Raw genomic sequence first — 53,108 nt, 5'->3', positions numbered from 1 at the left:
CACCAGCGTCTGGCTGGTGCTGTCGTGCGTGGTCATGGCGACGATCGGCGTCTTCCTCGGGCTGCTGCTGACGGGAGAGGCATTCGGCATCGTCATGTCGGGCATCGGTGTCATCGCGCTGGCCGGCGTGGTGGTCAACAACAACATCGTGCTGATCGACACCTATGACCGGTTGCGCGAAGAGGGCTGGGACAAATACGAAGCCGTTCTGCAGACCTGCCGCGAACGTGCCCGCCCGGTGGTGCTGACGGCGGTGTCGGCGATCCTCGGCGTGCTGCCGATCGCTTTCGGCCTCGGCCTCGAAATCTTCCATCACGAGACGACGATCAACGCGCCGTCGACGCAATGGTGGATATCGCTGTCCTCGGCGATCGTTTTCGGCCTGTCCTTCGCCACCGTGCTGACGCTGGTGGTGACGCCGTCGATGCTGATGGTATTCACTCGCGCCAAGATCAAACCCGGTGCGCGTCGGGGCTGGTTCAGCCGCCTGTTCGGGCGTCGCAAGCCCGAGATCACCTCGGAGGGCCTGGAGGCCGATCTGGGCACCGAACCGGCGATCGCCTTCCCGAAGGCCGCCGAATAAATCGACGTCCCCAATCAAGCAAAGGCCGCCCGGGAACAATGGGCGGCCTTCTGCATTGTTCCGTCATTGCAACCTCAAAGCGAGGATTTTCTGATGACGATCAGCACCATTCTCATCATTATTCTTATTCTTATTCTGATCGGCGCGGTTCCGGCATGGCCGCATTCGCGGTCCTGGGGTTACGGACCATCCGGCATCGTCGGCGTCATTCTGATCGTTGTCCTGGTACTGCTGTTGATGGGCCGGATCTGACCGCAATCATTGGTCGTGACAAGCGGCGGATGACCATCTGGCCATCCGCTTTTTTTGGTTTGTTGTTAGGCAACTTTTTGCGTCGTCTTAAGCGTGGCGATGCCGATATCCTCGAGCGCTTCCGACACTGCATCTTCCAGCGGCGTGTGCGGGATCGTACCGATAACGCTTTCCAGCCTGCCTGAAACCAGCCGGTGCGGCTCGAAGCGGAGATAGGACATCGAAACGATCTCGCGCCACATCGCCACGAACGGGCTGCCGGCGCGCAGCACCCACCACGGCATCGACGTCAGCTTCAGCGTGCGTCCGAGCGCCTTCTCCGCGGCCGCCTTGATGTCCAGATCGGTCACCGCATGGCCAGGAAAGTTCAGCGCCTCGTAGGAGCCGAGCTTGTCGAGATTGTCAGCCAGCCCGACGAAGGCCTTGGCCAAGTCGGGCAGATAGGCCCATTCATGCACGAGATCGACCGGCCCTGGGGCGGTATAGACGCCCTTGGTCATCTTGGTGGCAACAACCAGATCGAACCACGATCCGCTGCCGGTGCCACCGAAGAAATCACCGGCGCGCAGCAGGATCGTGCGCACCCGACCCGCGTCGACCTCGCGGCGAAACAGATCTTCCATGGCGACGCGGATGCGGCCCTTTTCCGTCGTCGGGCGAAACGGCGTGTCTTCGGCGATCACCGCCGGCATCGGCGAGCCGTAATTGTAGACGGTGCCCGGGAAGAGATGCAGTGCGCCATTCGCCCGGCAGGCAGCCATCACATTCTCGGCCATCGGCAGGCATTTGCTCCAGTCGGTGTAGAGTGGGTTCAGGCCGTTGAAAATGATATCAATGCCGTCGGTGGCGCGGATCAGCGCATCGCGGTCGAGCGCGTCGCCGGCGATCGCCGTGGCGCCTTCGAGCTCCGCCGGCACTTTGCCGCTGCGGGTGACAGCGCGGACGTCGTAGCCGGCATCGATGAAGACCTTGGCCACCGTGCGGCCCAGCCGGCCGTTGGCACCGAGAATTGCGATCTTGGTCATTGTTCGTCTCCTTGTTGCGTTACGACGCCAATGTGATCTCTTCGCTAACGAATGGAAATTGACTTAAGCTGGCGATCTGATATTCAATTTTGAATGGATATCGACTGGAATCTGATCAAGAGTTTCGTCACGGTGGCGGAGACCGGCAGCCTGTCGGCGGCCGCACGAAAACTTGCCGCAAGCCAGCCGACGCTCGGCCGCCACATCGCCGAGCTGGAACAGGCGCTCGGCGTCACCCTGTTCCGGCGCGGGCGGCGTGGCTATGCGCTCACGGAAGCAGGCAGCACGCTCTTTGAACGGGGTCGCGCGGTGAGCGAGCAGGCGAGCGCCTTTTCGCTGCTGGCGCTGGGATCGGTCGAGGCGATAGAGGGTACGGTGCGCATTGCCGCCAGCGAAGTGGTGGCGGCCTATGTGCTGCCGGAAATCACAGCGAGGCTTGGTTTCGAGGAGCCGGGCATCGAGGTCGAGATCGTCGCCTCGAACCAGGTCGAGAATCTGCTGCGTCGCGACGCCGATATCGCCATTCGCATGGTCAAGCCGGCGCAGAATGAACTGGTCGCGCGCAAGGTGACCGACATTCCGCTCCGCGCCTGCGCGGCAAAATCCTATCTGGACCGGCGTGGCCGTCCGCGCGAGGCCCGCGATCTTGCCGGCCACGATCTGGTCGGCTTCGACCGCAGCGATGAGATCATTCGCGGCTTTGCCCAGTTCGGCGTCCCGCTCGCCCGCAATGCCTTCCGCTTCAGGACCGATAATCAGATCGTGCTGTGGGAGGCGCTACGGGCGGGAAACGGCATCGGCTTTGGCCAGGAGCCGCTGGCCGATCGCGATGCACTGCTGGAAACAGTGCTGCCGGGGCTCGCGCTGCCGACGCTGCCGGTGTGGCTCGCCATGCATCGCGACGTCCGCACCAGCGTGCGCATCCGCCGCGTGGCGGATTTCCTCCACGAAGAGCTCAAGCGCTATTCGGCCGGTGCGGGCTCGGCAGCGAATTCGGCGCGGTGAGCGAGCCCGGCCATCAACAGCACGACGACCAGCAGCCCGGACAGAGCGACGAAGATCGGACCGAAGCTCGAGTGCTCGGCGATGAAGCCGATCGCCGAGGGGGCGACCAGAATGCCTGAGTAACCCATTGTGGTGACGACGCTCATGCCGGTGCCGGACGCCATGCCCTCCTGGTTGCCGCCGGCCGAAAAGATGATCGGCACCATGTTGGCAATGCCGAGGCCGCAAAAGGCAAAGGCGGCAATGGCCAGCCAAGGCGAGGGAGCCAGCCCGGCCACCAGCATGCCGGCACCAGCGGCAAGGGCCGAGGCGCGCAACGTCGTAACGGCACCGAAACGGTTGCGGACGCCATCGCCGAGAAAGCGCATGATGGCCATGACTCCGGAAAAGGCGGCATAGGCCAGGCCTGCGATGGCAAGATCGGCGCCGAGCTCCTGCCTGAGATACAGCGCCGCCCAGTCGAGTACCGCACCTTCGGAGATCATCGTCAGCAGCGCCATCAGCCCAACCAGATAGACCAGCGGGTTTGCCGGCAGCGCGAATTTGTGGTGCTCGGCGACTGGGTGCTTGTCCTCGTCGATCAGGTAGCGGATCGCTACGGCGATGACGGCAAAGGCAAGAGCCGTCACCACTGTCGCATGGGCGAGGTGACCGTAGTTCTGGATGGCGAAACCGCCCAAAGCGCCGCCAGCGAAACCGCCAAGGCTCCAGAAGCCGTGCGAGGACGACATGATGGCACGGGACAGCCGCCGTTCGACTGCCACTGCGTTGGCATTCATGGCGACGTCCATGCCGCCGATCGAACCGCCGAAGATGAACATGGCGACGGCCGCAAGGGGCACGTTGGGGGCCAGAGCCACAACCAAAAGGCCGAAGCTGCCGGCAAGTCCGAACCAGCGCAGCACGCTGCGCGAGCCATGCTTCGAGATCAGATGGCCGCACCAGGTCATGGCGGTGACGGCGCCGGCGCCGAACAACAGGATCAACAGGCCGAGCGTGAACTTGCTGATGTCCAGCCGGGTCAGAAACACTGGGATCTGCGGCGCCCAGCTGCCGGTCAGGAAGCCGTTGGCGAGGAAGATGCCTGCCACGGCCCAGCGTCCACGAATCGCGGTCTGCATGATTTTCTGCGCGTCCATCGGGTAGAATCCGGTCCGGAAATGGCTTTGCGCGGCAAATTAGATCGATTCAATCTGCAGTCAAGCGCTCGCGGCCGAAAGTGTTTGGACCAAGCCGCGCGACTAGGCGCCGTCATGGAATTTGCGTTGCCAGGGATCGGCGGACCAGCTCTGCAATCCACTCCGAAGCCCTACGGCTCGGGATAGGCCGTGCCGTCCTTGTGCACAAACCGGCCATCGGCGTTGCTGCTCATCATGTCGATGTCTGAGCAGGTGGTGACGTCGGCGGGCGAGCGCGAACCGACTTCGAGATAAACCGCCATCGCAGCCGATTTGTTGATCATGTGATGGCGTTTCCGGTGCCTTTCGGAAAGGCCGCGCAATCGCCGGCGCGCAGCACCGTCTGGCCGGCATCTTCGACAAGCGCCAGTTCGCCTTCGAGCACATAGACGAATTTGTCTTCGTGCGAATGCCAGTGGCGCTGGCTCGACCAATTGCCCGGCGGCATGAGATTGATGCCGAAATCGGTGAGCCCGCCGGCGTTGCCCAGCCGCTGCCGCACGCGTTCGGCACAAGGCGCATCGAATGGCGGCAGATAGGACGAGCCTCTGCGCTCGGGCACGGCGCCGATGTCGATCTTAGGCATGCCAGTCCTCCCATTTGGGTGGCAAAAACATTCGTGACGGTGGTCCGGCGCGATTGGTCGACCTAATGGTCTCTGGGGCGTCTTGCCTCGAACTCGGCCTTCTTGGCGTCAGAGGCCTCGATCTGGTTCAGTGCCTGCCACTCGGAATAGGGCATGCCGTAGATGATCTCGCGCGACTGCTCCTTGCTGAGTTCGACACCTTCGGCTTCGGCGGCATCGCGGTACCAGTTGGACAGGCAGTTGCGGCAGAAGCCGGCGAGGTTCATCAGGTCAATGTTCTGCACGTCGGAACGCTCGCGCAGATGCGCGACCAGCCGGCGGAAGGCAGCGGCTTCGAGATCGCGCTTTTGCTCGTCGCTGAGTTCGGTCATGTCTTGTTGGCCTCCCTTGGGTCTCCATCATACCGGCTCGGTGCGCGAGCCGAATATTTTCACCGCATGTATATCGGCACGTCCATCTATCGCGTCAACGATCGGCGCCAGCCGTTCGGCCCAGGCGAGAGCACCCTTCCGGTCGGCGATCAGGTCCTGGCGGATCTCGATCAGCGCATGGGCAAAGCCGTTGACGATGGCGTGCCTGAACATGGTATCGCCGCGCAGTGCGCCGTCATAGGGTTCGTTATCGCCGACGAGGAGGCTCTTGTCCTCGGAGAGCATGTCGATCAGCGGCCGCGCCACGCGATCGTCGAGGTCCCATAGTATGCCGACGTGCCACGGCCGCACGAAGCCCTGCATGGTCGGCGTGAAGGAATGCACCGAAAAGATGAGGGGTGCCTGCGCGGACGCTTGCGCCACTGAGGCGATCATGGCGCCGACGGCATCATGATAGGGGCGGTAAAAGCGGTCCAGCCGCCGTTCGCGCTCCTCCGGCGCGATGGGGTAATTTCCCGGGATGACGGTGCCGTCATAGAGTTGGCGAATTAGCGTCGGATCGTCCTCGCCGCGATTGGGGTCGATCAGCAGTCGCGAAAAATTGGCAAGCACCGCCGGAACGCCGAGCAGACTTGCGAGTTCGCGGGTTAAAGTCTCGACGCCGATGTCGTAGGCGATGTGGCGGTCGAACTCCGCCGCCGGCAGGCCGAGGCTGCCATACTCCTCCGGCAGGTCGCGGCGGGCGTGATCGGCCAGAAGCACCATGCCGCGCTTGCGGTCGCCTTCGACGATGTCGAACGGCGCGAAAACTGTGGATCGGGTCATTGGCGGGAAAGGTCTGTTCGCTGGCTTCCGGGGAGGGTGGTATCGTCATTCCACGAAGAGGACGCTTGCGCAATGCCGTTGTTTGGCCACGGTTTCTGCCAAAAAACTGACCAGGGGCGACCGCAAGCGCGTCAGAGCCTTTCTAAATCGATTGGATTGGACAGATCGGCGCGTTGACATGCGTCCGGACTTTTCCGAAAAGGGGCGTTGAGAGATGCAAATGTGGTTCTTGAGGGGTTTCGGGATGGGTTTCGCCGGCAGGCTGCGCGTGCGCTGCGCCTTGGCCATGCCGCTCCTGATACCGGCCATGGGCCTTTTCGCGGTGATTACGGCCTCGCCGGCACGCGCCGATTTCCGCGTTTGCAACGCGACGCAGAACCTGGTCGGCGTCGGCATCGGCTATCGCGCCAAGGCCGGCTGGATCACCGAAGGCTGGTGGCACATCGAAGGATCGAGCTGCAAGACGCTGATCGAGGGGCCGTTGTCATCAAGGTTTTACTATCTTTATGCAGAAGACGCCGAGCGCGGCGGACGCTGGGATGGCCCGATCAACATGTGCGTGGCCGAAAAAGAGTTCAAGATCGCCGGCGTTACCGATTGCGTCGCCCGGGGTTTTCAGCGCGCCGGATTCCAAGAATATGACACGGGCGAGCAGGCAAGCTGGATGGTCCAGCTGACTGACGAGCCCGCAACGGATGGCGCTCCAGCCGCCCCGGGAACAAACAGTCAATGAGACGCAGCCGCAAGGTCAAGATCCTCGCCACCATCGGTCCGGCCTCCTCGTCCGAGGAGATGCTGAAGAAGCTGTTCGAAGCCGGCGCCGACGTGTTCCGCATCAATATGAGCCACACCGATCATGAATTGATGCGGACGCTAGTCGGCCGCATTCGTGCCGTCGAGGAGACGGTCGGCCGGCCGATCGGCATTCTCGCCGACTTGCAAGGGCCAAAGCTGCGCGTCGGCAAGTTCGCCAACGGCAAAGAGGTGCTGACCGTCGGCCAGACCTTCACGCTCGACGACAATCCCGAGCCCGGCAATTCGACGAGGGTCTACCTGCCGCATCCCGAAATCCTGCGTTCGGTCGAGGCTGGTCATCGCCTGCTGATCGACGACGGCAAGCTCGAGCTCAAGGCAGTCAGCAGCAACGGCAAGGCGATCGTCTGCACCGTCGTCGCCGGCACGACCATTTCCGACAAGAAGGGCGTCAGCCTGCCAGACACCGACCTGCCGGTCGGCGCGCTGACGGAAAAGGACCGCCGGGATCTCGATGCGGTTCTCGCGACAGGCGTCGACTGGGTGGCGCTGTCCTTCGTGCAGCGGCCCGAGGACCTGGCCGAGGCGCGCAAGATCGCGCGCGGCCGGGCGCTGATCATGGCCAAGATCGAAAAGCCGCAGGCCGTCGCCCGGCTGGCCGAGATCATCGAGCTTTCGGATGCGCTGATGGTTGCCCGCGGCGATCTCGGCGTCGAGATGCCGCTCGAAGCCGTGCCCGGCATCCAGAAGCAGATCACCCGCGCCGCGCGCCGTGCCGGCAAGCCGGTGGTGGTCGCCACGCAGATGCTGGAATCGATGATCACCGCGCCGGTGCCGACCCGCGCCGAGGTGTCGGACGTGTCGATCGCCGTGTTCGAAGGCGCCGATGCGATCATGCTTTCGGCGGAGTCCGCCGCCGGCGCCTACCCGGTCGAAGCGGTGGCGATGATGGACCGGATCGCCACCAAGGTCGAAACCGACCCGACCTATGCCGGCATCATCAACGCGCAGCGCTCGGAACCGGAAGCAACCGGCGCCGACGCCATCTCGCTCGCCGCCCGCGAGATCGCCGAGACGCTGAAGCTGTCGGCGATCATAACCTACACCGCGTCCGGCACGACGGGTCTGCGCGCCGCGCGCGAGCGGCCGCAAGTGCCGATCGTGGCGCTGTCGCCGATCGTCAACACGGCGCGGCGGCTGTCGCTTTTGTGGGGCACGCATTGCGTCGTCTCGCCCGACGCCATCGATCTCGATGATATGGTCGACCGCGCCTGCCGCATCGCCTTCGACGAAGGTTTTGGCAAGCCGGGCGACCGCGTCATCATCACGGCCGGCGTGCCGCTGAGGACGCCGGGCTCGACCAATATGCTGCGCATCGCCTATGTCGGGTCGGACGTCGGCCGCTAGGCCAGCTCGTCGATATGGCTGTCAGGTCGGCGCCAGTTCAGCCTCCGGCGCTTTGAGATCGGCGCATTCGCCGGCATGGGCGTCGCCGGCAATCCGTGCTTCCACAGTTCTGGCTAGAGCGTGCAGGTCCACATCCCGTCCGGCCGCCTTCTCCATCGCACCGGCAACCAGATCGGGTGCGATCCAGTCCGGCTTGTGGCCGAGATTGCGGACCCAGACCAACTCGGCGCCGGGTATGTCGCGGGCGAGACCGGTCGAATGGATTGTCGCATAGACGACCTTGTCGCGATCGCCCGAGATAATCACGGTCGGCACCTCGATGTCGCGGTAGTGCGGAGCGGCGCCGAGGACGTAGCGATAGAGCCCGGCGACATCCCTGGCGTTCGACCGGAAAGCGCTGGGCCGCAACACCAGCGGGATGGAGGCCTCAGTGACATAGCCGTCCGGCACCTGGTTAGGGGAGAAGACGCATGCGGTGGCGGCGGCCATCCGAAGCATTCCCGCAGGATAGCTCAGCGTCTCGGAAAACAGCCGGCCGACAACCGGAATGGTGGTCAAATTGTAGTACCAGGCGGTGGCGCCGCCCGGCCAGGGATGGGTGGCGGGCGAGACGAAGACCAGGCCGAGCGTCCTGTCGGCGTGTTGCAGCGCAAAGGCGGTGGTTATCGCGCCGCCGAAGGAGTGGCCGACGATGATGGCTTTCTTGATGCCAAGATTGTTCATCAGCGCCGCGATGGTGTTTGCCTGCGCCTCCGGGGTGTCATTGCCGGATCCACGCCCAGACCGGCCAAGACCAGGCCGGTCGAAGAAAACCATCTCCGCACGGCCTTCGAGCAAGGGCCGCAGCGGCAGCATCTGGTCCCTGAGGTTGGCGCTGGCGCCGTGGAGGTTGAAAGTGCCCCAACTGAGGCGACCGCCATCACGGCTGCGGCTGCATAGCATTCTGAACCAACTGCCGAAGAGCGTGGTGCGGTAGCTCCGCACGCTGAAGACGACCGGCGGCAGGTCGGCATTTTCCGGCGCCGGAATGTGGACATAGTGGATACGGGCACCGTCGATATCGGCGAAGCCGCCGACCGACGGGTTGCGGCGCTCGATCAGCCAGGACCCGGCGCGGGTGACGCCGGCAAGAGTGAACACAAGCGCCATGAGCAAGGCGAGCGCGGCATAGATCAGGTTCATGGGGAGAGATACGGGCCCGAGGCGAAATTAGTTCACCGGTATAAAGGTAATTTCAGCCCGACGGAATTGCCCTGCCGGGCGGGGCGTCAGATGCCTTCACCGGCAAGCTCTTCGGAAAGTGCGGCGACCTGGTCCTGGGCGCTGCGCATCATCGGGTAGATGCCGAGAACGCGCTGCCAGGCCTCAAGCGCCGACTGCTTGTGGCCGGTTTCGGCCATGATCTGCGCCAAGCCCGAAAGTGCGCCGAAATGGCGTGGCTCGAGCTGCAGGGTGCGGTCGATGTCCGACATCGATTTTCCGTAGTTCTTCATCATGAAATGAACAGTGGCGCGGCGGTTCCAGCCTTCCGCATAGGTCGGCTGCAGGGTCACCACCTGGTCGAGGAAATCGAGCGCGACATCGAATTTCTGGTTTTCAATCGCCTTTTGCGACCATTGCATCATCAGGTCGATCGAGGCGCTGCCCGACTGGGACCACTCGCTCCCGATGCGCCCGGCGATGCGCTCGGCGGCCTTTTCATTGCGCTCGCGCTTGAGATCGGCAAACAGCTGATCGAGCCGGCCTTGTTTCGTCACAACAACCGGAGGTGCTGTCGGATCGTCGGCCCACGCCGGCAGCGAGACAGCGCTGGAAACGAAGAAAGCCGTGAAAAATGCAAAAAGAATCCGCATCGCGGGAATCTAGCCCCCGACGGCGGATCGTCAAACTGAATTTAGCGTGAAAGAGCCATCGTGCGAGCGGAGGCGCGCAGCCTCCGGTCGAAAACTCAACCCTGGCGCGCCTTGTAGCGCGGCGCGGTCTTGTTGATGATGTAGACGCGGCCCTTGCGACGAACCAGCTGGTTGTCGCGGTGACGCGCCTTCAACGCCTTGAGCGAATTCTTGATCTTCATGGTCTTGCCCGTCGGTCTGGGCCCGGTCACGGGCCGAATTATTAAGGCGCGCCCACAGACGCGCCTTTGAACTGTGCGTGGCTCATAGACGAGGAGCCTTGCCCGTGTCAACCGCAAGCGCGTTGCCTAAACGATACCGACCGTTTCGTATCATCAAATATCCGCCACTGGCGCCTTGCGGCATTGCGCGGGATTGAGCCGGCTGGAATGATGCGGTTGCCGCGAATTGGAGATCATCATGCGCCGAATTCTTCTGTCCGCCTGTCTGGCGGTGCTCGCGGCAGGCTCTCTTGCCCATGCGCAGGAATGCGACCGTAACGACGACAGCCAGCAGATGATGAACATCTGTGCCGACGCGGACTACAAGGCCGCCGACGCCAAGCTCAACAAGGCCTACCAGGAGCTCATCGGCGCAAGCGATGCAAAGGCCATGAAGCTGTTGCAGACGGCGCAGCGCGCGTGGATCGCCTTTCGCGACGCGGAATGCAGCTATTCCGCCGCGGACAGCGAAGGCGGCTCGATCTATCCGATGCTGGTATCGGAATGCTTGACGCGGCTAACCGACGACCGCACCAAGCAGCTCGCCGCCGATGCGACCTGCGCGGAAGGCGATGTGAGCTGCGCCAGCCCCGACGAGGACGAGAGCGATGTCCAGTAAGAGTAGGTTCTAGCTGCGGCGGCTCACGCGCGTAAAATGGCCCATCTTGCGGCCAGGCCGCGCCTCGGCCTTGCCATAGAGGTGCAACATAAGATCGGGCTCGGCGAGCAGTGCCGGAATGTGCCGGATATCATCGCCGATCAGGTTTTCCATGACGCAGTCGAACTGCCGTGCGGGATTTCCCAGCGGCAGCCCGGCGACGGCGCGGATGTGCTGCTCGAATTGCGAGATGGCGCAGGCGGCCTCCGTCCAGTGGCCGGAATTATGGACGCGCGGCGCGATCTCGTTGGCCAGCAGCGAACCGTCGGCAAGGACAAAGAACTCGACCCCGATGACGCCGACATAGTCGAGCGCTGCAAGTATCTCTGCCGCCGCGGTTTGAGCCGCAGCCGCCGTCTCGGACTTTACTCCGGCCGGCAGCGTCGAACTGTGAAGAACACCGTTTCGATGGACATTCCAGGCAGGGTCGTAGGCGGCGAGCGAGCCATCGATGCCGCGCGCGGCGATCACCGAAATCTCGCGCTCGAAGGCGACGAAGGATTCCAGGATCAGCGGCACGTTGCCCATCGCCTCGCAGGTGCCGGCAAAGCCGCCTGCTTCCATGTTGCGGAAGACACGCTGGCCCTTGCCGTCATAGCCCATGCGCCGCGTCTTCAATATCCCGCTGCCGTTGAACTTTTTCAGCGCAGCCGTCAGTTCGTCGTCATTGTCGACAGGACTGAAATCTGCGGTCGGTATGCCGATGCCGTTGAGGAATTTCTTTTCCGCCAGCCGGTCCTGCGCCACTTCCAGCGCGCGTGCCGGCGGATAGACCGGAACCGTGGCGGCAAGTGCCGCGGCGGCAGAAACCGGAACGTTCTCGAATTCATAAGTAACGACGGCACTGGCCGCAGCCAGCTCGCCGAGCGCGGCCGCGTCGTCATAGGCGGCGACGATCTGCCGGTTGGCGACCTGTGCCGCCGGGCAATCCGGCTGCGGCTCCAGCACGACGATGCGGTAGCCGAGGCGGGCCGCGGCCATCGCCAGCATGCGGCCGAGCTGGCCGCCGCCAATGATGCCGATGGTCGATCCGGAGGGCAGGCTCACGGCGTGTCCGTGGGCTCTGCGGCCACCTTGGCGGTCTGCGCGGCGCGCCAGCTATCCAGCCGGGCGGCAAGCTTTTCGTCGCTCAGCGCCAGCACCGCGGCGGCCAGAAGGGCGGCGTTGGCAGCGCCGGCCTTGCCGATGGCCAAAGTGCCGACCGGAATGCCGGCCGGCATCTGAACGATGGAAAGCAGCGAATCCTGGCCGGACAGCGTCTTCGATTCCACCGGCACGCCGAACACCGGCAGCGGCGTCATCGCCGCCGTCATGCCGGGCAGATGAGCTGCGCCGCCGGCGCCGGCGATGATCACCTTGTAGCCGGCCGCCTTGGCGCCCTTGGCGAAGTCATAGAGCCGGTCGGGAGTGCGGTGGGCCGAGACGATCAGCCGCTTGTGCGGAATGCCAAGCGCCTCCAGCGTCTCGGCGGCGTGGCGCATCGTCGCCCAGTCGGACTGGCTGCCCATGATGATGGCGACGTCGGCGCGGTGATCGTCCAAGCTTATGCTCCCCGGCGGCAAAGGCGCGCATTAGCGGAATTCGAGCGGAGCCGCAAGGATGGCCAGAGATGGCGAGCCGCCTATGCCGGTTCCTGTCGCACGCAAATGCATACGGCCGATCGTTTCACCGGGCGGCCGCCGTTCGAAAGCGATTGACGAAGTCGTCGAGTTCGGGCCGTTCCGTATCGGAAATCGCCCAGTAGGAAAAGGCGCTGTCGCTCCAGTGCACCAGCGAGAAGCGACCAGCCGAAAGATCGACCGGCACGGTCGTCGAACCTGTGTCCTCCGGAGCGGCGACGAGGGTGATCAGGTGCTCGCGGTGCCGGTAGACCAGCGCTGGCACCGGCCGGTCGGCGATCACCTCGACCCGGCCACCGAGCAATGTGAAACCGTCATTGGCAAGATCAGGCGCCGGGGGCGACAGGCCGACCCTGGCATCGAGCCAGGGTTTGACGGTATGCCGGTCGGAGGAGACGACGTCCACCGGGCTGGCGGCCAGCAGGCTGCGGCGATGGCCGCTCGCGACCGCGGCGGCAAAGCTGTCGGGCGCCCGGCTGAGCATCACCCATTGCGTCGCGCCGCTGGCCAGCACGGCGGTGACGACGATCGATGCCGCCAGCGCTCGCCAGTCGAACGCGCCAAAACGGCGCATTGCCCGGCGCGCCGGCAGCATCGGACCGTCGCGCGCGGGCGTCGACACCACTTTCGTTGTATCGGCTGTCCCGATAGCCGCAATGCGAGCCTTGAAATCGTCACGGACATCGGGCCTCGGCAGCCCGCCAACAGCGGTCTGCAGCGCTAAGGTGCGGGCATGCTCGGCGGCGAGCGCCGGATCGGCGGCGATGCGCCGCTCGACGGCCAATGCCGCCGCTGCGTCGAGTTCGCCATCGACCAAAGCGTGGATCATCAGCTTCATGCCCGCCGGGTCTTCGGGCAATCCATCGTTGTGCGCGCTCATGGCGCCCTCCCAAGTTGGGACATCAGCAGGCCGCGCGCTCTTGCTAGCCGCGACATCACCGTGCCCAGCGGCACGCCAAGCAGTGTCGCGATCTCGCGATAGCTGAGGCCGTTGATGTCGCGCAGCACCAAGGCCTCGCGAAATTGCTGCGGCAGCGCGGCGATTGCCGCCTCGAGTGCCGCCGTGTCGGCCTTGGCGATCAGGCTTGCCTCCGGACTGTTCGGGTCTGTCAGGGCGTTGTTGCGCATGGCCACATCTTCCAGATCATTGAGATCGCCGACAGCGACGACACTTCGCGGCCGGTTGCGCGCCAGCCAGGAATAAGAAGCGTTGCGCACGATCGCCAGCAACCATGCGCGGGCATTGCCGCCAGCATAGGTGGCCATGCCGGCATGCGCCTTCAGGCAGGCGTCCTGAACAACATCCTCGGCGTCGGCGGTGTTGCCGGTCAGCCAGCGGGCAAGCGAAAGCGCATCCGCGAGATGGGGCAGAACCACCTCGCGGAAGCGCTCGGCCGCGGCCTTGTCGTTCAACACCGTCGCATCGCCCGGCATCCCGGGCAGGACCTTCCGAACATCCTCACGGAGCGACGGTGATCCTGCCCTGCATGTGCGGGTGCAGCCCGCAGAAATAAGCATAGTCGCCCGCTTTGGTGAAGGTGAGGGCATATGTATCACCGGTGTCAAGCGCCTTGGAGCGAAACGAGCCATCGTTGGCGACCACCAGATGCGGGATGTCGTCATCGTTTTGGAAAGTCACGACGGTACCCGGCTTCACCGTCAGCACGGCCGGCGTGAAGGCGAAGTTCTCGATCTTGACCATTGGCTCGTCAGCGGCCTTCAGCGGCGCGGAAGCAATCGCCAGGATGGCAGCCAAACTGAATGCGACAGGAAATCCGACGAAGAGGCGGGTCGGGAAGCGGATCATCGCATTTCCTCTCAGGCCAGCGTGCTGTCGATGATGGCGAGGTCCTGCCCGCCTTGCTTAACCGTCACGCTACTGGTGCCGAGCAGACCGCGCAGCTGGCCGGCGGGCACGGTCATCGGCCCGGGTGAGGCGGCGGTGCCTGGCGCCGGTTGCGGGAAAGCGGTAGAACGCGCGGTGTGGAAGGTGACGTTGCCTTCGACCTTCTGCATGATCTGGTGGATATGGCCGTTGAGCACGGTCACCGAGCCGAAGCGCTTGAGCAGAGCCAAAGCCTGAGCCGCGTCGTCGGTGCCCCAGCCCCATTCGGGATAGACAGCCCACAGCGGGATGTGGGCAAAAACGACGATCGGCGTCGAGGCGCTGACCGCCTTCAGATCATCGACCAGCCATGCCAGCTGGTCAGCACCGAGATTGCCGAGCCCGCCGGCCTTCAGGTTGACGACGTTGACCAGCCCGATGAAATGGACGCCGTTCTGGTCGAACGAATACCAGCCGGCACCCTTGGTGCCCTTGCCGTAACGCTCGAGATAGGCCTGGCCGTTGCCGTCATCGATCAGGTCGTGCTCGCCCGGCACATAATGCACGTCGAAGCCTGCGCCGCCGATGATCTGGGCAGCGTTGTCGAACTGTGCGGCCTTCGACAGATGGGTGATGTCGCCTGTGTGGATCATGAAGGCGGGCTTTTGCGGCAGCGCCTGGATCTTGCCCATCGCCTCCTTCAGCGTATCAATGGCGTGCGGGTTGGCGGCCTTGTCGAAGCCGATGTGGCTGTCCGAGATCTGGAGGAAGGTGAAACCGGTGGCCATTGCCTCGGCGGCTTCCGCCGCGCCGAGCAGGCTGAGCGAAACCGGCACGCCGGCCGAAATCGTCCAAAGCACTCCCGTGCCGGCCCAGATCATGCATTCCAGTGCGTGACGGCGGCTGATGCCGTCAGCTTCATTGTCGTGGTGGTGGTTCATACCGGTCTCCTGCAACGCCGGGAATGGCGTATGCTTGGGAGACCAATGGGCGGGGTGGTTTATTCCCGCCCGAAGACAAAGCGGTCATTCACAGTGCCGTGATGGCGCAGTGGGGCGGTTGGCGAAGCCAGGCTCGAAAAGCACGGTTCGTCCATCGACTGGCTTCAGCGTTGTGACTAATCAGGCCAGCGCAAGGCGCCGGCGGACTGCTTGCGAACGGACTTCATTGCATTGGCGGGACGATCAGCTGCGCTCAACACCGCCCGCAGGCGTTCGGCGACGGTCTCCGCCTCGCCAGGGTGGAGATTGCACGGGTCGAGGAAGAAGTGGCCGCGCTCGACCTCGTGGTTGCGAACGATAATGGGGGGCGAACCCGCCGCCAGCGCAGAGGCAAGACCGGCGGCGGTGAACCTGCTTTCGGGCGCAACGAATATCTGCAGCCGGTCGAGAGGATTTCCGGTCGGATCGGGAATGATATGTGCTGCGATGCCCGGAAGGTCCTGCAATGCGGCTTGCCACAGCTGCAGTGCGGCTTCTTCCCGCTGGCGGATGCCGGCATGGTCTCGCCGCTCCCAGGCTTCCAGGGCCGCCATGGTGCCGGCAATGCTCTCCTTGCCGACCTTCATGGCGCGCGCAACGCCCCGGTTCTGGAGATAGGCGGCCCGCACCAGATCCTTGCGGCCCGCAATGATGCCGCTTGTCGGCCCTGAGAGAAATTTGTGTCCGCTGTAGACGACAATGTCGGCGCCGCGCGCCAGAAAGCCGCGCAAATCGTATTCCGAGGCGGCGTCGACGATCACTGGCACGCCCTTGGCGTGGCAGATCTCGCAGAACTCTTCGAGCGAGAGCATGCCGTATTGCACGGTATGATGCGCAACGACGTAGAGGGCTGCCGCCGTTCGGTCCCGGATCGCTTCGCCTACATGATAATCCTGAGTGACGCTGACCGTGCCGGCAGGCACTGCCTTGGCTCCGGCAAGCCGGATCGACTGGTCGATCGGCGCGCCATAATTGACGATGTGGCCAAGCTGAACGATGACCTCCGATTTGAGGCCCTCGGTGTCGTCCGGCAGCCGCTCGATGGCGAGAAGGTTGGTACCCGTCATCGCGCCGGCAATCGCCATGGTTATACCGCTGGCGCAGCATGCGGTGATGAAGCCGGCCTCGCCGCCGGTGAGGCGTGCAATCACCGTGCTTGCGGCGCGCTGCAGATCGTCCATCTCTACCCATTGCGAGGCCATTTCCGACATTGCGGCAATCGCTTCGGGGACAATGATTGAGGCGCCGAGCGCCGTCATCGTGCCGGAAACATTGATGATCGGACGAAGGCCGAGCCGTTCGCGGATTGTCGTGTTGGAACGGTCAGCGGCATAGGTCGTCATCTCTGTAGATCCTATTCATGGATTTCAGGCGGCGATCTCGACGACCGCCTCGATTTCAACTGTGATGTTGCCCGGCAGCGAGCCGACACCGATCGCCGAACGGGCGTGTCCGCCAATCCTATCAAAGACGGCGGCGAAAAGATCGGAACAGCCATCCACCACCTTGGGGTGCTCGCTGAATGTCGGCGTCGCATTGACAAAGCCAAGCAGCTTGACGACGCGCACGATGCGGCCGAGGTCGCCGGCCGCGGCATGCATGACGGCGAGCAGGTTCAGGCCGGTCAGACGGGCATGATCATAGGCCTCTTCCACGGAGATATCCTCGCCGACTTTGCCGGTGCAGAGCACACCATCGGCGCGCAACGGCCCCTGGCCGGAGAGGAAGACCAGCCGTCCGCTCTCGGCGTAGGTGACGAAGTTGGCGATGGGCTTCGGCGGCTCGGGCAGCGTCAGGCCCAATTCCGCGAGCCGGATGTAAGGCGTCATAAAAGCTCCTTGCGACAGCTTTCGCGGTCCGATGTCAAAAATGCGAGGCGCGAAATCGCGCCAGGAAGCTGCGAAGGCGTTCATTGTCGAACTCCGCAGCCAGAATCTCGGCGGGTGGTCCGACGGCACTGACGCCGCCATCCGCCATGAAAACGATGCGGCTCGATGCGTCGCGTGCAAAAGCCATTTCATGCGTGACCATCAGCATCGTCATGCCGTCTTCGGCGAGGCTGCGCACGACCTCGAGCACCTCGCCAACCAATTCGGGGTCGAGCGCCGAAGTTATCTCGTCGAGAAGCAGGATCTTCGGCTCCATCGCCACGGCGCGGGCGATGCCGACGCGCTGCTGCTGGCCGCCGGAAAGCTCGGCTGGCAGACTGTCGGCCTTGTGGGCGAGGCCGACCCGGCCGAGCCAGTGCTCGGCAATGGTGCGGGCCTCGGCATTGCTCTTGCCGCGCACCTTGCGCAAACCAAGCATGATATTGCCGGCCGCGGTCAGATGCGGAAACAGATTGAAGCTCTGGAACACCATTCCGGTCTCGGCTCGCATCGCCGCGAGGTCGCGCTCGCTGCGGCGCTGACGTGTTCCCGCCTCGCGGTAGCCGACCTCTTTGCCATCGATACGGATCGAGCCGTTATCATAGCTCTCCAGAAAGTTGACGCAGCGCAGCAGCGTGGTCTTGCCGCTGCCGGACGGCCCGATGATCGTCACCACCTCGCCGCGCGCCACCTTGAGGCTGACCGAGCGCAGGACCTCGACGGGACCGAAGGCTTTGGACACGTCGGAGACGTCGAGAAGCGCCGGATTTGCGTGGGCGGAGTTGGACATCTTGCTATTCCCGGATGAAGGAGAAACGCCGCTCCAGCCGGCGGCTGGCCAAGGAGAGGGCGTAGTTGACGGCGAAATAGACGAGCGCGCCGAGGATGTAGAGCGGCATCGCTTCGTAGGTGCGGCCGATAACCTGGTTGATTGCCTGCATCAGGTCGGTGATGCCGAGCAGCGAGACCAGCGCGCTGCCCTTCACCGCGTCGGTGACGCCGTTGATCCAGGGCGGCAGGAAACGCCTGAACGCCTGCGGAAAGATGACGTAGGCCAGCCGCTGGCGAAAGGTCAGCCCGATCGCCATCGCCGCTTCGGACTGACCCTTGGGGATCGAGCCGACGGCGCCGCGCAGATATTCGATGACCTGCGCCGTCTTGAACAGGGTAAGCGCGAGCACGGCCGCCCAAAAGGATTCCAGATGCAGCCCTACTGCCGGCAGGCCGTAGTAGACGAAGAAGATCAGCACCAGGATCGGAATGCCGCGTATGGTGTCGCTGAAGATGCGCACCACCCAGCGCAGCGGAGACGGACCATAGACGAGGCCGACGCCCATCAGCACGCCGGCGATGAGCGATAACACCACGACCAGCAGCGACACCCACAGCGTCAGGGCAAATCCTTGACCCAGGAAAGGCAAGGCATAGGCGATCTGGCCAATCATCCTAGTGCCCCGCCCTGAATCGGCGTTCGACCAACCGCAGCGCGAAAAGCAGCGCATAGCCGGTCAACAGGTACATCGCCGTCACCACCAGATAGACCTCGACGATGCGGAAGGTGTTGAAGTTGATCCACTGGGCGCCGTAGGTGAGCTCGGGCACCGAAATGACCGATGCCACGGACGTATCCTTGAAGAGCGATATGAATGTGTTGGAAAGCGCCGGCAGCGTTATGCGCAGCATCGTCGGCAAGCGCACATGGACCAGCCTTTGCCATGGCGTCAGGCCGATCGCCTTGCCGGCGTCGAGCTGGCCGCGCGGCACAGCTTCGAGCCCCGAGCGGAACACCTCGACCAGATAGGCGCCGCTATAGAGCGACAGCGTGGCAATGAATGAGGTTTGCGCGCTGTACGCGATGTCGACTACAGTCGGCAGGCCGTAGAAGACCAGGTAGACGAGCAGAATCAGCGGGACGTTGCGGATGAACTCGACATAGGCCGCGATGACGGTCCGAACCGCCCGCCCGGCCGACACGTACCAGACCGCCAGAAGCAGCCCGATGACGATGCCGATCGCGATCGAGATGACGGCCAGTTCGAGGCCGAGCAGGAGCCCGCCCCAGAGCTTATCGAAATGCCGCCAGATCAGGTTGAAGTTGAGGGTATAGCCCATGCGTCTCCCGCAATGCTGAGGGCTGCCGAGGAGAAGCAGGCGGAAGGGCGCTGCCCTTCCGCCTGCTTGCATCAGATGACCGGGAAGCCGGGATGGCGGGCCGGCGGCTCCTGTCCGAAATAATCCTTGAACGCCGCGTCATAAAGCGCCGTTTCATGGCCGAACATGGCGATGGTGAAGGTCTGGTTGACGAAGGTCAGCCAGTCGAGGTCGCCCTGCCGGAGTGCGGCACCATAAAGCATCGAGAACCAGCTCTTGCCGGCATCGAAGTATTTGTCCGGATTGCGCGAGGCGAGCCAGCGGACCGTTGACAGATCGACGGCGGCGGCGTCGACGCGCTTCGATTCCAGCGCCTGCAGCACGTTGGCCTGCGTGTCTATCTGCATTACCTGCGCCTCGGGCAGGACGATACGCACGTTTGCCTCGGCATCGACGTTCTGCAGGATGGAAATCCGGGTCGCCGAACCGGCGGCAAGCAGCTTGTCGAAGGTCTTGTTTTCGGCGTTCGGAAGGGTCAGCAAGGCGATGCCCTCGACGTAGTAGGGCCGGGAGAAGTGGATCAGCTGCGAGCGCTGGGCGGTCATGGTCATGAACTGTATGGTGATGTCGACCTTGTTGGTGGTCACGTTTGGAATGCGCTGAGCCGGATCCTGCATGACGAATTCGACCTTGGTCGGGTCGTCGAAAAGCCCCTTGGCAAGGATGCGCCCCATGGTGATGTCCATGCCGACCAGCTCGCCAGCGTCGTTCTCGAAGTGCCAAGGCGCGTTGGTGCTGCCGGTGCCGACGATCACCTTGCCGCGCTCGAGAACGGTGCGCAGCAGGCTGTCGGGCGCCGCCTGGGCTGCCGCTTTCTGAACATCGACCGCTGTTGCCGCGCTCATCACTCCGGCCGTTGCAAGCCCGGCCATTCCCAGTTTCAGAAATTCACGCCTTTTGGATGTGTCGTTCACGGCGACCTCCTTTCGTGTTGTGTTCCCCTTTGGACCAGCAGTGCATGCATCGATTGCAACTGACGTCATTGTCCCTTACAAGAGACGCCTGTACTCTGTACAAGACAGATTAACATCAGGAATCGATAATGCAAGATGGCAATGCCTTGGCCGCTCGACCGGATGTCGGTCTGGACGAAGACAAGAATTCGGGCTCTCGGGAGAAGGGTCTCAACCGGGTCCTCCAGATTTTGGAGTTTCTTCACGCGACCCAGCGCGCGATCGGCATTGGCGATCTTGCCAAAGGGGTGAATGCGCCGCGTTCGACGACCTATACGCTCGTGCGCTCGCTGGTCGACGCAGGCCTGCTGGAAATGGCCGGAGACGGCAATCGGGTCTATTTCGGAAAGAAGCTTTATCTCTACGGAATGGATTATGTACGGGGCAACGACCTGCTCAGGCGAGGGCGCCAGGAAGTCGACCATTTGTCGCGCGAGACCGGCGAGACCTCGGAACTGTGCATGCTGCAAAGCGGCCGTTACACCATCGTCCATTCAAGCCCGGGAACGAGGCCATTCCGGATCAGCTCGGCGACGGGGTTGCAGATACCGCTTCCCTGGACCGCTTCCGGAAGGCTGCTCCTCGCCGGCTTCGAAAGGGCAGCGATCGAAGACATGGTCTCCGAGGACGATCTCGTGCTGCCCGACGGCCGCCGGTTGCAGCTCGACGATTTCATAACCGATATCGCCGTCGCCAAGTCGGCGGGCTACTGCGTCACCTCCGGCCTCATCGATGCTTACACGAAATGCCTGGCCGCGCCGGTCTTTTCAGCACCGGGCAAGATCGAGGCGACGATGTGCCTGGTGGTTCCCATCGATACCTCGACCGAGAAGACCGATGATCTGATAGCACTGTTGCGCGACCGTGCCGCACGGCTTTCGATCGCGGCATAAGCCGCCTGATCAGAAGCCAGCGGCGGGTTCGTTCAAGCGATAATGTCTGGAATGATCTTGTCTTCCAGCGCCATCAGCCTGTCCTTCAGGAAAAGCTTCTTTTTCTTCATGCGCTGGATCTGCAGCGGGTCGCAATTCATGGCGATCATCGCATTGATGGCCGCGTCGAAATCGGCGTGTTCCTGCTTCAGTCGGGAATATTCGAGGCGGATATCTGCCTGTTCCTGATCGGACATTTTTACCGTCTGCACGTCTGCGGCGCCCAAACTATGGGCCTGATTGGGCGGGGCCAGCGTCTCTTGCACCGGCGCGCAGCCCATATCACATTTCATATTGTCGTGGAATGCTACCACGCAGCATTCGACATCGGCGCGCGATGGTGGCACACTGTCATTATGCCGTCACAGAAGCGAGCCTGCGGTGGACGTTGCCTTGACGGCTGCAATCGAGGAAACCATGAAAGGGAGAACCAATCATGTCTCTTGCATCCCATCTTGATGAGCTGCAGCGGAAACACGGCGATATCGAGCGCGAAATCGACGATGCGATGACCCATCCATCGGTCGACGACCTCGAAATCGTGAATCTCAAGCGGCGCAAGCTGGCACTCAAGGACGAGATTGAAAAACTGAAGGCGAAACCGACGACGCACTGAAGCCCTTCCAAGACTAGCCGCGCCGCCCGGCGCGATCTCTTTCCGGTGGCATATCTTTATGCTGCCGGAAACGGCTGTGGATTTGCGGCAAGCCGTCGTCTTGTCATTACCGATTTGCTAGGCCTGCGCGCCACTCGCCATTGACAAGCCATCTTTGCTCCTCCACCTCATGCCCGGACCTTCAAGATAAAGGCAGCCGGCATGACCGGATATTTTTCCTCACCCTTCCCGCGCCGCAGGTCGGTCGGTGTCGACGTCGGCGGCGTGATGGTCGGTGGCGGCGCGCCGGTCGTCGTCCAGTCGATGACCAACACCGACACGGCCGATGTCGACCAAACGATCGCGCAGGTGGCGGCGCTGCATCGCGCCGGCTCCGAGATCGTGCGCATCACCGTCGACCGCGACGAAAGTGCTGCCGCCGTGCCGGCCATCCGCGAGCGGCTGGAACGGCTAGGCATCGACGTGCCGCTCGTCGGCGATTTCCATTATATCGGCCACAAGCTCTTGGCCGATCATCCGGCCTGCGCCGAGGCCTTGGCCAAATACCGCATCAACCCGGGCAATGTCGGTTTCAAGGACAAGAAAGACCGGCAGTTCGCGGCGATCGTCGAGATGGCGATCAAATACGACAAACCGGTGCGCATCGGCGTCAATTGGGGCTCGCTCGACCAGGAGCTTCTGACCCGGCTGATGGACGACAACCAGGCCCAAGGCTTTCCGCTGACCGCGCAGGAGGTGACGCGCGAGGCAATCGTGCAGTCGGCGATCCTGTCGGCCGAAATGGCTGAAGAGATCGGCCTTGTCCGCGAAAAAATCATCCTGTCGGCCAAGGTCAGCGGCGTGCAGGATCTGATTGCCGTCTATACCGAACTTGCCACGCGTTCCAACCATGCGCTGCACCTCGGCCTGACAGAGGCGGGCATGGGCTCGAAAGGCATTGTCGCATCATCGGCTGCGATGGGCATCCTGCTCCAGCAAGGCATCGGCGACACCATCCGCATCTCGCTGACGCCGGAGCCGAACGGCGACCGCACGCGCGAGGTGCAGGTGTCGCAGGAGCTGTTGCAGACCATGGGCTTCCGGCAGTTCGTGCCGATCGTCGCCGCCTGTCCGGGTTGCGGCCGCACGACCTCGACCGTGTTCCAGGAGCTTGCCCAGAACATCCAGGCCGACCTGCGCAAGAACATGCCGGTGTGGCGCGAACAATATCCCGGCGTCGAGAACCTCAAGGTCGCGGTGATGGGTTGCATCGTCAACGGTCCGGGCGAGTCCAAACATGCCGATATCGGCATTTCGCTGCCCGGCACTGGCGAGACGCCGACCGCCCCGGTGTTCGTCGACGGCAAGAAGGCGGCGACGCTGCGCGGCCCATCGATTGCCGCGGATTTCGAGAAGATGGTCGCCGATTATATCGAACGGCGGTTTGGGCAACACGACAAGGCCGCGGCGGAGTAGTTCAATGCGGCGTTTGCTGGGCGCGGCGCTGGTTCTCATTTGCGGGCTGGTCTGGGCGACAGCCGTTCAGGCCGATCCACCACGGCCCGCCAAAAAGAAGCTGATCGACCAGGTTTGCAATCTGATCGAGGCCCATGCAGACCAGAACGGCTTGCCCAAGGATTTCTTTGCCCGGCTGATCTGGAAGGAAAGCCGTTTCGATCCCAATGCGGTCAGCCCGGTCGGCGCCGAAGGCATTGCCCAGTTCATGCCGGGCACCGCCAAGATACGCGGCCTCACCAATTCGTTCGATATCGAGCAGGCGATCCCGGCCTCGGCAAAATATCTCGCCGAACTGAAGACCGGCTTTGGCAATCTGGGCCTCGCCGCAGCCGCCTACAATGCCGGCGAGACCCGAGTGTCGCGCTGGCTGAATTCCGGCGGCTTCTTGCCGATGGAGACCGAAAGCTACGTCCTGGACGTCATGGGCGAGCCGGCCGACAGGTTCACTGATGCCGCGTATGCCGGCGTCATCCGGCCGCTCGACAAGAAGGCGAGCTTCGCTGCCGCCTGCCGCAAGCTGCCGGTGATCATGTCCAGAACCGTGCCGATGTCGTCGATCAACATCAAGCCATGGGGCGTGCAGGTGGCCGGCAATTTCCGCCGCGCCGCGGCGCTCAATCAGTGGAGCACTGTGAAACGCCGGTTTCCAGCCTTGCTCAGCGGTCGCAATCCGGTGGTCAGCCGGGTGCGCACACCGATCGGCAGGCGCGGCATCTACGCGGTGCGGATCGGCGCCGACACCAAAGTCAAGGCCGACGATATCTGCGAGAAGCTGCAGAGCGTCGGCGGCGCATGCATTGTGGTGCGCAACCGGTAAAGCCATATGTCGGCGCTTCGTCGGATCTGGAAGCTGGAAACATGGCCGCCAAGATCATCCTTCTTAACGACCGGACACGCCTTCCAGGTGTTTCTGACGTCAGAAGTTCGAGCGGCGGTGCTTCGCACCATTGCTGCCCATCTCGCTCCCGGTGGGCGCTTCATCTTCGAGACGCGAATCATATTTTCCGTGAACCCTTAGGCAGGTCTTGCATCGTCGTCGATGCGGGGTAAGGTCCCCGCGATTTTTCGCGAAAGGGATCAGCATGGCCGGCTTCAAGACACTCGACGACATCGGCGATATCAGCGGCAAGCGTGTGCTGGTGCGTGTCGACCTCAACGTTCCCGTCACTGACGGCAAGGTCACCGACGCCACCCGCATCGAGCGCATTGCACCGACCATCGCCGAGCTGTCCGGCAAGGGCGCCAAGGTCATCCTGCTTGCGCATTTCGGCCGTCCCAAAGATGGACCGGCGCCGGAATTCTCGCTCGAGCCGATCGCCAAGGCGACGGCGGACGTGCTCGGCCGCCCGGTCGGCTTTGCCCCCGACTGCATCGGCGACAAGGCCGCGAGCGCCGTCGCCGCCATGGACAGCGGCGATGTGCTTCTGCTCGAGAACACCCGCTTCTACAAGGCCGAGGAGAAGAACGACCCGGCCTTCACCGAAAAGCTCGCCGCTAACGGCGACATCTTCGTCAACGACGCCTTCTCCGCTGCGCACCGCGCCCATTCGTCGACGGAAGGACTGGCGCATGTGTTGCCGGCTTTCGCCGGGCGCACCATGCAGGCCGAGCTCGACGCGTTGGAAAAGGGCCTCGGCAATCCCGTCCGCCCGGTTGTCGCCATCGTCGGCGGGGCCAAGGTCTCGACCAAGATCGACCTGTTGATGAACCTCGTGAAGAAGGTCGACGCGTTGGTCATCGGCGGCGGCATGGCCAATACGTTTCTCGCGGCACGCGGCACCGACGTAGGGAAATCGCTCTGCGAGCATGATCTCGCGACCACCGCCAAGCAGATCATGATCGAGGCGGCTGAGGCCGGCTGCGCCATCATCCTGCCCGTCGACGGCGTCGTCGCCCGGGAGTTCAAGGCCGGCGCCGCCAGCGAGACCGTCGCCATAGCCGACGTGCCGGCCGACGGCATGATCCTCGATGTCGGCGCGAAGACCGTGAAAACCATTGCCGAATGGATCGACCGTGCCGCGACGCTGGTCTGGAACGGGCCGCTCGGCGCCTTCGAGATCGAGCCGTTCGACCATGCGACGGTGGCGACGGCCAGGCACGCGGCGGCGCGCACCAAGGCCGGCAGACTGGTCTCGGTCGCCGGTGGCGGTGATACGGTGGCGGCGCTCAACCATGCCGGCGTCGCCGACGACTTCACCTATGTCTCGACGGCCGGCGGCGCTTTCCTGGAATGGATGGAAGGCAAGCCCTTACCCGGCGTCGACGTCTTGAAGCGCTGATTGCCTCGGCAACAACGCTGCGAATGAAGGTTCCTTCGACTTTCAATCGATTCGCGCTTCCCCGACGAAATCGTTCGACTTGAACCTGCGTTGCTCTAGTGGTCTGCTGGAGACGGACAAACCGTTTCAGGAGAAGCACGATGAGCGAACGTCTCGAGGATATTGCCGCCGCGATGGTGGCCGACGGCAAGGGCCTGCTGGCCGCCGACGAGAGCTCCGGCACCATCAAGAAGCGCTTCGACGTCATCGGCGTCGAGTCGACCGCCGACAGCCGCCGCGACTATCGCGAGATGATGTTCCGCGCCAGCGATGCGATGACCAAATATATTTCCGGCGTCATCCTCTATGACGAGACCATCCACCAGAATGCCGCCGACGGCACGCCGCTGGTCGACATCATCAAGGCTTCGGGCGCCATCCCCGGCATCAAGGTCGATGCCGGCGCCAAGCCTCTGGCAGGCTTCCCCGGCGACACCATCACCGAGGGCCTCGACGGCCTGCGCGAACGCCTCGCCGAGTACTACAAGCTCGGCGCCCGCTTCGCCAAATGGCGCGCGGTGATCGACATCGATGTTGCCAAGGGGGTGCCTTCCGCCACCTCGATCGGCTCGAACGCCCATGCGCTCGCCCGTTACGCCGCGCTCTGCCAGGAGGCTGGCATCGTGCCGATCGTCGAGCCGGAGGTGCTGATGGACGGCGCCCACGACATCGATATCTGCTACGAGATCAGCAAGGCAACGCTGACAAAGCTGTACACCGAGCTCTATGCGGCTCGCGTCGTCCTCGAAGGCACCATCCTGAAACCGAACATGATCCTCGCAGGCAAGAAATCGGGCAAGGTCAGCAGCCCCGACGAAGTCGCCGAAAAGACGATAAAACTGTTCCGCGAGACGGTGCCGGCCGCGATTGGAGGCATCGCCTTCCTGTCGGGCGGACAAACGGACGAGCAGGCGACCGCCAACCTCAATGCCATCAACGCCATCGGCCCGCATCCTTGGACGCTGACCTTCTCCTACGGCCGCGCCTTGCAGGCCGCCCCGCAGAAGGCCTGGAGCGGCAAGGCGGCAAATGTCGCCGCCGCCCAGGCCGCCTTCGCCCATCGTGCCCACATGAACCATTTGGCAGCGCTTGGACAATGGCAGCCGACGCTGGAGCAAGCCGCCTGACCGAATCCGTCTTGGTTCCTCGATCCCGGGCCGCGTGCCCGGGTTTTGTTCGAAAGCAGCAAGGGCTGCAATTACTTGCAACTAAATGCAGCTCTGTGTCGGCATGCGTCGCTGCCGAACGTCCTCCGTGAAAAGAGGAGCAGACCTATGCCGAACAACAAGACCGTGTCGCAGGAAGACTGGTTTCAGGCGCACAAGGCACATCTAGCGCGCGAAAAAGAATTGACGCGCTTTCGCGATCGCATCGCCGCCGAACGTCGCGAATTGCCGTGGCTGAAGATCCGCAAGGACTACGTCTTCGAGACCGAGCAAGGGCCAAAGAAACTGCCCGACCTGTTTGGCGGCAACAGCCAGCTGATCGTCTACCATTTCATGTTCGGGCCGGGCGCCGATTATCGTTGCGAGGGTTGCTCGTTCCTTGCCGACCACATCGATGGCGCCAACCAGCATCTCAGGCATCACGATGTCTCACTTGTCGTGGTGGCGCGGGCGCCATTGGCCGAATTGCTGCCCTACAAGCAGCGCATGGGCTGGAAATTCGACTGGGTGTCGTCCTACGCCTCGGATTTCAACTTCGACATGCAGGTTTCATTCACCGACAAGCAGATCGCAGCCGGCGACACGACCTACAATTTCGAGCGGCGTGCGCGGCAATCGAAGGATCTTCCCGGCACCAGCGTGTTCTATCGCGACGAGAAAGGCGACATCTTCCTGACCTTCGTCTCGCGCTCCAGGGGCGGCGATCCGCTGATCGGCGCCTATCACTATCTCGACTTGACACCGAAAGGTCGCAACGAAACCGGCCCACATCATAGTCTTGGTGACTGGGTGCGGCTGCATGACGAATATGAAGACCGGTCCGGGACGCATGACTGCTGCCATTGAGGCGACAGGCTGTCGCTGCAAGGTCGTTCACCTTCAGTGCAACATGCGCTAAGTGCTGTTCGCTATGCCCTAAAGGGACTTGCCATGCGGCGCTTTCCGACCCTTCTCACCTGGCTCGCCTTTCCGGTCTATGTCTGGCAAGGGCTTGGCGTGCGTCGCCGCACCACCCGCATGCTGCCGGCACAAGGTCCGGTCATCCACGAGATATCAGGCCAGGCGCCGGCAATTTCGCTTCTGGTGCTTGGTGATTCCTCCGCCGCATCGGTTGGCATCGGCCATTCCGAAAACGGATTGGCTGCGCAACTGGCCGTTCTGATTGCGCAACGCACCGGCCGCGCCGTGCGCTGGCGGGCAGCCGGCTTCAACTCGGCAACCTCAGGCCAGATCCGCGACCATGTGCTGCCCAATCTGTCGGCCGATCCGTGGACGCACATCGTGCTCGCCATCGGCACCAACGACGCCAAGAATTTTCATTCGGTACCGCGCTTCAAGCGCGATTTTGGCGGCCTGCTTTACGCACTGCGCGCCAAATGGCCGGAGGCGCGCGTCGTGTGGTCGCCGGTGCTGGAGTTCACCCGGGCGCCGGCAATGCCGCCGCTGCTCGGCAAGATCCTCGAAATCCGCGCCGTCGAGATGAACCGGATGGGCGAGCGTCTTTGCCTCGAGCGCGGCGCGATACCGGCACCCCGCCTGCCGATCACCGATGCCGAGGCCGGCTTTGCGTCGGATGGATTTCATGCTTCGGAAGCCGGCTACCGAGCCTGGGCGGAACATCTGGTCGGCTTGGTGCTCGCCAACGAACCCGGCGTCGCGTAATGGGCCGTCGGCACTACGTCCAATGCCCGAGCACCGCCGTTATCGAAATCGCCGCCATCGCCAGCAGCGCCAGCTTCCAGAAATCGCTGCGCCGCTTCAGCCCCAGCCAGCCGAGCGGCTTGATGAGCTGGATGACCATCATGGCGATGATGACGAGCGCGAGAAGTTTCGACATGCAGCCTTTGATCAGCATCGCGGCTGGCTGTCAAAGCGCTCCGGGATCGCCATCTTTCCATTGCGGCAAGCCTCTTTTTTCAGCGCTGCCTGATCACTTCGGCGGACAAATCGGAACGCCGGTCATGAGAGCCGCACCCTCCTGACAGACTGTTGTCAGCAGGGGTGTGCGATAGTGTCTCCATCGAAAGAGAGGAGACCAGCCATGAACGGTTTTACCATTCTGCGCAGCGTGCAGCACTATGTCGGCAAGATCCGGACGATGCGCAACGAGATCCGCACACAGCGTTTCATGAATACCCTGCCGGCGGACATCCGTAAGGACATTGGCTGGCCGGACATGTATGGCGACCGCCGCAATGGCGGCAATTGAGGCAGTCTTTTCTGCACGGCGTTTGGATGCGGCCCGGCGACGAGCTTAAGTGGGCATGCTGAAGCCTCCTGACAGGATGGTGTCAGGAGGCTCGTGCCATAGTGCGATGGCCGTCAGAGACGGACGGCCGAGAGGGCGATCGATGAAAAGCTGGAACGACAGGCTGAACACGCCTGGCATCAACGGCATAAAACCGTCGCCACGCGCCATGGCTGACGTCGTCGAAGGCCAACCGATGCTGGTTCCGACAGCTCGCCAAGTCGATGCATTCGTCCGCTCCATCCCCGAAGGCATGGCCATGGATGATTGCGCTTTGCGCACCGCGCTTGCCATCGAGCACGGTGCCGAGGTGACATGTCCGGTCACCATCGGTTATCATCTGCGCACCGTCGCCGAGGCCGCCAACGAGGATCTTGAGCATGGCATGGCGCTGAGCGACATTGCGCCGTTCTGGCGGGTGCTCGACGCCGACACGCCGACAACGAGGAAACTATCCTTCGGCGCGGCCTTCGTCGCCGCGCAGCGCAAGCGCGAAGGGCTGGAACAATAGACGCCGAGGGACCATACGATGCGCCGCGCCGACAGGCTCTTCCAGATCGTGCAGCATCTGCGCGGTGGCCGTCTGGTCACCGCCCAGAAGCTGGGCACATGGCTCGAGGTTTCCGAGCGGACCATCTATCGCGACATCGCCGACTTGCAGTCGACCGGCGTGCCGATCGACGGCGAGGCTGGTGTCGGCTATATGATGAGGGAGGGTTTCGACCTTCCGCCGCTGATGTTCACGCGTGACGAGATCGTCGCCCTGGTCGCCGGCGCCCGCATGGTGCGCGCCTTTGGCGGCGCGGCCATGGCGCGAGCCGCCGACGAGGCGCTGGTCAAAATAGGCGCCGTGTTGCCCGACGCCGAAAAGGACAGGATCGCCCGTACCGAGATCCACACGCCGATGTGGGTGGTAAGCGATGCCGCCCGCGAAGCCATCGACCTGATCGAGCGGTCCATCGAGAAACGTCAGGTGCTGACCATCGACTATTCGGATGAGGCCGGCCGCAGCACCGCGCGCGACATCCGCCCGCTTGGCCTGTGGTTCTGGGGTAAGGTGTGGACGCTGGTCGCCTGGTGCGAGATGCGCGGCGATTTCCGCGCCTTCCGCATCGACCGCATCGCCTCGGTGGTCATCGCCGGTCGCACCTTCAAGCCGGAGCGCGGCAAGCAGCTCGCCGATTTCTACCGCGCGGTGGAACGCAGCGAGGACTACGGCATGGCGCCCGACCGGGCGGCGCGAAGCTGACACGGGAGATCACAAAAAAGCCCGCTTGAAAGCGGGCTTTTTGTTTTGGATGCGAGACCCTACTCCTCTTCGTCGGCGTCCTTGTCCTTCGACTTCAGCGCCGAAAGCTTGGCGAAGACGGCGTTGGCGTCGAGTTCGCGGTCCTCGTCCTTCGGCTTTTCCGGCGCCGGCACCAGCCGTTCGGTCAAGGCCGCCGGCAGCAGCGTATCGCCGGCCGGCTGGGCCTGCTCGCGGCCGCGCGAGGCGCGGTTGATTTCCATGTCGAGGTCGATCTGCGACGTCAGGCCGAGCGTCACCGGATCCATCGGCTGGAGATTGGCGGAGTTCCAGTGCTTTCTGTCGCGGATCTGGTCGATCGTCGACTTCGTCGTGCCGACGAGGCGGGCAATCTGCGCATCCTTCAACTCGGGATGGTTGCGCACCAGCCAGAGGATGGCGTTGGGCCGGTCCTGGCGCTTCGACAGCGGCGTGTAGCGCGGACCCTTGCGCTTGGATTCCGGCACCCGCACCTTGGGATCGGAGAGCTTCAGCCGGTGGTTCGGGTCCTTCTCGGCGCGCGCGATCTCGTCGCGAGTGAGCTGGCCGGTCATGATCGGGTCCATGCCCTTGATGCCTTGCGCCGCCTCGCCGTCGGCGATCGCCTTGACCTCAAGTGGATGCAGTCCGCAGAACTGCGCAATCTGCTCGAAGGAGAGCGCTGTGTTGTCAACCAGCCAGACGGCGGTCGCCTTTGGCATCAGCAGCGTATTGGCCATTACAAAAATCCTTCTCGTTCGCCCGCGTTCCCGCGCGGGCGGTGGTTTAGAGCCACCAAAAATGGGAAAATCGTGGCCTATATAACCGCTCCCTCGCCGTTTCGCAATGTTTTTGGGAGACGCGCGTCAAGGACCTCAGCGCAGCGACCAGCAGACCGCCAAGGGTCGGGACGCACTGAAGCGATGCGGTCGAAAGCTTCAAAAAAGACAAAGCCCGCCGGACCAAGGTCAGGCGGGCTCGGAACCGGCGACGGAAATCCGTCTGCGGCGGCTCTGGCTTCTAAGGCTTGATCCCGAACCGCGACTCGGCGCTGCAGAAAAGCAGCGCCCGGTCGTCGGGCGAGATCATGCTCGAGATCAAAGCCCTTGGCGGGCGATTCTCTCGATGTCGCCGCGGTTGATGCCGAGGTCGTTGAGCTGACGAGCGTTCAGCCGGTTCAGTTCGCGCACGGTTTCATTGTACATGCGCCAGTTACGGAAAGCGCGGATCGGGTTCATGGTAGTCCTCCATCGTTTCGATGCCACTCAAATAGGCATCGGCGATGAAAAATTGAACAGACGCTTTTGCATGGCCGCAATGCGTTTGTTGCATTGCACAATTAAGCTTTCGTTCAGTCTGTTTGCCGGCCGTCAGGCGACATCGAGCACGATCTTGCCGATATGCTCACCGTCCTCCATCCGCTCATGCGCCCGCCAGGCTTCCTTGAGCGGGAAGATCATGTCCATGACGGGTGCCACCTTGCGGGTGCCGAGCAGCGGCCACACCTGCGCCTCCAGCGCGGCGGCGATTGCCGCCTTGAACTCGACGGTGCGTGGCCTCAGCGTCGAACCGGTATGGATGAGCCGCTTGACCATGATCTTCGAGAAATCGGCGCTGGCCACCGCCCCGGCCTGCGTGGCGATCTGGACGATGCGGCCTTCGAAAGCCGCGGCCTCGTGGTTTCGCGCCACATAGTCGCCGCCGACCATGTCGAGGATGACGTTGGCGCCGCGGCCAGCGGTTGCTTCCTTGACCGCGGCGACGAAATCCTCCTGGCGATAGTTGATCGCCCGGTCGGCGCCGAGCTTCAGGCATGCGTCGCACTTCTCCTGGCTGCCGGCGGTGGTGACGACATAGGCGCCGAATGCGGAAGCAAGCTGGATCGCGGTGGTGCCGATGCCGGAGGAGCCGCCATGGACGAGCAGCGTCTCGCCGCTCTTCAGGCCGCCGCGCTCGAACACATTGTGCCAGACGGTGAAGTAGTTTTCGGGCACTGCCGCCGCTTCGGTGTGGGTAAAGCCGGCGGGCAGCGGCAGCACGCTGCCGGCGTGGACTTTGACATATTCGGCATAGCTGCCGCCCGGCGTCAGCGCGCAGACCCGGTCGCCGACGCGCCAGCGCGATATCTCGTCACCAAGGGCGGCGACTTCGCCCGCCGCTTCGAGGCCCGGCAGATCTGATGCTCCGGGGGGCGGCGGGTAGGCGCCCTTGCGCTGCTGTATGTCCGGCCGATTGACACCGGCGGCACGCACCCGGATCAGGATCTCGCCGGGGCCGGGTACCGGCACGTCGCGCATTTCCGGTTTCAGCACTCTCGGCCCGCCGGGTTCCGAGATTGCGATCGCCGTCATCTTCGCCGGAATTTTCTGTCCGCTCACCATGAATTGTCCCGTCGTATTTCGCCGATTTCTTGCCGGCTATTTGCATCAGCGCCGTTGCCCTATGTATGCTCATTGGCAAATCAGGCAAATGGGCACGGAGGAGCGACGATGGCGATCTTCGACGACGAACCCAAGAAAAAAGCGCGCCCGCACGAGATCGGCCAGGATTTGTCGCTGCTTTCCGTCGATGAATTGTCCGAACGGATCGGCATCCTGCGCGACGAGATTGCGCGGCTGGAAGCCGAGCTCAAGACCAAGGGCTCCACCAAGTCGGCGGCAGAGGCGCTGTTTCGCCGCGGATAGTTTCTGAGAGTAATTCCAAAAGCTGGGGCATGCCGCCGAAAAGCCCGAATGCGGCTGTCTCCAGACCTGTGCCCCGAACTCCAGCCGGATTGAAAAATGTTCGCAAGCTACAGACCGATCCTCTCGCTGCTGCGCGGCACCGCGTTCCTCCTTGCGGCATCCGGACTGCACGGGCTGCTGCTGCCGTTGCGCGGCCAATTGGAAGGCTTCTCGACGGCATCACTCGGCCTGATGGGCACAGCCTGGGCCGGCGGCTTTGTCACCGGCTGCTTCTTTGCGCCGCGCATCGTGCGCCGTGCCGGTCATGTCAGGGCTTTCGGCGCCTTTGCCGCGTCGGGAGCGATCGTCGCGCTGCTCACCGGCCTGATCATTGACGAATATACCTGGATCCTGCTGCGGGCCTTCACCGGCTTCACCATGGCCGGCGCCTTCATGGTCATCGAAAGCTGGCTGAACGAGAAGGCCACCAACGAAAACCGCGGTACCGTCTTCGGCCTCTATATGATGGTCACCTATGCCTCGATCATGGGCGGTCAGATGATCGTTGCCGGCGGCGATGTGAAGTCGGCCTCGCTGTTCATGATCACCGGGATTCTGTTCTGCCTGTCGCTGATCCCGACGGCGGTCTCGACGGCGTCGCACCCCAAGCCGCTGCAGGACGTGTCGCTCGACGTCAAAGGGCTCTATGTCAATTCACCGGTCTCGGCGATCGCCTGCGTGCTGATCGGCATCGCCAACGGCGCCTGGGGTACACTTGGTGCCGTCTACGGAGCTCGCATCGGCATCTCGACGGCCGAGATCGCGCTGATGATGAGCCTCGTGGTCATTGCCGGCGCCGCCATGCAGCTTCCGGCCGGGCGGCTCTCCGACACGACGGACCGTCGTTTCGTGCTGGCGGGCGCGGCGTTCGGCGCTGCGCTGTTCGCCATCGCCATCTTCCTGTTCGAACCGCGCTCCGGCGTCTTCGTCATCGTCTGCACCGCCGCCTACGGCGCCTTCGCCTACACGCTCTATTCGATCGCGGTGGCGCATGCCAACGACCATGCCCGATCGGAAGATTTCGTCAAAGTGTCGGGCGGCCTGCTGCTGCTTTATGGCTTTGGCACGATGATCGGTCCGCTGCTGGCCGCCGGCCTGATGGGCTGGATGCGTCCCGAGGGGCTGTTCCTGGCTACTGCGCTCGCGCATCTCTGCCTGGCCGGCTACACGCTGCTGCGCATCAGCCGTCGCGCGCCGGTGCCGATCGAAGGCCGCGATGCCTTCAAGACCCAGCCGGCCGACCGCTCGGTGACGCCGGAAGCGTTACGGCTCGACCCGCGCAGAAAAGCTGAAACCGACGGTTGAGATTCGAGACGCTTTGCCCCACAAATAAGGCATGATGCTTTCCGACGCCTTCATGGCGATTGCCGATCCCAACCGGCGCTATCTCTTGGAAGAGCTCCGGCGCGGACCGAAGACCGTCAACGAACTGGCCTCCGGCTTGCCGGTGTCCCGTCCGGCCGTTTCGCAGCACCTGAAGGTGCTGCTTGATGCCGGGCTGGTCAACGCCAAGCCGGAAGGCACCAGGCGCGTCTATACGGTCAGCAATGCCGGCTTTCTGAAGCTCAACATCTGGCTCGACCAGTTCTGGGATGCGGAGCAGCTCGGTACACCCGGAAGCTGAGAGGTGTCGTCAGCGCGTCGAGCAGCTCATGCAGCATCGGGCCTAGCCATTGTTGTAGGGGAAGAGCTTGAAATAAGGCTGCGCTTCCTCGATCACACGGGCAACCGACGGGCGCCGCAACAACCGGTCGTGATAGCGTCTCACCGCGGGATATCTGTCGCCGAACGGCTCGACCTTGTTGGCGTAGAACAGCGCCGGGGCGGCGGCGCAATCGGCCATGGTGAAGCTCGTGCCCACCGCCCATGTCCGCGACTGCATGTCCTGTTCGATGATGGCGTAGGAGCTGCGCAGTTGGGCGCGTGCCTCCTCGACGCCGAACGGATCGGTCTTGCCTTCCGGCCGCAGGCGGTCGACGACGATCTTCTGCATCGGTTCCTGGACGTAGAAGTCATAGAAGCGGTCGGCAAGCCGGGTCTGGCGGGCGAGATCGACATCGGCGGGGATCAGCTCGACCGGTCCGGGATAATACGCGTTGAGATATTCGATGACGATCGTCGATTCCGGCACGGTCCGGCCCAGCGCATCATCGCGCAGCACCGGCATCTTGCCGGCCGGCCATAATTTCAGGAACGCGGCGCGCGACTGTTCATTGCCGAGGTCGACGACGACCGATGTGAATGGCGTGCCGTTCTCATAGAGCGCGATCAGTGGCTTCCAGCAGAAGGAGGCCAGCGGATGAAAATGCATCGTCAGGGACATTGTTTTTGCTCGTTCCTTTGGTGGTTCGTCTCGCGGACATCCGATGTCCGGGTTCGGCCCGCTATTTACTGCCTTGGCTGTGGGTGACGATGGCATCGACGATCGCGGCCCAATCATCGGGATGCAGCTCGTGGCCGCCGCCCTCGATCCGGACCAGCCTTGCGCCGGCGACCGCGTCGGCCAGAGCAGCGCCATGCTCGACCGGAAAGATCGGATCGTCGGTGCCGTGGACAACGAGGAGCGGGGTCTTCATATCGCGCAGCCGCCCCTTCCAGTCCTGCCCGCCGCCCTTGAGCATGAAATGATTGGTCGCGCTTAGAAAACCACCGGACCGGTCGTAATCCTGTTCGACGAAAGCCCGCGTTCGCTGCTCGTCGAAGGTATGCGCGGTGCCGGCGAGCGCACGCGCGTCTTTGACGATGAAATCGATCGCCTGGCGGCGGTCCGACCAGTCGACCTTCGCGCCCTCGGCCGAATGCATCCTATAGGCCTCGGTGGTTCCGGGCAGATGCGACGTATCGATGCCTAAGGGCGAGCTGCTGATCACCGTAAGCGAAATGACACGCGACGGGTATTTCAACGCAGCGAGCTGCGCGATCATGCCGCCCATCGACATGCCGACCACATGCGCCTTTCGGATTCCATGGTCGTCAAGGACGCGGATGGCATCGCCTGCCATGTCGTCGAATGTATAAGGCGGCTCGCCCGGTGCGTATTTGGTCGAACGGCCGGTATCGCGATTGTCGTAGCGGATCACGAAGCGACCTTCGCCGGCCAGCTTCCGGCAAAACGCTTCCGGCCACCAAAGCATGGAAGCCATGGCGCCCATGATCAACAGTACCGCCGGATGTGCCGGATCGCCGAATGTCTGGGACACGATTTCGGGTTGTTTCGCATTTCTCACGGCTTTCCTCCTTGCGCTCCGAATCCGATTGCATTTTGCAATCAGTTGCACGATATTAAAACCGATACGATAATGCAACCGGTTTTTGGAGATTCGCATGAACATCGATCGCCGGTCCGGATGCCCGATCAACCTGTCGCTCGAAGTGTTCGGCGACCGGTGGAGCCTGATCATCCTTCGCGACATCATCTTCGGCGGCAGACGCCACTTTCGCGAGTTGCTCAACGGCTCGGTGGAGGGCATTGCCTCCAACATCCTCGCCGACCGGCTGAAGCGGCTGATGGAGCTCGGTATGCTGACCAAGGCGGACGATCCCTCCCACAAGCAGAAGGCGATCTACAGCCTGACTGAAATGGCGATTACGCTGGTGCCGATCCTGGCGCATCTCGGCGCCTGGGGCCGCGTCTGGCTGCCGGTTAGCGACGAGCTCTCGATCCGTGCCGAGCTTCTGGAAAAAGGCGGCCCGCCGATGTGGGAGCAGTTCATGAACGAGCTGCGCCACGAGCATCTGGGCACGTCTCCCGCGCCATCTGGACCCACCGTCCGTGCGACCTTGCAGGCCGGATACGATGCGGTGATCGCCCGCAAGGCGCAGCGAGTTGGCTGCGATCCGGCGCCGTGATCAACTTATTTTCCCAATTAAGGGCTGGCTCTGCTATCAAGGGGGCTGAAAATAATTCACGGGATTGGATAACGCTCTTGGTCGAGAACTCTAAGGATACTGCCCGTGCGCGGGCCGATTTGCGTTTCAAGAAACAGGAAGAGGCAGCTACGGTTCGCCAGAAGGCGATGGCGGAATATGTCGCCGAGAGCGACGCTCGCCAGGCCAAAACCAACAAGCTGCGGGCGCTGCGCCTCGCCAAGGAAGCGGAAGACCTGGCCAATGCGCCTCCGGCCCCGGTGAAGAAGCCTCGCGCCAAGAAGAAGTAGGCCCGGCGCTCCCCAGAACGCATAGCTTCCTTTCGTACGCGAAACAGTTTCACTGGGATCTGTTCTGCCGGTCGATGACTGATGCGTTTAGGAGACTGCCATGACCGAACTGACGCTCGATAAAGCCATTGAGATCATCGATGCTGCCTTCGCCAGGGGTGCTGAGCTCAAGCTCAGGCCGCTGGGCGTCTCGGTGCTCGATGCCGGCGCCCATCTGGTCGCGTTCCAGCGTCAGGACGGCGCCTCGTTCCTGCGTCCGCAAATGTCGGCCGGCAAGGCCTATGGCGCGCTCGCTATCGGCATGGGCTCGCGCCGGGTGGAAGCCTTCGCCAAGGAGCGCCCCCATCTGATCGCCGGCGTTTCCGACGTGTCGGGCGGGCGCGTCCTGCCGGTCGTCGGTGGCGTGCTGATCCGCGACAAAGCCGGCGCTGTCATCGGCGCCGTCGGGATTTCCGGCGACACGTCGGACAATGACGAGGCAGCTGCCATCGCCGGCATTGAGGCGGCCGGCTTCAGCGCCGATCCAGGCTGAGCCAAGGCTTTTAATTCATGTTGATGTCGCGGCTGGCCGACCGCATCGACACCGAAAAGCCGGCCAGCACGTCGATCAGTGCTATAACCATCAGCGTGAAGAAGACGGTATGGGCGGCGCCCTTCACCAGCAGGAACTCGACCAGATACGCCACGAAAACGAAGGTCGACAAAAGGTGGTCCATGATCGAGGCGTTCGTTGTTCGCGTCGACTTCACCACTTCGACGAACAAGAAGATCAGTGCGATCAACACGATGAGATCGCCGAGGGTCATCGAGAACACCCCGCCCGACATCATCCGGACCGAAAACATTTCGGTCGCCCACGGATCGTCGCCGCTGCCGAATATTCCCAGAAGCCCGAGATTGTAGAGGATGAAAGGCACGATCAGCAGCGGAATGGCACCGAACATGTGGCGGCTCCGGTTGGACTGATCTTTGTAGAATGCCCGCGGCGTTCGCCGTCAAGAATTTTCGTGCGGCCCGCAAACACGGACAAAGACGGCGTGAAACAACAATGTCAGCCCCCGGCCGATATGATCAGTGGTCACAAACGCAAAAAGCCCGGCCAGTGGCCGGTCTTTGCAATCATAAACCGTCGAAAGCTCTCTCAGCTTTCCTTCGGCTCCAGAACCTGGCGACCGCGATACATACCGGTCTTCAGGTCGATATGGTGCGGACGGCGCATCTCGCCGGAGTTCTTGTCCTCGACATATGTCGGGGCCTTCAGTGCGTCGGCCGAACGGCGCATGCCACGCTTCGACGGAGAGGTTTTTCGTTTCGGAACGGCCATGGATATGCTCCACTACATGGTCAAAACGCCCCCGCTGCCCTCGTGAAAGGGCCACATCAGGGGCCGGAATCTGAGAAAGTCGGGTGCCTATACACGCCTGACGGCGTTTTGGCCAGCGTCGCCGTGATTTTTTTTGACACTATCGCAGGCAACCGACATAGGCGCCGGCCCGGCCCGCGCGCCGTTCGATCAACGCGGCAAGCCGCCTCAGTCCCGGCCCGGGCTTCGCCGGATTGCGCGCGATCGGGTTCGGCAAGGCGACTGCAAGCAGTGCTGCCTGCCGGCGCGACAGCTGTTTTGCTGAGACGCCGAAATGGTGCTGGGCGGCGGCCTCGATGCCGTAGATGCCCGGCCCCCATTCGGCGATGTTGAGGTAGATCTCCATGATCCGCCGTTTCGACAGCACCGCATCGAAATAGACGGCCAGCGGCAGTTCGACGACCTTACGGACCGAGCCCAGGGGCCGCGACCATAGATAAAGGTTCTTTACCGTCTGCATGGTGATGGTCGAGGCGCCACGCGTCATCTCGCCGGCGAGCGCATCGTCGACGACGCCGCGCAACTCGCCTAGATCGACGCCGCGATGGAAACAGAACTGCCCGTCCTCCGACATGATGACCGAATATGCCAGCACCGGCGCGACATCGTCGATAGAAACCCAGCGCCGATCGTAGCCCGAAAACGTCGCCAGGTCCTTCAGCATCAATGTCGACACCGGATGCACGAATGACGGCAGGTACAGGAAGGTCAGCACCACCGGCACCAGCGCCAGCACGGTGGCGACGGCGATGCCGCGCCGGACCCAGCGTTGAAGACCGATGCGGCTGCCGCGTCTCGGTCTCGCCATGTCCAACCCTTCGGTTTCGTGATCGACGATCGGTTCCGCCAAACTACCCAATCCGCGCTACTCCCTGCCCCGGCATAATGGCGCTTGGCTTCTTGCGCAACGTCTGAGTGTCGGCTACCGCTCCCGGCCATGACGAAAGACGACCAAATGGCGTTCGAGGCCGCACTTATTGCCCGGGCAGCTCCGCTCGAGGTGCTGCTGAGACAGCTGCTCGACGGACGCACGCTTTCAGGCGAGATCGCGCGGCCCGAACGCCTGATGACGGCAATGCGACATGGCGTGCTGAACGGCGGCAAACGACTGCGTCCCTTCCTGGTTATGGAAAGTGCTGCACTGTTTTCAGCCGACGGCGAGCCGGCGCTGCGCGTCGCGGCGGCGCTCGAATGCGTGCATTGCTATTCGCTGATCCATGACGATCTGCCGGCCATGGACGACGATGATTTGCGCCGTGGCCAGCCGACGGTGCACAGGGCTTTCGATGAGGCGACCGCCATTCTTGCCGGCGACGCCTTGCTGACGCTTGCCTTCGACATCCTTGCCGACGAGGCGACAATGCTGCCGGCCGAGCGCAGGGCAGCGCTGGTGCTGGCACTGGCCCGCGCCGCAGGGGCGGGCAGCATGGTCGGCGGCCAGATGCTCGATCTTGAGGCCGAACAAAGCCGGCCGGACGAGGCTGGCATCATCCGGCTTCAGGCGATGAAGACCGGTGCGCTGATCCGCTTTGCCTGCGAAGCGGGCGCCATCCTTGCCGGCGCGCCGTCGGGCGACCGCGAAAGGCTGGCCGAGTTCGGCTCTGCGATCGGGCTTGCCTTTCAGCTTGCCGACGATCTGCTCGACCTGACCGCCGACGCGCATCAGATGGGCAAGGCAACCGGCAAGGATGCCGCGGCCGGCAAGGCGACGCTGGTCGCGCTGCACGGACCGGACTGGGCGCGGGACCAACTCCAGGGCCTCGTCGACCAGGCTCATGCGCTGCTCGAGCCCTATGGCGAACACGCCGCGCTTCTGAAGCAAGCAGCGAAATTCGTGGCGGCCCGCAACAATTAGAGCTGCTCCCTGTGGCGCGCCGTGAGCCACGGAGAATTGGCGACTGTTAGGCCAAATGCCTTAGCGCAGCCGGCCGATCGGGATGATTTCCGGCGATGTCGGACCATATGGCTCGCCACGCCAGTCGAGTAAGTGATGACGCCGGCAGCGGGATCGCGCCGGAAATCATTCCACGCTCTTATCGTACCCAGCTCGGGATGCCTCAGCTCCCGTTCGGACCGTTCCGGCATCCACTCGAGCCATTCTTCGGCGGCAGGGTTCCGCGGCTCGGGTCGACAGCGGTCAGCCTTCGCCAGTTGTCTTTTCCACCACCGGCTGCGGAACCGGTTCCGGCTCGGCCGCCGCCTCGTCCGCCTGCGCTTCGGCCGGCTTGCGCCGGTTGCGGATGAAGGCGGCGATGCGGTCGCGGATTTCGCCGGCGCTGAGGAACACCGGAACGCGCGCCACCGGCGCGGTCGGCTCGAAGGACAGGCCAAGGCCGGTGATCCTGCCCTTGTCGTCGACGTCGCGGACGATCAGCTCGATCGGGCCGAGCAGCACGCGGTCGGCATATTCGGCGTGGCGGCCGAGTCGCGCCGTGACCAGATCGCCAATGGTGAGCTTGCGTTCCGCCTCGGTCAGGCCCGGCGCGTAGGCGGTCTCCAGTTCCTCGGCGGAGCGTGACGGATCGACGGCGAAGGCGCCGAAGAAATCCGCGTCCTCGGGATCGACCACGGCACGGCTGGCGAACAGCTTGTCGAGCAAGCGCGGATAGCGGTCCGGCACGAAGATGTAGACGTGGTCGCCGGCCGCCAGCCGGCCCATGTCCTGGAAGCGCATCGAGCGTCCGTCGCGCAGCACCAGCGACGGCCGCGCCCAGCGCGGAATGCGTTCGCCGCGCGCCACCGGGCTGCCGGGTGCCACGCGGTAGGCGAGAAGCTCGTGATGGGCGGAGCCCGGGAGTTCCAATTCGACCTTGTCGAGCGGTCCCAGGCGGGCCGGCACGATCAGGCCGAGGCGGCGCGCCAGCGGTCCGACGGTCCATCCCTGGATGACCAGCGAGACCAGCACGATGATGAAGGCGGTGTTGAAGATGAGGCGGCCGTTCTCCAGGCCGCCGAGCAGCGGCGTGATGGCAAGCAGGATCGACACGGCGCCACGCAGGCCCACCCAGGAGACAAAGGCGACTTCCGGGCGCGGCAGACGGAACGGCATCAGGCAGAGCCAGACGGCGATTGGCCGTGCCACAAATATCAGGAACAGGCCGAGCAGCACCGCCGGCACCAGGATCGCCGGAAATTGCGAAGGCGTCGCGAACAGGCCGAGGATCAGGAACATGATGATCTGCGCCAGCCACGACATGCCGTCCTGGAAGCGCTTGAGAATAGTGACGGCGCGGATATCGGAATTGCCGGCAATCAGGCCTGCGAGATAAACTGCCAGGAAGCCGGAGCCGCCGACGGCGCCGGCGGCAGCGAACACCATCAGCGACAGCGTCAGCACGAAGATCGGCAGCAGGCCGTGATCGAGATTGAGGCGATCGACAAGGCGCACGATGGCCATGCCGCCGAGAATGCCGATGACAGCGCCGAGCCCCATGTTGACAAGGAAACCGACGGCAAGATCGGTGACCAGCACCTTGGCCTCGGGGTGGGTGTTGGCGGCGATGACCTCGACCAGCGTGATGGTCAGGAAGATGGCGATCGGGTCATTGGTGCCGGATTCCACCTCGAGGGTGGAACGTACGCGCTCGCGCAAATTGATCTCGCCGGCGCGCAGCAGGAAGAACACCGCCGCGGCGTCGGTCGAGGCGACGGCGGCACCGAGCAGGAAGGATTCCAGCCATGTCAGGTCGAGCAAATAATAGGCGGCGGCGCCGAACAGGCCAGTGGTCAAAAGGACACCGAAGGTCGCCAGCGACAGCGCCGGCCCGGCCGCCTGTCGCAAGGCGTTGAGCGGCGTGCCGAAGCCGGAATCGAAGAGGATGACCGCCAGTGCCAATGAGCCGGCAAAATAAGCAAACCGGGCATTGTCGAAGTGGATGCCGAGACCGTCGGTTCCGGTGGCGAGGCCGATGCAGAGAAACAGCAGCAGGAGAGGGGCGCCGAAGCGGAAGGCGATCAGGCTCGAAAACGCGGCGGCAACGACAAGCGCTGCGCCAACCAGCGTCACGAGATAGATCCCATGCTCCATTCGTTGATCGCCCCCTCTAATCGGTATGCCTCCGGCATCACGGGAGAGTGGGGCGAAGACATGGCCGCTGCAAGGCGGCGACGTGGTTTTTTGCCCTATGCCGCTGATTTGCGGACGGTTGGCGCATCTCGCGCTCCTGGCACGGGAGCCTGCTTCCGACGATCGCGTTACAACGAAAAACGCCCGGACGGAGCCGGGCGTTTCAAAATCGAGAAGACGATTCTGCGATCAGGCGATGGTCTTGCCGAAGGCGACGGCGGTATCCCCCATGCGGTTGGAGAAGCCCCACTCATTGTCGTACCAGGACAGCACCGAAACGAAGTTGCCGTCCATGACCTTGGTCTGGTCGAGCGCCACGATCGAGGAATGCGGATCGTGGTTGAAGTCGATCGAAACATTGGGGTGACGGGTGACGGCGAGGATGCCCTTCAGTTTGCCGTTCGAAGCGGCGATTACCGCGTCGTTGATTTCCTGGACGGTGGTCGGCCGCTTGGCGATGAACTTGAAATCGACGAGCGAGACGTTCGGGGTCGGCACGCGGATGGAGATGCCGTCGAGCTTGCCCTTGAGCTCGGGCAGTACCAGGCCGATGGCCTTGGCGGCGCCAGTCGAGGTCGGGATCTGCGACAGCGCCGCGGCGCGGGCGCGGTAGAGGTCCTTGTGCATGGTGTCCAGCGTCGGCTGGTCGCCAGTGTAGGAATGGATCGTCGTCATCATGCCCTTCTCGATGCCGACGGCCTCATTCAGCACGGCCGCCAGCGGCGCCAGACAGTTGGTGGTGCAGGAGGCGTTCGAAATGACGATGTGGTCCTTGGTCAGCTTGTCGTGATTGATGCCATAGACGACGGTCAGATCGGCACCCTCCGCTGGGGCGGAGACGAGAACGCGTTTAGCGCCGGCCGTGAGATGGGCGGCGGCCTTGTCGCGGGCGGTGAAGATGCCGGTGCATTCGAGCGCGATGTCGATGCCGAGTTCCTTCCACGGCAGTTGCGTCGGATCCTTGATCGCGGTGACCTTGAATTTTTCCTTGCCGACGATGATCTGGTCGCCGTCCACCGTCACCTCATGCGGAAAGCGGCCATGCACGCTGTCGAAGCGCAGCAGATGCGCATTGGTTTCGACCGGGCCGAGATCGTTGACGGCGACGACGTCGATATCCTTGCGGCCAGATTCGTGGATGGCGCGCAGGATATTGCGGCCGATGCGGCCGAATCCGTTGATGGCAACTCTGACGGTCATTGTTCTCTCCCTGGGAGTTGGAGGCCGAAGATCAAGTCCGCAGCTTCATAACGGCGGACGGGCAAAGAATCCAGCCGCCGAGGCTCGGATTTAAATCGATTAGTGCTCCACCGGCCGGCAAAACCGCTATGCCAGCCTTTGCCGGTCGGGGCTCACTTTCATTTGCGGTGCAGGCAGGCTTCCGCCGCCTGCACCGTTGCTTCGGCGGTAATGCCGAAATGCGGATAGAGCTGTTCGATGGTGCCGGAGGCGCCGAAGCCGGTCATGCCGATGAAGATGCCGTCGGTGCCGATGAAGTGATCCCAGCCCTGGCGGATGCCGGCTTCGATGGCAATCTTGAGCGGCGCATTGCCGATCGTTCTGCTGCGATAGTCGGCGCTCTGCTTATCGAACAATTCGAAGCACGGCACCGAGACGACGCGGGTCGCATGGCCGTGCTTTTCCAACGCCTCGCGGGCGGCCAGCGCGATCTCGACCTCGGAGCCCGAAGCGAAGATCGTCACCGCGGCTTCACCGCTGGCGGCGGCAAGTTCATAGGCGCCGCGGCTGCTGAGGTTTTCCGCAACGAAGTCGTTGCGTACCGTCGGCAGGTTCTGCCGGGTCAGCGCCAATGTCGAAGGCGTCTTTTCCGACTCAATGGCCAACTGCCAGCATTCCGCGGTTTCGACCGCGTCGGCCGGGCGGAAGACATTGTGGTTCGGGATGGCGCGAAGTGCTGCCAGATGCTCGACCGGCTGATGGGTCGGGCCGTCTTCGCCAAGGCCGATCGAATCATGGGTCATGACGAAGATCGAGCGGATGCCCATCAACGAGGCAAGCCGCATCGCCGGACGGGCATAATCGGAAAAGCACATGAAAGTGCCGCCATAGGCGATAATGCCGCCATGCAGCGTCAGCCCGTTGAGCGCGGCCGCCATGCCGTGCTCACGAATGCCGTAGTGGACATAGCGCTGGCCATAATCGTCGGCAGTGATGTTCTTGGTCTGGCTGGTCTTGGTGTTGTTGGAGCCGGTCAAATCGGCCGAGCCTCCGATGGTTTCGGGCACGGCGCCATTGATGACCTCCAACGCCATTTCCGACGATTTGCGGGTGGCGACCTTTGGCTTGTCGGCGGCGAGCTTCTTCTTGTAATCGCCAATGACAGCGTCGAAGTTGGCCGGCAGCATGCCACTGGTGCGGCGTTCGAACTCGCCGCGCAATTTGGCATCGGCCTTGGCAAGGCGGCTTTCCCAGTCGGTGCGTGCCTTGACGCCGGTCTGGCCGGCGGTACGCCATGCGTCGAGGATATCGGCCGGAACCTCGAAGGGAGGATAATCCCAGCCGAAGAATTTTCTGGCGCCGGCGATTTCCTCGGCGCCGAGCGGCGAGCCGTGCGCCTTGTTGGTGCCGGCCTTGGTCGGCGCGCCGAAGCCGATGGTCGTCTTGCAGGCGATCATCGTCGGCTTGTCGGAGTGGCGGGCCGCTTCGATGGCGTAAGCGATCGCTTCCGGGTCCTGGCCGTCGATATGGCTGGCATTCCAGCCGGATGCCTGGAAGCGGGCGACCTGATCGGTGTTGTCGGCCAGCGATACCGGGCCGTCGATCGAGATGTTGTTGTTGTCCCAGAAGACGATCAGCTTGTTCAGCTTCAGATGCCCGGCAAGCGCGATAGCTTCCTGGGACACGCCTTCCATCAGGCAGCCGTCACCGGCCAGCACATAGGTGTAGTGGTCGACGAGGTCGTTGCCGAAAGCGGCATTCATGATGCGCTCGCCGAGCGCGAAGCCGACCGAATTGGCGAGACCCTGGCCGAGTGGGCCGGTCGTCGTCTCGATGCCGGCGGCATGGCCATATTCCGGGTGGCCCGCGGTCCTCGATCCCAATTGGCGGAACTGCTTGATCTGGTCGATGGTGATGTCTTCGTAGCCGGTCAGATAGAGTAGCGAGTAAAGCAGCATCGAGCCGTGGCCGGCCGACAGGATGAAGCGGTCGCGGTCCGGCCAATGCGGGTTCTTCGGATCGTATTTCAGAAAGCGCGTGAACAGCACAGTGGCGATGTCGGCGCAGCCCATGGGCAGCCCGGGGTGGCCGGAATTTGCCTTCTCGACGGCGTCCATGGCGAGAAAACGGATCGCATTGGCCATCCGGTCATGTTGTTCGCGCGAGGTCATGCTTCCTCCAAAATGGGGGTTTGGGGCCTTGGGAGAGCCCTTGAAAAGGGTGCGCGACACATAGCAGGCGCGGCCTTTTAGTCAACAAATCGGTGTGCTTTTGCCGGTCTTGTGATGGCCATGCGCCAGTACATTAGCGTTAGCAGGGGACAGTCGCGACAGCTTTATTGACGTGCGGTTCACACGGCGCGTAATGTTTCAGGGATAACGCGTTCTGAACGTGAATGATTCGGTGATGGGCAGGGCGCAGGACGAAAGCCATGACCGGGGAAACGACCCTCAAGGAAGTCATTGCCAGGCTGGGTAAGGCTATCGAAGGGCTGGAAAACGCCGTCGCGGCCAAGCTCGAGCATGAGCGAGACTATTCGGAAGCCGAGGCCGAAGTGCAGCGGATGAACGCCGACCGCTCGCGGCTGGCGCAGGAACTCGACAATTCCGAGGCCCGCGCCGAACGGCTGGAAGATGCCAACAAGGAAGTGTCGCGAAGGCTGGTGACAGCCATGGAAACCATCCGCGCGGTACTGGACAGGTAGGCAAATGGCACAAGTCACGGTTTCCATCGACGGCAAGCAGTATCGGATGGCCTGCGACGAGGGCCAGGAAGAGCATCTGATCGACCTCGCCGAGCGCTTCGACCGCTATGTCTCGCATCTGAAAGATTCTTTTGGCGAGATCGGCGACCAGCGGCTGACCGTGATGGCCGGCATCATGGTCATGGACGAGCTTTCGGAACTGCAAAAGCGGGTCAAGGGCATGGAAAGCGAAGTGCTGACGCTGCGCAAGACGCGCGACGACGCACTGACCAAGGCCGACAAGAACGATTCCGTGCTGACCGGGGCGCTCGGCGCGCTGGCCCAGCGCATGGAAGACCTGGCGACGACGCTGGCAGTGAACAAGGCCTGAGCCAGCGCAGCAAAAATTCCTGCTGCATTTGCCGAGAAGCAATGAAAATATTTCGCCGCCGGCCTTGATGCCGGCGCAACAGGCGTTTGAAGGATGACGCCGGAGTGATAGAAAGGCAAAAGCAGCGCCGGTCAACGCCGGCTGCGATCTGCACTCACAGGGTAGGGACACGCCATGAGCCTTCGTATCAACGATATCGCACCGGACTTCACCGCTGAGACCACGCAAGGACCAATCAGCTTCCATGAATGGATCGGCGACGGCTGGGCGGTATTGTTCAGCCATCCGAAGAACTTTACGCCGGTTTGCACGACCGAACTCGGCACAATGGCCGGGCTCGAAGGCGAGTTCAGGAAGCGCAACGTCAAGATCATCGGCATCTCGGTCGATCCCGTCGAAAGCCATGGAAAGTGGCAGAACGACATCAAGACCGCGACCGGCCATTCGGTGAACTACCCGCTGATCGGCGACAAGGATCTCAAGGTCGCCAAGCTTTACGAGATGCTGCCGGCGGGTGCCGGCGAGAGCTCGGAAGGCCGCACGCCCGCCGACAATGCCACGGTGCGTTCGGTCTACGTCATCGGACCCGACAAGAAGATCAAGCTGGTTCTCACCTACCCGATGACGACGGGCCGCAACTTCGACGAAATTCTGCGCGCCATCGATTCCATGCAGCTGACCGCCAAGCACCAGGTGGCGACGCCGGCGAACTGGAAGCAGGGCGAGGACGTCATCATCACCGCTGCCGTCTCGAATGAGGATGCCATCAAGCGCTTCGGCGCCTACGAGACAATCCTGCCATATCTCAGGAAAACCAAGCAGCCTTCCTGAGCAGGCAGAGGCGGCACGGAGAATTTTCGGTTTTCTTGGCCGTATGAGCATGGGATGCTTGACGGCGCCTGGTTGACGGACAACCATGCCTTTCATTTGCCGTGGCAGAGAAAGTCATTCCTGCCACGGTGAGGATCAAGGGGGCTGGGATTGGACGCATTATCGGCCAGGTCGCAGGTCACCGGCTTCTATGACAAGCTGAGCGGGTCCGTCCAGTATGTGGTCGCCGACATGGCGACGCGCCGATGCGCCATCGTCGATCCGGTGCTCGACTTCGACGAAAGGTCCGGTGCAACGTCGACGAAAAACGCCGACGCCCTGCTCGACTTCGTCAGGGAAAGCGGACTGGAGGTCGAGTGGATCCTCGACACACATCCGCATGCCGACCATTTCTCCGCCGCCCACTATCTGAGGGGGAGAACCGGAGCGCCGACGGCAATCGGCGAAAAGGTCGTCGACGTCCAGAAATTGTGGAAGGTGATCTACAACTGGCCGGAATTCCCCGCCGACGGTTCGCAATGGGACAGGCTGTTCGCCGACGGCGCTACATTTTCGGTCGGCGGCCTTCCGGCACGGGTGTTGTTTTCGCCGGGCCACACGCTGGCCTCGATCACTTACGTCATCGGCGACGCCGCCTTCATCCACGACACGCTGTTCATGCCGGACAGCGGTACAGCAAGGACGGATTTTCCCGGCGGCAGCGCCCAGCGGCTTTGGCGCTCGATCCAGGACATCCTCGCCCTGCCGGACGAGACACGTCTGTTCGTCGGTCACGACTACCAGCCGGGCGGCCGCGAAGCGCGGTGGGAAAGCACGGTCGCGGAGCAGAAAGCTGGCAACATCCATTTTGCCGCCTGCAAGATGGAAGCCGACTTCGTCGCGCTCCGCGAGGCCCGCGACAGAACATTGCCAATGCCGCGGCTGATCCTGCACGCGCTCCAGGTCAACATGGACGGCGGACGTTTGCCGGAACCGGAATCCAACGGGCGCCGGTATTTGAAGTTTCCGTTGGATTGCCTGTGATGAGATGGATCGCTGGCGCCACAACTCTATTGCAAACTCGGCGCCGCCGCTCATCGCCCTGCGATGGTCACCTAAGTATTGATCCTGATCGATTTTTGCGACGTTTGAATCCGATAGGTCCCGTACGGGAAGACGGTGGCGGCAGCCGGATGAGGAGCGGCGCAGACGCCAGCCAGTCCAGCGTCAGGGTTTTGTTCGGCGGGCTAGATGTTCATACGTGATTTGCCAAGGCTCGCTCTCGGAAGATCTTTCCTCGCCGATCCAATGGAAGCTGTTGTCAGTGATCTCCGTGAAACGCCATCGAGTTTTCAGACCGCGCGAGTCATTGCCGAGCTGGACAATATCCTTGCCCTCGGCCCGGCCGATCTGGCGCGAGTGATCTCGGTTGAGCGGGTCGTTCCATATGATGTGCCAGCCATCGATCCCAGGATCGAAGATGCGCAAAGTCGTGCCATACATCGTGGACGGCGCAGGGCGCTTGGGCCTGAACCAAACGTCCTGAATCGCGCGGCCTTCGAGCACCCAGCCAAAATGGCATTCTCCATTCCATTTCTGGATTGTGCCGTCGTCGAGGTAGTGGACCGAGTCCATTTCCCAACTTCCGATTAGCCATCCATACAGGTCCATGTCTTTCGCTCGGTCGGCTGGGGGACCTTCGGATCCGAGAGCGGTGAGAAACGGAGAAATCGTCATCGTCATACCGCCTTTCGTTTCCAAACAGACGAGCTCAACTGCCCAGCGCAGCCCGGCGGCCCATTGTCGCGCCCGCCCGCCGCAAGCGCCGCGTCGTGGAATTTTGCGACGGCAGCCCGTGTCGGCGCCGGAACATTGCCGCCACAACTTGCAGCGTTGCGGTTTCCAGGGCTTGGGGAAAATTGCTATAATGCCGCTGTGAATGAGATCGTTTGCGAACGCGATAGCGAGCGGACCCGCCGGCATCTTTGGTGAAGCGGTAGCGCGTCCCATGGAGCGGGCAAATAACCGACACTGCCGCCCAGTCTATCAACGCCTTTGACCGTGGAACCGCAGCGATCACGTCGATCTCAACCAGCATGCCTTCGAGGGCCAACGCAGACACAGGTATGAGAGTATTCGCCGGCTTCCTGTCGCCCCAGAGCCGGCCAGCTGGTCACACCGATGATTGAGCGGTTTATGGCGACGGATCGGGCGTTCGTGAAGGCGCGGCGGAACCGGCAACCCCAGCTAGATATGGCACCAAGGGACAGTTCTCCCGGCAGTCGGAGGACCCATTAAAAACGGCGGCGCCAGTTACCTGACGCCGCCGTTATTTGTTTCTATCGGAAGGCCTTACGCCGCCGGCTGCGCCTCAATGGTGCGCAGCGCCTGCATCTGGCGCTTGGCCGCGGCCTTGACCGCGTCCTGCACCTTCTCGAAGGCGCGCACCTCGATCTGGCGCACGCGCTCGCGGCTGATATCGAATTCGGCCGACAGCTCTTCCAGCGTCAACGGCTCATCGGCGAGGCGGCGCGCCTCGAAGATGCGGCGTTCGCGGTCGTTGAGCACGGCAAGAGCGCCGGACAGCATGCCGCGCCGGTTTTCCAGCTCGTCCTGCTCGATCAGCATCTCTTCCTGGCTTTCGTGGTCGTCGACCAGCCAGTCCTGCCATTCGCCGGACTCGCCTTCACTGGCCCGGATGGGCGCATTGAGCGAGGCGTCGCCCGACAGGCGGCGGTTCATCGACACGACTTCCGCTTCCGAGACGTTCAGCCGGGTGGCGATCTCGGTGATCTGGTCGGGCTTCAAATCGCCTTCGTCGAGCGCCTGGATCTTGCCCTTCACCTTGCGCAGGTTGAAGAACAGCCGCTTCTGGTTGGCGGTGGTGCCCATCTTGACCAGGCTCCACGAGCGCAGGATGTATTCCTGGATCGAGGCCTTGATCCACCACATGGCATAGGTGGCCAGACGGAAGCCGCGCTCCGGTTCGAATTTCTTGACGGCCTGCATCAGGCCGACATTGCCTTCCGAGATCACCTCGCCGATCGGCAGGCCGTAGCCGCGATAGCCCATGGCGATCTTGGCGACGAGCCGAAGGTGGCTGGTGACGAGCTTGTGCGCAGCCGTGGTGTCCTCATGCTCGGCGTAGCGCTTGGCGAGCATGTACTCTTCCTGCGGCTGAAGCATCGGAAAGCGGCGGATTTCTTCCAGGTAGCGGCTGAGACCGCCTTCGCCGGAAACGATACTGGGTAATGACTGGGCCATGACAGCGCCCCCTCTCTACTGGAGTGATGCCCCCGAAACGCGGCGGGCATGTGGCACGAATGCCAAAGGCACATTCGCGCCAACCGACATATATAGGAACAAAACCAGAAAGACAGGCATTTGTTCAACACGAAACAGTGTGTCACGCTGAAGTGAACAACGCCGGTCAGGTTTTCAGGTGGTTGGTTCAGAGCTTGCGGAAGCCGTCGACGAGTTCCTCCATGTCCCACGGTATCGGTGCTTCGAACCTCATCGTTAGATGGGTATCGGCATGGCGAAATGCAAGGAGGCGGGCGTGCAAAGCTTGTCGCGGAAACGCCTTTACCTTGCTCCTTAGCGGCTCGGGCAACCGATTGGCCTTGGTGCGGAAAGCCTGGCCGTATTCGGGGTCGCCGATCACCGGATGGCCGATATGGGCCATGTGGACGCGTATCTGGTGGGTGCGACCGGTCTCCAGCCGGCATTCGACCAGGCTCGCCGTGGCGAATTCCTGCTGCTGCTCGCCAAAGCGCTCGACGACGGTGAAATGCGTTATGGCATGGCGCGCATCGTCGCGGCCTTGCGGCACTACGGCACGGCGTACCCGGTCGGCGGCGCGGCCGAGCGGCGCGTCGACCGTCCCGGTCGGCCTTGCCGGTATGCCCCAGACCAACGCCAGATAGGCGCGCTCGAGATTGCCGGTCAGGCCGTGGTCGGCAAAGGCCTCCGACAACGCCTTGTGGGCGCGGTCGGTCTTGGCGACGACCATGACGCCGCTGGTCTCCTTGTCGAGGCGGTGGACGATGCCCGGCCGTCTCACGCCGCCGATGCCGGACAGGCTGTCGCCGCAATGATGGATCAGCGCGTTGACCAGCGTACCGGTCCAGTTGCCGGCCCCGGGATGTACGACCAGCCCGGCCGGCTTGTTGATGACGATCAGCGCGTTGTCCTCGTAGAGGACGTCCAGCGCAATATCTTCGCCTTGCGGCGCCGCCGGTTCAGGCTCCGGCATGTCGACCGACACGCTGTCACCTTGTGCCATCTTGCGCTTCGTCTCTTCGACCTGCCTGCCGCCGATCCTGACCGCGCCCTGCTTTATCAGCATCTGCACCCGGCTGCGCGACATGTCGGGGCCGAGCTTGGCCGCCAGCCATTGGTCGAGCCGCTGGCCGGCGGCATCGGCGCCCGCCTCCAGCACGATCGGTCCGGCCCCTATTAATTGTCTGACCTCTTCGCTATGAGCGCTCATCGAAAACAGTTCCGGAATCTGCTGCCATGGCCCGGCCGCTTGCCGACGAAGACGAGGAAAAGCCGCTCGACCCCGAGGTCGAAAAGGTGCGGAGGAAGCTCGTCCGCTTCGTCGCCATCAATCTCGGCCTGCTGTTCCTCGCCCTTATGGTGGTGATCGCGGCGCTTGTCTACAAAGCGCGCAACGCGCCGCCTGTCGCCCCGCCGCTGACGAGCGACGTCCAGGTCCCGGCCGGCGAGCCGGTCAGCGGCGACATCGTGCTGCCGGTCGGCGCCAAGGTGATCAGTCAGTCGCTTTCCGGCAATCGCCTCTCGATCGATGCCGAGCTTGCCGACGGCAGCCGTGCCATTTTCGTTTATGATATTACCGAACGCCGCATCGTCGGCCGTTTTTCGATCAGGAACAGATGACCGGTTTTGCCGAAAACCGCAGCATTGCCACGGTCGCGCTCGTCGTCGCAAACTATGACGAGGCGATCTCGTGGTATGTCGACCGGCTGGGTTTTGTCATCGCCGAAGATGTCGACCTCGGCGGCGGCAAACGCTGGGTCACGATCACGCCGGGCAACGGGCAGGGTGCGCGGTTGCTTCTGGCAGAAGCATCCGGCGATGCGCAAGGGGGCGTCGTCGGCAACCAGACCGGCGGCCGGGTCTTTTTGTTCCTCGAAACCGACAATTTTGCCCGCGACCATGCGCTGATGCTCGAAAAGGACGTCGAATTCCGCGAGGCGCCACGCCATGAAGCCTATGGCACTGTAGCGGTCTTCGCCGATCTCTATGGAAATCTCTGGGACCTGATCGAGCCAAAACGCTAGGCTTGCAGCAGATATTTCGCCGGTGCGATCGGCAGCCCGAAGGCTAGTTGCTTTTTCCCGGCCGTCAGCCTATATCGCCGGTTCTTGAACGCGCCCATCGTCTAGCGGTCAGGACACCGCCCTCTCACGGCGGGAACAGGGGTTCGATTCCCCTTGGGCGTACCACCTTCATCTAATTTCCCTTTTCTTTCAGAGCCTTGCGGCGGTGAATGTCCAACTTTTCTACGGGGTTGGACA

The 53,108-nt window shown here is 63.0% G+C and carries 66 protein-coding genes, 1 tRNA gene and 1 pseudogene (1 of these 68 running past the window's edge); 32 read left to right on the top strand and 36 right to left on the bottom strand.

Translation table 11 applies throughout. The features are described 5' to 3' along the window. Together NKJ94_RS02555 and NKJ94_RS02550 are read left to right on the top strand one after the other, a co-directional pair. On the top strand, positions 1–583 hold the 3' end of the coding sequence (locus tag NKJ94_RS02555) for an efflux RND transporter permease subunit (RefSeq protein ID WP_352522828.1). 2,594 nt of this gene lie to the left of the window's left edge; the window shows 583 of its 3,177 coding nt (coding positions 2,595–3,177); the start codon falls outside the window, past its left edge; the stop codon is at positions 581–583. A 93-nt stretch (positions 584–676) separates the two neighbouring features. Continuing rightward, complete coding sequence (locus tag NKJ94_RS02550) at positions 677–835, top strand: DUF3309 family protein (protein WP_023678456.1); 159 nt, start codon at positions 677–679, stop codon at positions 833–835. A 65-nt stretch (positions 836–900) separates the two neighbouring features. Here the strand turns inward: NKJ94_RS02550 and NKJ94_RS02545 are convergent, their stop codons facing one another. Continuing rightward, complete coding sequence (locus tag NKJ94_RS02545) at positions 901–1,860, bottom strand: SDR family oxidoreductase (protein ID WP_352522827.1); 960 nt, start codon at positions 1,858–1,860, stop codon at positions 901–903. A 93-nt stretch (positions 1,861–1,953) separates the two neighbouring features. On the opposite strand from NKJ94_RS02545, the gene NKJ94_RS02540 reads away from it, so the two are divergent. After that, positions 1,954–2,865 carry a LysR family transcriptional regulator gene (locus tag NKJ94_RS02540; protein WP_352522826.1) on the top strand — a complete coding sequence of 304 codons (912 nt, stop codon included), beginning with the start codon at positions 1,954–1,956 and terminating at the stop codon, positions 2,863–2,865. Here the strand turns inward: NKJ94_RS02540 and NKJ94_RS02535 are convergent. The 4 genes and pseudogenes from NKJ94_RS02535 to NKJ94_RS02520 all read right to left on the bottom strand — a co-directional run bounded on the left by NKJ94_RS02535 (position 2,823) and on the right by NKJ94_RS02520 (position 5,825). Beyond that, entirely contained in the window at positions 2,823–4,004 is a 1,182-nt protein-coding gene (locus NKJ94_RS02535; RefSeq protein ID WP_352522825.1) for an MFS transporter, read from the bottom strand. The two genes, NKJ94_RS02540 and NKJ94_RS02535, sit on opposite strands and share 43 nt — an antisense overlap. A gap of 170 nt (positions 4,005–4,174) precedes the next feature. Then, positions 4,175–4,629: pseudogene (locus NKJ94_RS02530) on the bottom strand (cupin domain-containing protein). A gap of 62 nt (positions 4,630–4,691) precedes the next feature. Then, positions 4,692–5,000 carry a DUF1244 domain-containing protein gene (locus NKJ94_RS02525; RefSeq protein ID WP_352522824.1) on the bottom strand — a complete coding sequence of 103 codons (309 nt, stop codon included), beginning with the start codon at positions 4,998–5,000 and terminating at the stop codon, positions 4,692–4,694. 27 nt (positions 5,001–5,027) lie between these two features. Beyond that, on the bottom strand, positions 5,028–5,825 hold the full coding sequence (locus tag NKJ94_RS02520) for an N-formylglutamate amidohydrolase (protein WP_352522823.1): 798 nt from the start codon (positions 5,823–5,825) through the stop codon (positions 5,028–5,030). A gap of 286 nt (positions 5,826–6,111) precedes the next feature. Here NKJ94_RS02520 and NKJ94_RS02515 point away from each other — a divergent pair, with 286 nt between their 5' ends. Together NKJ94_RS02515 and pyk are read left to right on the top strand one after the other, a co-directional pair. After that, a complete protein-coding gene (locus NKJ94_RS02515) occupies positions 6,112–6,558 on the top strand; it encodes a DUF1036 domain-containing protein (RefSeq protein WP_352703963.1) in 447 nt (148 codons plus the stop codon). After that, positions 6,555–7,985, top strand: coding sequence for a pyruvate kinase (gene pyk / locus NKJ94_RS02510; protein WP_352522822.1), 1,431 nt, complete (start codon positions 6,555–6,557; stop codon positions 7,983–7,985). The genes NKJ94_RS02515 and pyk overlap by 4 nt, the downstream gene beginning before the upstream one ends. A 21-nt stretch (positions 7,986–8,006) precedes the next feature. Here the strand turns inward: pyk and NKJ94_RS02505 are convergent, their stop codons facing one another. The 3 genes from NKJ94_RS02505 to ykgO all read right to left on the bottom strand — a co-directional run bounded on the left by NKJ94_RS02505 (position 8,007) and on the right by ykgO (position 10,059). After that, the gene (locus NKJ94_RS02505; RefSeq protein WP_352522821.1) at positions 8,007–9,167 is read right to left on the bottom strand and encodes an alpha/beta fold hydrolase; all 1,161 of its coding nucleotides are present in this window, start codon (positions 9,165–9,167) and stop codon (positions 8,007–8,009) included. Positions 9,168–9,253: 86 nt separating this feature from the next. Next, a complete protein-coding gene (locus NKJ94_RS02500; protein WP_352522820.1) occupies positions 9,254–9,838 on the bottom strand; it encodes a tetratricopeptide repeat protein in 585 nt (194 codons plus the stop codon). Positions 9,839–9,933: 95 nt separating this feature from the next. After that, positions 9,934–10,059: a type B 50S ribosomal protein L36 gene (gene ykgO, locus NKJ94_RS02495; protein ID WP_006327841.1), complete on the bottom strand. Its 126-nt coding sequence runs from the start codon at positions 10,057–10,059 to the stop codon at positions 9,934–9,936. A gap of 238 nt (positions 10,060–10,297) precedes the next feature. Here ykgO and NKJ94_RS02490 point away from each other — a divergent pair, with 238 nt between their 5' ends. Further along, entirely contained in the window at positions 10,298–10,717 is a 420-nt protein-coding gene (locus NKJ94_RS02490; RefSeq protein ID WP_352522819.1) for a lysozyme inhibitor LprI family protein, read from the top strand. Positions 10,718–10,726: 9 nt separating this feature from the next. Here NKJ94_RS02490 and NKJ94_RS02485 read toward each other — a convergent pair whose 3' ends face one another. The 12 genes from NKJ94_RS02485 to NKJ94_RS02430 form a co-directional block, all read right to left on the bottom strand. Then, complete coding sequence (locus NKJ94_RS02485; protein WP_352522818.1) at positions 10,727–11,803, bottom strand: 5-(carboxyamino)imidazole ribonucleotide synthase; 1,077 nt, start codon at positions 11,801–11,803, stop codon at positions 10,727–10,729. Next, positions 11,800–12,297: a 5-(carboxyamino)imidazole ribonucleotide mutase gene (gene purE / locus NKJ94_RS02480; protein ID WP_352522817.1), complete on the bottom strand. Its 498-nt coding sequence runs from the start codon at positions 12,295–12,297 to the stop codon at positions 11,800–11,802. Before purE ends, NKJ94_RS02485 begins: the two co-directional genes overlap by 4 nt. A gap of 124 nt (positions 12,298–12,421) precedes the next feature. Beyond that, complete coding sequence (locus NKJ94_RS02475; RefSeq protein WP_352522816.1) at positions 12,422–13,255, bottom strand: anti-sigma factor family protein; 834 nt, start codon at positions 13,253–13,255, stop codon at positions 12,422–12,424. Beyond that, positions 13,252–13,809 (bottom strand): sigma-70 family RNA polymerase sigma factor, encoded by a 558-nt coding sequence (locus NKJ94_RS02470; protein WP_352522815.1) that lies wholly within the window; start codon positions 13,807–13,809, stop codon positions 13,252–13,254. The genes NKJ94_RS02475 and NKJ94_RS02470 overlap by 4 nt, the downstream gene beginning before the upstream one ends. 25 nt (positions 13,810–13,834) lie before the next feature. Beyond that, a complete protein-coding gene (locus tag NKJ94_RS02465; RefSeq protein WP_352522814.1) occupies positions 13,835–14,182 on the bottom strand; it encodes a cupredoxin domain-containing protein in 348 nt (115 codons plus the stop codon). A gap of 11 nt (positions 14,183–14,193) precedes the next feature. After that, positions 14,194–15,141: a metallophosphoesterase family protein gene (locus tag NKJ94_RS02460; RefSeq protein ID WP_352522813.1), complete on the bottom strand. Its 948-nt coding sequence runs from the start codon at positions 15,139–15,141 to the stop codon at positions 14,194–14,196. 176 nt (positions 15,142–15,317) lie between these two features. Continuing rightward, positions 15,318–16,523: an aminotransferase class V-fold PLP-dependent enzyme gene (locus tag NKJ94_RS02455; protein WP_352522812.1), complete on the bottom strand. Its 1,206-nt coding sequence runs from the start codon at positions 16,521–16,523 to the stop codon at positions 15,318–15,320. Positions 16,524–16,547: 24 nt separating this feature from the next. Then, on the bottom strand, positions 16,548–17,009 hold the full coding sequence (locus NKJ94_RS02450) for a RidA family protein (protein ID WP_352522811.1): 462 nt from the start codon (positions 17,007–17,009) through the stop codon (positions 16,548–16,550). A 34-nt stretch (positions 17,010–17,043) separates the two neighbouring features. Then, complete coding sequence (locus NKJ94_RS02445; protein ID WP_352522810.1) at positions 17,044–17,838, bottom strand: amino acid ABC transporter ATP-binding protein; 795 nt, start codon at positions 17,836–17,838, stop codon at positions 17,044–17,046. Positions 17,839–17,842: 4 nt separating this feature from the next. Then, the gene (locus NKJ94_RS02440) at positions 17,843–18,493 is read right to left on the bottom strand and encodes an amino acid ABC transporter permease (RefSeq protein ID WP_352522809.1); all 651 of its coding nucleotides are present in this window, start codon (positions 18,491–18,493) and stop codon (positions 17,843–17,845) included. Position 18,494: 1 nt separating this feature from the next. After that, the gene (locus NKJ94_RS02435) at positions 18,495–19,160 is read right to left on the bottom strand and encodes an amino acid ABC transporter permease (RefSeq protein ID WP_352522808.1); all 666 of its coding nucleotides are present in this window, start codon (positions 19,158–19,160) and stop codon (positions 18,495–18,497) included. A gap of 71 nt (positions 19,161–19,231) precedes the next feature. After that, positions 19,232–20,113: a transporter substrate-binding protein gene (locus NKJ94_RS02430; protein ID WP_352522807.1), complete on the bottom strand. Its 882-nt coding sequence runs from the start codon at positions 20,111–20,113 to the stop codon at positions 19,232–19,234. A 128-nt stretch (positions 20,114–20,241) separates the two neighbouring features. Here NKJ94_RS02430 and NKJ94_RS02425 point away from each other — a divergent pair, with 128 nt between their 5' ends. Then, positions 20,242–21,045: an IclR family transcriptional regulator gene (locus NKJ94_RS02425; protein ID WP_352522806.1), complete on the top strand. Its 804-nt coding sequence runs from the start codon at positions 20,242–20,244 to the stop codon at positions 21,043–21,045. Between the two features lie 32 nt (positions 21,046–21,077). Here NKJ94_RS02425 and NKJ94_RS02420 read toward each other — a convergent pair whose 3' ends face one another. After that, complete coding sequence (locus NKJ94_RS02420; protein ID WP_023678480.1) at positions 21,078–21,281, bottom strand: YdcH family protein; 204 nt, start codon at positions 21,279–21,281, stop codon at positions 21,078–21,080. A gap of 239 nt (positions 21,282–21,520) precedes the next feature. Here NKJ94_RS02420 and NKJ94_RS02415 point away from each other — a divergent pair, with 239 nt between their 5' ends. The 7 genes from NKJ94_RS02415 to NKJ94_RS02380 all read left to right on the top strand — a co-directional run bounded on the left by NKJ94_RS02415 (position 21,521) and on the right by NKJ94_RS02380 (position 28,343). Then, entirely contained in the window at positions 21,521–21,700 is a 180-nt protein-coding gene (locus NKJ94_RS02415; RefSeq protein ID WP_023678481.1) for a YdcH family protein, read from the top strand. 201 nt (positions 21,701–21,901) lie between these two features. Next, complete coding sequence (ispG, locus tag NKJ94_RS02410) at positions 21,902–23,155, top strand: flavodoxin-dependent (E)-4-hydroxy-3-methylbut-2-enyl-diphosphate synthase (protein WP_352522805.1); 1,254 nt, start codon at positions 21,902–21,904, stop codon at positions 23,153–23,155. 4 nt (positions 23,156–23,159) lie between these two features. Then, positions 23,160–24,014 carry a lytic transglycosylase domain-containing protein gene (locus NKJ94_RS02405; protein WP_352522804.1) on the top strand — a complete coding sequence of 285 codons (855 nt, stop codon included), beginning with the start codon at positions 23,160–23,162 and terminating at the stop codon, positions 24,012–24,014. Positions 24,015–24,279: 265 nt separating this feature from the next. Then, positions 24,280–25,476, top strand: a complete 1,197-nt coding sequence (locus tag NKJ94_RS02395; protein WP_352522803.1) for a phosphoglycerate kinase — start codon at positions 24,280–24,282, stop codon at positions 25,474–25,476. A 140-nt stretch (positions 25,477–25,616) separates the two neighbouring features. After that, a complete protein-coding gene (locus tag NKJ94_RS02390; protein ID WP_352522802.1) occupies positions 25,617–26,642 on the top strand; it encodes a class I fructose-bisphosphate aldolase in 1,026 nt (341 codons plus the stop codon). A 147-nt stretch (positions 26,643–26,789) separates the two neighbouring features. Then, on the top strand, positions 26,790–27,527 hold the full coding sequence (locus tag NKJ94_RS02385) for a DUF899 domain-containing protein (RefSeq protein WP_352522801.1): 738 nt from the start codon (positions 26,790–26,792) through the stop codon (positions 27,525–27,527). A gap of 84 nt (positions 27,528–27,611) precedes the next feature. Beyond that, positions 27,612–28,343 carry an SGNH/GDSL hydrolase family protein gene (locus NKJ94_RS02380; protein WP_352522800.1) on the top strand — a complete coding sequence of 244 codons (732 nt, stop codon included), beginning with the start codon at positions 27,612–27,614 and terminating at the stop codon, positions 28,341–28,343. Between the two features lie 13 nt (positions 28,344–28,356). Here the strand turns inward: NKJ94_RS02380 and NKJ94_RS02375 are convergent, their stop codons facing one another. After that, complete coding sequence (locus NKJ94_RS02375; RefSeq protein ID WP_352522799.1) at positions 28,357–28,518, bottom strand: hypothetical protein; 162 nt, start codon at positions 28,516–28,518, stop codon at positions 28,357–28,359. 204 nt (positions 28,519–28,722) lie between these two features. On the opposite strand from NKJ94_RS02375, the gene NKJ94_RS02370 reads away from it, so the two are divergent. From NKJ94_RS02370 to NKJ94_RS02360, 3 genes are all read left to right on the top strand, one after another. Next, the gene (locus NKJ94_RS02370; protein WP_254816537.1) at positions 28,723–28,890 is read left to right on the top strand and encodes a hypothetical protein; all 168 of its coding nucleotides are present in this window, start codon (positions 28,723–28,725) and stop codon (positions 28,888–28,890) included. A gap of 142 nt (positions 28,891–29,032) precedes the next feature. Next, a complete protein-coding gene (locus NKJ94_RS02365) occupies positions 29,033–29,440 on the top strand; it encodes a hypothetical protein (RefSeq protein WP_352522798.1) in 408 nt (135 codons plus the stop codon). Positions 29,441–29,458: 18 nt separating this feature from the next. After that, positions 29,459–30,178, top strand: a complete 720-nt coding sequence (locus NKJ94_RS02360; RefSeq protein ID WP_023678491.1) for a helix-turn-helix transcriptional regulator — start codon at positions 29,459–29,461, stop codon at positions 30,176–30,178. 59 nt (positions 30,179–30,237) lie between these two features. Here the strand turns inward: NKJ94_RS02360 and NKJ94_RS02355 are convergent, their stop codons facing one another. From NKJ94_RS02355 to NKJ94_RS02345, 3 genes are all read right to left on the bottom strand, one after another. Next, entirely contained in the window at positions 30,238–30,933 is a 696-nt protein-coding gene (locus tag NKJ94_RS02355) for a DUF1013 domain-containing protein (RefSeq protein ID WP_352522797.1), read from the bottom strand. Positions 30,934–31,290: 357 nt separating this feature from the next. Further along, positions 31,291–31,431, bottom strand: a complete 141-nt coding sequence (locus tag NKJ94_RS02350; protein WP_023720976.1) for a DUF1127 domain-containing protein — start codon at positions 31,429–31,431, stop codon at positions 31,291–31,293. A 132-nt stretch (positions 31,432–31,563) separates the two neighbouring features. Then, complete coding sequence (locus NKJ94_RS02345) at positions 31,564–32,574, bottom strand: NAD(P)H-quinone oxidoreductase (RefSeq protein ID WP_352522796.1); 1,011 nt, start codon at positions 32,572–32,574, stop codon at positions 31,564–31,566. A gap of 108 nt (positions 32,575–32,682) precedes the next feature. On the opposite strand from NKJ94_RS02345, the gene NKJ94_RS02340 reads away from it, so the two are divergent. The 3 genes from NKJ94_RS02340 to NKJ94_RS02330 all read left to right on the top strand — a co-directional run bounded on the left by NKJ94_RS02340 (position 32,683) and on the right by NKJ94_RS02330 (position 34,540). Then, positions 32,683–32,877, top strand: coding sequence for a DUF1192 domain-containing protein (locus NKJ94_RS02340; RefSeq protein ID WP_023678495.1), 195 nt, complete (start codon positions 32,683–32,685; stop codon positions 32,875–32,877). 96 nt (positions 32,878–32,973) lie between these two features. Continuing rightward, a complete protein-coding gene (locus NKJ94_RS02335; RefSeq protein ID WP_352522795.1) occupies positions 32,974–34,221 on the top strand; it encodes an MFS transporter in 1,248 nt (415 codons plus the stop codon). A 31-nt stretch (positions 34,222–34,252) separates the two neighbouring features. Beyond that, on the top strand, positions 34,253–34,540 hold the full coding sequence (locus NKJ94_RS02330; protein WP_352522794.1) for an ArsR/SmtB family transcription factor: 288 nt from the start codon (positions 34,253–34,255) through the stop codon (positions 34,538–34,540). A gap of 42 nt (positions 34,541–34,582) precedes the next feature. On the opposite strand, the gene NKJ94_RS02325 is transcribed toward NKJ94_RS02330, so the two are convergent. After that, a complete protein-coding gene (locus tag NKJ94_RS02325) occupies positions 34,583–35,239 on the bottom strand; it encodes a glutathione S-transferase family protein (RefSeq protein ID WP_352522793.1) in 657 nt (218 codons plus the stop codon). 61 nt (positions 35,240–35,300) lie between these two features. After that, a complete protein-coding gene (locus NKJ94_RS02320; protein WP_352522792.1) occupies positions 35,301–36,143 on the bottom strand; it encodes an alpha/beta fold hydrolase in 843 nt (280 codons plus the stop codon). 97 nt (positions 36,144–36,240) lie between these two features. On the opposite strand from NKJ94_RS02320, the gene NKJ94_RS02315 reads away from it, so the two are divergent. From NKJ94_RS02315 to NKJ94_RS02305, 3 genes are all read left to right on the top strand, one after another. Next, on the top strand, positions 36,241–36,765 hold the full coding sequence (locus tag NKJ94_RS02315; RefSeq protein ID WP_352522791.1) for a winged helix-turn-helix transcriptional regulator: 525 nt from the start codon (positions 36,241–36,243) through the stop codon (positions 36,763–36,765). A gap of 77 nt (positions 36,766–36,842) precedes the next feature. Continuing rightward, positions 36,843–37,073 (top strand): hypothetical protein, encoded by a 231-nt coding sequence (locus NKJ94_RS02310; protein ID WP_023678501.1) that lies wholly within the window; start codon positions 36,843–36,845, stop codon positions 37,071–37,073. A 100-nt stretch (positions 37,074–37,173) separates the two neighbouring features. Continuing rightward, positions 37,174–37,605 (top strand): GlcG/HbpS family heme-binding protein, encoded by a 432-nt coding sequence (locus NKJ94_RS02305; RefSeq protein WP_352522790.1) that lies wholly within the window; start codon positions 37,174–37,176, stop codon positions 37,603–37,605. Between the two features lie 10 nt (positions 37,606–37,615). On the opposite strand, the gene NKJ94_RS02300 is transcribed toward NKJ94_RS02305, so the two are convergent. The 3 genes from NKJ94_RS02300 to NKJ94_RS02290 form a co-directional block, all read right to left on the bottom strand. Then, complete coding sequence (locus NKJ94_RS02300) at positions 37,616–38,017, bottom strand: hypothetical protein (RefSeq protein ID WP_352522789.1); 402 nt, start codon at positions 38,015–38,017, stop codon at positions 37,616–37,618. A 197-nt stretch (positions 38,018–38,214) separates the two neighbouring features. Then, the gene (gene rpmF / locus NKJ94_RS02295) at positions 38,215–38,397 is read right to left on the bottom strand and encodes a 50S ribosomal protein L32 (protein ID WP_006203806.1); all 183 of its coding nucleotides are present in this window, start codon (positions 38,395–38,397) and stop codon (positions 38,215–38,217) included. A 139-nt stretch (positions 38,398–38,536) separates the two neighbouring features. Next, a complete protein-coding gene (locus NKJ94_RS02290) occupies positions 38,537–39,295 on the bottom strand; it encodes a transglycosylase domain-containing protein (RefSeq protein WP_352522788.1) in 759 nt (252 codons plus the stop codon). A 78-nt stretch (positions 39,296–39,373) separates the two neighbouring features. Between NKJ94_RS02290 and NKJ94_RS02285 the strand changes: the two genes are divergently transcribed. After that, a complete protein-coding gene (locus NKJ94_RS02285; RefSeq protein ID WP_352522787.1) occupies positions 39,374–40,291 on the top strand; it encodes a polyprenyl synthetase family protein in 918 nt (305 codons plus the stop codon). Between the two features lie 282 nt (positions 40,292–40,573). Here the strand turns inward: NKJ94_RS02285 and NKJ94_RS02280 are convergent, their stop codons facing one another. The 3 genes from NKJ94_RS02280 to tkt all read right to left on the bottom strand — a co-directional run bounded on the left by NKJ94_RS02280 (position 40,574) and on the right by tkt (position 45,852). After that, complete coding sequence (locus NKJ94_RS02280; RefSeq protein WP_352522786.1) at positions 40,574–42,463, bottom strand: potassium/proton antiporter; 1,890 nt, start codon at positions 42,461–42,463, stop codon at positions 40,574–40,576. Between the two features lie 228 nt (positions 42,464–42,691). After that, on the bottom strand, positions 42,692–43,702 hold the full coding sequence (gene gap, locus NKJ94_RS02275; protein WP_352522785.1) for a type I glyceraldehyde-3-phosphate dehydrogenase: 1,011 nt from the start codon (positions 43,700–43,702) through the stop codon (positions 42,692–42,694). A gap of 158 nt (positions 43,703–43,860) precedes the next feature. Continuing rightward, positions 43,861–45,852 (bottom strand): transketolase, encoded by a 1,992-nt coding sequence (gene tkt / locus NKJ94_RS02270; protein ID WP_352522784.1) that lies wholly within the window; start codon positions 45,850–45,852, stop codon positions 43,861–43,863. A 260-nt stretch (positions 45,853–46,112) separates the two neighbouring features. On the opposite strand from tkt, the gene NKJ94_RS02265 reads away from it, so the two are divergent. From NKJ94_RS02265 to NKJ94_RS02250, 4 genes are all read left to right on the top strand, one after another. After that, entirely contained in the window at positions 46,113–46,385 is a 273-nt protein-coding gene (locus NKJ94_RS02265) for a DUF4164 domain-containing protein (protein WP_006200774.1), read from the top strand. A gap of 4 nt (positions 46,386–46,389) precedes the next feature. Next, positions 46,390–46,755: a cell division protein ZapA gene (locus tag NKJ94_RS02260; protein ID WP_254816554.1), complete on the top strand. Its 366-nt coding sequence runs from the start codon at positions 46,390–46,392 to the stop codon at positions 46,753–46,755. 174 nt (positions 46,756–46,929) lie between these two features. Further along, positions 46,930–47,586 carry a peroxiredoxin gene (locus tag NKJ94_RS02255; RefSeq protein WP_352522783.1) on the top strand — a complete coding sequence of 219 codons (657 nt, stop codon included), beginning with the start codon at positions 46,930–46,932 and terminating at the stop codon, positions 47,584–47,586. A 150-nt stretch (positions 47,587–47,736) separates the two neighbouring features. Then, positions 47,737–48,609 (top strand): MBL fold metallo-hydrolase, encoded by an 873-nt coding sequence (locus NKJ94_RS02250; RefSeq protein WP_352522782.1) that lies wholly within the window; start codon positions 47,737–47,739, stop codon positions 48,607–48,609. A gap of 183 nt (positions 48,610–48,792) precedes the next feature. On the opposite strand, the gene NKJ94_RS02245 is transcribed toward NKJ94_RS02250, so the two are convergent. Then, complete coding sequence (locus NKJ94_RS02245; protein ID WP_352522781.1) at positions 48,793–49,200, bottom strand: hypothetical protein; 408 nt, start codon at positions 49,198–49,200, stop codon at positions 48,793–48,795. A gap of 534 nt (positions 49,201–49,734) precedes the next feature. On the opposite strand from NKJ94_RS02245, the gene NKJ94_RS02240 reads away from it, so the two are divergent. Further along, positions 49,735–49,863, top strand: a complete 129-nt coding sequence (locus tag NKJ94_RS02240; protein WP_352523063.1) for a DUF2274 domain-containing protein — start codon at positions 49,735–49,737, stop codon at positions 49,861–49,863. A gap of 54 nt (positions 49,864–49,917) precedes the next feature. Here the strand turns inward: NKJ94_RS02240 and rpoH are convergent, their stop codons facing one another. Together rpoH and NKJ94_RS02230 are read right to left on the bottom strand one after the other, a co-directional pair. Next, on the bottom strand, positions 49,918–50,829 hold the full coding sequence (gene rpoH / locus NKJ94_RS02235) for an RNA polymerase sigma factor RpoH (RefSeq protein ID WP_023720954.1): 912 nt from the start codon (positions 50,827–50,829) through the stop codon (positions 49,918–49,920). A gap of 187 nt (positions 50,830–51,016) precedes the next feature. Then, positions 51,017–52,057: an RluA family pseudouridine synthase gene (locus NKJ94_RS02230; RefSeq protein ID WP_352522780.1), complete on the bottom strand. Its 1,041-nt coding sequence runs from the start codon at positions 52,055–52,057 to the stop codon at positions 51,017–51,019. A gap of 26 nt (positions 52,058–52,083) precedes the next feature. Between NKJ94_RS02230 and NKJ94_RS02225 the strand changes: the two genes are divergently transcribed. From NKJ94_RS02225 to NKJ94_RS02215, 3 genes are all read left to right on the top strand, one after another. Continuing rightward, on the top strand, positions 52,084–52,467 hold the full coding sequence (locus tag NKJ94_RS02225; protein ID WP_352522779.1) for a fimbrial protein: 384 nt from the start codon (positions 52,084–52,086) through the stop codon (positions 52,465–52,467). Then, a complete protein-coding gene (locus NKJ94_RS02220; protein WP_352522778.1) occupies positions 52,464–52,871 on the top strand; it encodes a VOC family protein in 408 nt (135 codons plus the stop codon). Before NKJ94_RS02225 ends, NKJ94_RS02220 begins: the two co-directional genes overlap by 4 nt. Before the next feature lie 90 nt (positions 52,872–52,961). Next, positions 52,962–53,036, top strand: a tRNA-Glu gene (locus tag NKJ94_RS02215). The last annotated feature ends 72 nt before the right edge of the window (positions 53,037–53,108 follow it).

This window comes from Mesorhizobium sp. M0060, assembly GCF_040323155.1.
Classification (GTDB): Bacteria; Pseudomonadota; Alphaproteobacteria; order Rhizobiales; family Rhizobiaceae; genus Mesorhizobium.
This window is presented reverse-complemented; position numbering and strand designations above follow the sequence as displayed.

Bases quoted from the DNA above. Each gene is read 5' to 3' on its own strand.
- NKJ94_RS02550 (WP_023678456.1), top strand. From the start codon at position 677: ATGACGATCAGCACCATTCTCATCATTATTCTTATTCTTATTCTGATC.
- NKJ94_RS02545 (WP_352522827.1), bottom strand. From the start codon at position 1,860: ATGACCAAGATCGCAATTCTCGGTGCCAACGGCCGGCTGGGCCGCACG.
- NKJ94_RS02540 (WP_352522826.1), top strand. From the start codon at position 1,954: ATGGATATCGACTGGAATCTGATCAAGAGTTTCGTCACGGTGGCGGAG.
- NKJ94_RS02535 (WP_352522825.1), bottom strand. From the start codon at position 4,004: ATGGACGCGCAGAAAATCATGCAGACCGCGATTCGTGGACGCTGGGCC.
- NKJ94_RS02525 (WP_352522824.1), bottom strand. From the start codon at position 5,000: ATGACCGAACTCAGCGACGAGCAAAAGCGCGATCTCGAAGCCGCTGCC.
- NKJ94_RS02520 (WP_352522823.1), bottom strand. From the start codon at position 5,825: ATGACCCGATCCACAGTTTTCGCGCCGTTCGACATCGTCGAAGGCGAC.
- NKJ94_RS02515 (WP_352703963.1), top strand. From the start codon at position 6,112: ATGCCGCTCCTGATACCGGCCATGGGCCTTTTCGCGGTGATTACGGCC.
- pyk (WP_352522822.1), top strand. From the start codon at position 6,555: ATGAGACGCAGCCGCAAGGTCAAGATCCTCGCCACCATCGGTCCGGCC.
- NKJ94_RS02505 (WP_352522821.1), bottom strand. From the start codon at position 9,167: ATGAACCTGATCTATGCCGCGCTCGCCTTGCTCATGGCGCTTGTGTTC.
- NKJ94_RS02500 (WP_352522820.1), bottom strand. From the start codon at position 9,838: ATGCGGATTCTTTTTGCATTTTTCACGGCTTTCTTCGTTTCCAGCGCT.
- ykgO (WP_006327841.1), bottom strand. From the start codon at position 10,059: ATGAAGATCAAGAATTCGCTCAAGGCGTTGAAGGCGCGTCACCGCGAC.
- NKJ94_RS02490 (WP_352522819.1), top strand. From the start codon at position 10,298: ATGCGCCGAATTCTTCTGTCCGCCTGTCTGGCGGTGCTCGCGGCAGGC.
- NKJ94_RS02475 (WP_352522816.1), bottom strand. From the start codon at position 13,255: ATGAGCGCGCACAACGATGGATTGCCCGAAGACCCGGCGGGCATGAAG.
- NKJ94_RS02470 (WP_352522815.1), bottom strand. From the start codon at position 13,809: ATGCCGGGCGATGCGACGGTGTTGAACGACAAGGCCGCGGCCGAGCGC.
- NKJ94_RS02465 (WP_352522814.1), bottom strand. From the start codon at position 14,182: ATGATCCGCTTCCCGACCCGCCTCTTCGTCGGATTTCCTGTCGCATTC.
- NKJ94_RS02460 (WP_352522813.1), bottom strand. From the start codon at position 15,141: ATGAACCACCACCACGACAATGAAGCTGACGGCATCAGCCGCCGTCAC.
- NKJ94_RS02455 (WP_352522812.1), bottom strand. From the start codon at position 16,523: ATGACGACCTATGCCGCTGACCGTTCCAACACGACAATCCGCGAACGG.
- NKJ94_RS02450 (WP_352522811.1), bottom strand. From the start codon at position 17,009: ATGACGCCTTACATCCGGCTCGCGGAATTGGGCCTGACGCTGCCCGAG.
- NKJ94_RS02445 (WP_352522810.1), bottom strand. From the start codon at position 17,838: ATGTCCAACTCCGCCCACGCAAATCCGGCGCTTCTCGACGTCTCCGAC.
- NKJ94_RS02440 (WP_352522809.1), bottom strand. From the start codon at position 18,493: ATGATTGGCCAGATCGCCTATGCCTTGCCTTTCCTGGGTCAAGGATTT.
- NKJ94_RS02435 (WP_352522808.1), bottom strand. From the start codon at position 19,160: ATGGGCTATACCCTCAACTTCAACCTGATCTGGCGGCATTTCGATAAG.
- NKJ94_RS02425 (WP_352522806.1), top strand. From the start codon at position 20,242: ATGCAAGATGGCAATGCCTTGGCCGCTCGACCGGATGTCGGTCTGGAC.
- NKJ94_RS02420 (WP_023678480.1), bottom strand. From the start codon at position 21,281: ATGTCCGATCAGGAACAGGCAGATATCCGCCTCGAATATTCCCGACTG.
- NKJ94_RS02415 (WP_023678481.1), top strand. From the start codon at position 21,521: ATGTCTCTTGCATCCCATCTTGATGAGCTGCAGCGGAAACACGGCGAT.
- ispG (WP_352522805.1), top strand. From the start codon at position 21,902: ATGACCGGATATTTTTCCTCACCCTTCCCGCGCCGCAGGTCGGTCGGT.
- NKJ94_RS02405 (WP_352522804.1), top strand. From the start codon at position 23,160: ATGCGGCGTTTGCTGGGCGCGGCGCTGGTTCTCATTTGCGGGCTGGTC.
- NKJ94_RS02395 (WP_352522803.1), top strand. From the start codon at position 24,280: ATGGCCGGCTTCAAGACACTCGACGACATCGGCGATATCAGCGGCAAG.
- NKJ94_RS02390 (WP_352522802.1), top strand. From the start codon at position 25,617: ATGAGCGAACGTCTCGAGGATATTGCCGCCGCGATGGTGGCCGACGGC.
- NKJ94_RS02385 (WP_352522801.1), top strand. From the start codon at position 26,790: ATGCCGAACAACAAGACCGTGTCGCAGGAAGACTGGTTTCAGGCGCAC.
- NKJ94_RS02380 (WP_352522800.1), top strand. From the start codon at position 27,612: ATGCGGCGCTTTCCGACCCTTCTCACCTGGCTCGCCTTTCCGGTCTAT.
- NKJ94_RS02375 (WP_352522799.1), bottom strand. From the start codon at position 28,518: ATGTCGAAACTTCTCGCGCTCGTCATCATCGCCATGATGGTCATCCAG.
- NKJ94_RS02370 (WP_254816537.1), top strand. From the start codon at position 28,723: ATGAACGGTTTTACCATTCTGCGCAGCGTGCAGCACTATGTCGGCAAG.
- NKJ94_RS02365 (WP_352522798.1), top strand. From the start codon at position 29,033: ATGAAAAGCTGGAACGACAGGCTGAACACGCCTGGCATCAACGGCATA.
- NKJ94_RS02360 (WP_023678491.1), top strand. From the start codon at position 29,459: ATGCGCCGCGCCGACAGGCTCTTCCAGATCGTGCAGCATCTGCGCGGT.
- NKJ94_RS02355 (WP_352522797.1), bottom strand. From the start codon at position 30,933: ATGGCCAATACGCTGCTGATGCCAAAGGCGACCGCCGTCTGGCTGGTT.
- NKJ94_RS02350 (WP_023720976.1), bottom strand. From the start codon at position 31,431: ATGAACCCGATCCGCGCTTTCCGTAACTGGCGCATGTACAATGAAACC.
- NKJ94_RS02345 (WP_352522796.1), bottom strand. From the start codon at position 32,574: ATGGTGAGCGGACAGAAAATTCCGGCGAAGATGACGGCGATCGCAATC.
- NKJ94_RS02340 (WP_023678495.1), top strand. From the start codon at position 32,683: ATGGCGATCTTCGACGACGAACCCAAGAAAAAAGCGCGCCCGCACGAG.
- NKJ94_RS02335 (WP_352522795.1), top strand. From the start codon at position 32,974: ATGTTCGCAAGCTACAGACCGATCCTCTCGCTGCTGCGCGGCACCGCG.
- NKJ94_RS02330 (WP_352522794.1), top strand. From the start codon at position 34,253: ATGATGCTTTCCGACGCCTTCATGGCGATTGCCGATCCCAACCGGCGC.
- NKJ94_RS02325 (WP_352522793.1), bottom strand. From the start codon at position 35,239: ATGTCCCTGACGATGCATTTTCATCCGCTGGCCTCCTTCTGCTGGAAG.
- NKJ94_RS02315 (WP_352522791.1), top strand. From the start codon at position 36,241: ATGAACATCGATCGCCGGTCCGGATGCCCGATCAACCTGTCGCTCGAA.
- NKJ94_RS02305 (WP_352522790.1), top strand. From the start codon at position 37,174: ATGACCGAACTGACGCTCGATAAAGCCATTGAGATCATCGATGCTGCC.
- NKJ94_RS02300 (WP_352522789.1), bottom strand. From the start codon at position 38,017: ATGTTCGGTGCCATTCCGCTGCTGATCGTGCCTTTCATCCTCTACAAT.
- rpmF (WP_006203806.1), bottom strand. From the start codon at position 38,397: ATGGCCGTTCCGAAACGAAAAACCTCTCCGTCGAAGCGTGGCATGCGC.
- NKJ94_RS02285 (WP_352522787.1), top strand. From the start codon at position 39,374: ATGACGAAAGACGACCAAATGGCGTTCGAGGCCGCACTTATTGCCCGG.
- NKJ94_RS02280 (WP_352522786.1), bottom strand. From the start codon at position 42,463: ATGGAGCATGGGATCTATCTCGTGACGCTGGTTGGCGCAGCGCTTGTC.
- gap (WP_352522785.1), bottom strand. From the start codon at position 43,702: ATGACCGTCAGAGTTGCCATCAACGGATTCGGCCGCATCGGCCGCAAT.
- tkt (WP_352522784.1), bottom strand. From the start codon at position 45,852: ATGACCTCGCGCGAACAACATGACCGGATGGCCAATGCGATCCGTTTT.
- NKJ94_RS02265 (WP_006200774.1), top strand. From the start codon at position 46,113: ATGACCGGGGAAACGACCCTCAAGGAAGTCATTGCCAGGCTGGGTAAG.
- NKJ94_RS02260 (WP_254816554.1), top strand. From the start codon at position 46,390: ATGGCACAAGTCACGGTTTCCATCGACGGCAAGCAGTATCGGATGGCC.
- NKJ94_RS02255 (WP_352522783.1), top strand. From the start codon at position 46,930: ATGAGCCTTCGTATCAACGATATCGCACCGGACTTCACCGCTGAGACC.
- NKJ94_RS02245 (WP_352522781.1), bottom strand. From the start codon at position 49,200: ATGGACTCGGTCCACTACCTCGACGACGGCACAATCCAGAAATGGAAT.
- rpoH (WP_023720954.1), bottom strand. From the start codon at position 50,829: ATGGCCCAGTCATTACCCAGTATCGTTTCCGGCGAAGGCGGTCTCAGC.
- NKJ94_RS02230 (WP_352522780.1), bottom strand. From the start codon at position 52,057: ATGAGCGCTCATAGCGAAGAGGTCAGACAATTAATAGGGGCCGGACCG.
- NKJ94_RS02225 (WP_352522779.1), top strand. From the start codon at position 52,084: ATGGCCCGGCCGCTTGCCGACGAAGACGAGGAAAAGCCGCTCGACCCC.
- NKJ94_RS02220 (WP_352522778.1), top strand. From the start codon at position 52,464: ATGACCGGTTTTGCCGAAAACCGCAGCATTGCCACGGTCGCGCTCGTC.